Origin of the sequence: Mycetohabitans sp. B2 (assembly GCF_021733735.1) — a bacterium.
Taxonomy (GTDB): domain Bacteria; phylum Pseudomonadota; class Gammaproteobacteria; order Burkholderiales; family Burkholderiaceae; genus Mycetohabitans; species Mycetohabitans rhizoxinica.
In genome coordinates, this window is sequence record NZ_JAHKSP010000049.1 from 115,344 (window position 1) to 171,022 (window position 55,679).

Annotated in this window: 38 protein-coding genes, 7 pseudogenes and 1 riboswitch (1 of these 46 only partly in view); of the genes and pseudogenes, 29 read left to right on the top strand and 16 right to left on the bottom strand. The window is 61.0% G+C overall.

The annotated features are described in order from the left end of the window. Positions 1–388, top strand: the final stretch of a protein-coding gene (locus KPG66_RS12765) for a DUF1853 family protein (protein ID WP_232509407.1). Its footprint begins 800 nt before the window's first position; the window shows 388 of its 1,188 coding nt (coding positions 801–1,188); its start codon lies beyond the left edge, outside the window; its stop codon occupies positions 386–388. A 154-nt stretch (positions 389–542) separates the two neighbouring features. Here KPG66_RS12765 and thiD read toward each other — a convergent pair whose 3' ends face one another. Then, positions 543–1,349 (bottom strand): bifunctional hydroxymethylpyrimidine kinase/phosphomethylpyrimidine kinase, encoded by an 807-nt coding sequence (gene thiD / locus KPG66_RS12770; protein ID WP_041754760.1) that lies wholly within the window; start codon positions 1,347–1,349, stop codon positions 543–545. Between the two features lie 67 nt (positions 1,350–1,416). Next, a complete protein-coding gene (gene lplT, locus KPG66_RS12775) occupies positions 1,417–2,721 on the bottom strand; it encodes a lysophospholipid transporter LplT (RefSeq protein WP_013428671.1) in 1,305 nt (434 codons plus the stop codon). A 200-nt stretch (positions 2,722–2,921) separates the two neighbouring features. Here lplT and alr point away from each other — a divergent pair, with 200 nt between their 5' ends. From alr to KPG66_RS12790, 3 genes are all read left to right on the top strand, one after another. Beyond that, complete coding sequence (gene alr / locus KPG66_RS12780; protein ID WP_237071084.1) at positions 2,922–3,992, top strand: alanine racemase; 1,071 nt, start codon at positions 2,922–2,924, stop codon at positions 3,990–3,992. A gap of 15 nt (positions 3,993–4,007) precedes the next feature. Further along, positions 4,008–5,393 (top strand): DNA repair protein RadA, encoded by a 1,386-nt coding sequence (gene radA, locus KPG66_RS12785; protein WP_237071085.1) that lies wholly within the window; start codon positions 4,008–4,010, stop codon positions 5,391–5,393. A gap of 189 nt (positions 5,394–5,582) precedes the next feature. Then, complete coding sequence (locus tag KPG66_RS12790) at positions 5,583–6,962, top strand: hypothetical protein (RefSeq protein ID WP_237071086.1); 1,380 nt, start codon at positions 5,583–5,585, stop codon at positions 6,960–6,962. Positions 6,963–7,211: 249 nt separating this feature from the next. On the opposite strand, the gene KPG66_RS12795 is transcribed toward KPG66_RS12790, so the two are convergent. Both KPG66_RS12795 and argA read right to left on the bottom strand, forming a co-directional pair. Then, on the bottom strand, positions 7,212–7,487 hold the full coding sequence (locus tag KPG66_RS12795; protein ID WP_013428666.1) for an oxidative damage protection protein: 276 nt from the start codon (positions 7,485–7,487) through the stop codon (positions 7,212–7,214). A 62-nt stretch (positions 7,488–7,549) separates the two neighbouring features. After that, the gene (gene argA / locus KPG66_RS12800) at positions 7,550–8,959 is read right to left on the bottom strand and encodes an amino-acid N-acetyltransferase (RefSeq protein ID WP_237071087.1); all 1,410 of its coding nucleotides are present in this window, start codon (positions 8,957–8,959) and stop codon (positions 7,550–7,552) included. Between the two features lie 22 nt (positions 8,960–8,981). Here argA and hrpA point away from each other — a divergent pair, with 22 nt between their 5' ends. From hrpA to KPG66_RS12825, 5 genes are all read left to right on the top strand, one after another. After that, positions 8,982–13,139 (top strand): ATP-dependent RNA helicase HrpA, encoded by a 4,158-nt coding sequence (gene hrpA / locus KPG66_RS12805; protein ID WP_237071088.1) that lies wholly within the window; start codon positions 8,982–8,984, stop codon positions 13,137–13,139. A gap of 185 nt (positions 13,140–13,324) precedes the next feature. Next, the gene (locus KPG66_RS12810; protein WP_041754757.1) at positions 13,325–14,170 is read left to right on the top strand and encodes an EI24 domain-containing protein; all 846 of its coding nucleotides are present in this window, start codon (positions 13,325–13,327) and stop codon (positions 14,168–14,170) included. A 34-nt stretch (positions 14,171–14,204) separates the two neighbouring features. Next, complete coding sequence (locus tag KPG66_RS12815) at positions 14,205–14,999, top strand: competence/damage-inducible protein A (RefSeq protein WP_237071089.1); 795 nt, start codon at positions 14,205–14,207, stop codon at positions 14,997–14,999. A gap of 241 nt (positions 15,000–15,240) precedes the next feature. Beyond that, entirely contained in the window at positions 15,241–16,992 is a 1,752-nt protein-coding gene (locus KPG66_RS12820) for a sensor histidine kinase (RefSeq protein WP_237071090.1), read from the top strand. Continuing rightward, a complete protein-coding gene (locus KPG66_RS12825) occupies positions 16,989–19,046 on the top strand; it encodes a hybrid sensor histidine kinase/response regulator (protein WP_237071091.1) in 2,058 nt (685 codons plus the stop codon). Before KPG66_RS12820 ends, KPG66_RS12825 begins: the two co-directional genes overlap by 4 nt. A gap of 123 nt (positions 19,047–19,169) precedes the next feature. On the opposite strand, the gene KPG66_RS12830 is transcribed toward KPG66_RS12825, so the two are convergent. After that, positions 19,170–21,584 carry an FUSC family protein gene (locus KPG66_RS12830; protein ID WP_237071092.1) on the bottom strand — a complete coding sequence of 805 codons (2,415 nt, stop codon included), beginning with the start codon at positions 21,582–21,584 and terminating at the stop codon, positions 19,170–19,172. Between the two features lie 328 nt (positions 21,585–21,912). On the opposite strand from KPG66_RS12830, the gene recC reads away from it, so the two are divergent. From recC to KPG66_RS12845, 3 genes are read left to right on the top strand one after another with little or no spacing between them, the layout of a single operon-like run. Next, the gene (recC, locus tag KPG66_RS12835) at positions 21,913–25,317 is read left to right on the top strand and encodes an exodeoxyribonuclease V subunit gamma (RefSeq protein WP_041755007.1); all 3,405 of its coding nucleotides are present in this window, start codon (positions 21,913–21,915) and stop codon (positions 25,315–25,317) included. Beyond that, complete coding sequence (gene recB, locus KPG66_RS12840; protein WP_237071093.1) at positions 25,317–29,051, top strand: exodeoxyribonuclease V subunit beta; 3,735 nt, start codon at positions 25,317–25,319, stop codon at positions 29,049–29,051. The genes recC and recB overlap by 1 nt, the downstream gene beginning before the upstream one ends. Before the next feature lie 44 nt (positions 29,052–29,095). Continuing rightward, entirely contained in the window at positions 29,096–31,168 is a 2,073-nt protein-coding gene (locus KPG66_RS12845; RefSeq protein WP_237071094.1) for an AAA family ATPase, read from the top strand. A 27-nt stretch (positions 31,169–31,195) separates the two neighbouring features. On the opposite strand, the gene arfB is transcribed toward KPG66_RS12845, so the two are convergent. The 5 genes and pseudogenes from arfB to KPG66_RS18045 all read right to left on the bottom strand — a co-directional run. After that, on the bottom strand, positions 31,196–31,597 hold the full coding sequence (arfB, locus tag KPG66_RS12850) for an alternative ribosome rescue aminoacyl-tRNA hydrolase ArfB (RefSeq protein ID WP_237071095.1): 402 nt from the start codon (positions 31,595–31,597) through the stop codon (positions 31,196–31,198). A gap of 406 nt (positions 31,598–32,003) precedes the next feature. Then, positions 32,004–32,924, bottom strand: a complete 921-nt coding sequence (locus KPG66_RS12855) for a DMT family transporter (RefSeq protein WP_237071096.1) — start codon at positions 32,922–32,924, stop codon at positions 32,004–32,006. 458 nt (positions 32,925–33,382) lie between these two features. After that, positions 33,383–33,595 (bottom strand): glycine zipper 2TM domain-containing protein, encoded by a 213-nt coding sequence (locus KPG66_RS12860; protein ID WP_237071097.1) that lies wholly within the window; start codon positions 33,593–33,595, stop codon positions 33,383–33,385. Positions 33,596–33,710: 115 nt separating this feature from the next. Continuing rightward, positions 33,711–35,642: a phosphomethylpyrimidine synthase ThiC gene (gene thiC / locus KPG66_RS12865; RefSeq protein WP_237071098.1), complete on the bottom strand. Its 1,932-nt coding sequence runs from the start codon at positions 35,640–35,642 to the stop codon at positions 33,711–33,713. A gap of 80 nt (positions 35,643–35,722) precedes the next feature. Further along, positions 35,723–35,829: riboswitch (TPP riboswitch) on the bottom strand. A 134-nt stretch (positions 35,830–35,963) separates the two neighbouring features. Next, positions 35,964–36,029, bottom strand: a pseudogene (locus tag KPG66_RS18045) (hypothetical protein); the annotation flags it as partial. 255 nt (positions 36,030–36,284) lie between these two features. Here KPG66_RS18045 and KPG66_RS12875 point away from each other — a divergent pair. Both KPG66_RS12875 and KPG66_RS12880 read left to right on the top strand, forming a co-directional pair. Then, the gene (locus KPG66_RS12875; RefSeq protein WP_041755006.1) at positions 36,285–36,458 is read left to right on the top strand and encodes a DUF1328 domain-containing protein; all 174 of its coding nucleotides are present in this window, start codon (positions 36,285–36,287) and stop codon (positions 36,456–36,458) included. Between the two features lie 240 nt (positions 36,459–36,698). After that, positions 36,699–37,232 carry a ferritin-like domain-containing protein gene (locus tag KPG66_RS12880; protein ID WP_232509405.1) on the top strand — a complete coding sequence of 178 codons (534 nt, stop codon included), beginning with the start codon at positions 36,699–36,701 and terminating at the stop codon, positions 37,230–37,232. 302 nt (positions 37,233–37,534) lie between these two features. Here the strand turns inward: KPG66_RS12880 and KPG66_RS12885 are convergent, their stop codons facing one another. From KPG66_RS12885 to KPG66_RS12895, 3 genes are read right to left on the bottom strand one after another with little or no spacing between them, the layout of a single operon-like run. Beyond that, entirely contained in the window at positions 37,535–37,681 is a 147-nt protein-coding gene (locus tag KPG66_RS12885; RefSeq protein ID WP_083813542.1) for a DUF2474 family protein, read from the bottom strand. Next, positions 37,681–38,688 carry a cytochrome d ubiquinol oxidase subunit II gene (gene cydB, locus KPG66_RS12890; protein WP_237071099.1) on the bottom strand — a complete coding sequence of 336 codons (1,008 nt, stop codon included), beginning with the start codon at positions 38,686–38,688 and terminating at the stop codon, positions 37,681–37,683. Before cydB ends, KPG66_RS12885 begins: the two co-directional genes overlap by 1 nt. A gap of 5 nt (positions 38,689–38,693) precedes the next feature. Next, a complete protein-coding gene (locus KPG66_RS12895) occupies positions 38,694–40,130 on the bottom strand; it encodes a cytochrome ubiquinol oxidase subunit I (RefSeq protein WP_237071100.1) in 1,437 nt (478 codons plus the stop codon). 91 nt (positions 40,131–40,221) lie between these two features. Between KPG66_RS12895 and KPG66_RS17770 the strand changes: the two are divergent. The 4 genes and pseudogenes from KPG66_RS17770 to KPG66_RS17595 form a co-directional block, all read left to right on the top strand. Continuing rightward, a pseudogene (locus KPG66_RS17770) lies at positions 40,222–40,305 on the top strand (type II toxin-antitoxin system ChpB family toxin); the annotation flags it as partial. A 305-nt stretch (positions 40,306–40,610) separates the two neighbouring features. Further along, positions 40,611–40,712 (top strand): AAC(3) family N-acetyltransferase, encoded by a 102-nt coding sequence (locus KPG66_RS18050; protein WP_232509404.1) that lies wholly within the window; start codon positions 40,611–40,613, stop codon positions 40,710–40,712. Positions 40,713–41,081: 369 nt separating this feature from the next. Next, positions 41,082–42,332 (top strand): phosphodiester glycosidase family protein, encoded by a 1,251-nt coding sequence (locus KPG66_RS12900; protein WP_237071101.1) that lies wholly within the window; start codon positions 41,082–41,084, stop codon positions 42,330–42,332. A 363-nt stretch (positions 42,333–42,695) separates the two neighbouring features. Continuing rightward, positions 42,696–42,824: a hypothetical protein gene (locus KPG66_RS17595; protein WP_255743530.1), complete on the top strand. Its 129-nt coding sequence runs from the start codon at positions 42,696–42,698 to the stop codon at positions 42,822–42,824. Positions 42,825–42,923: 99 nt separating this feature from the next. Here KPG66_RS17595 and KPG66_RS12905 read toward each other — a convergent pair whose 3' ends face one another. Beyond that, the gene (locus tag KPG66_RS12905) at positions 42,924–44,276 is read right to left on the bottom strand and encodes a hypothetical protein (RefSeq protein ID WP_237071102.1); all 1,353 of its coding nucleotides are present in this window, start codon (positions 44,274–44,276) and stop codon (positions 42,924–42,926) included. 369 nt (positions 44,277–44,645) lie between these two features. Between KPG66_RS12905 and KPG66_RS12910 the strand changes: the two genes are divergently transcribed. From KPG66_RS12910 to KPG66_RS12950, 9 genes and pseudogenes are all read left to right on the top strand, one after another. Beyond that, a complete protein-coding gene (locus KPG66_RS12910; protein WP_237071103.1) occupies positions 44,646–45,800 on the top strand; it encodes an IS110 family transposase in 1,155 nt (384 codons plus the stop codon). A gap of 444 nt (positions 45,801–46,244) precedes the next feature. After that, a pseudogene (locus KPG66_RS12915) lies at positions 46,245–46,508 on the top strand (transposase); the annotation flags it as partial. Between the two features lie 30 nt (positions 46,509–46,538). After that, positions 46,539–46,811, top strand: coding sequence for a hypothetical protein (locus tag KPG66_RS12920; protein WP_232509402.1), 273 nt, complete (start codon positions 46,539–46,541; stop codon positions 46,809–46,811). Between the two features lie 58 nt (positions 46,812–46,869). Continuing rightward, positions 46,870–48,384, top strand: coding sequence for a group II intron reverse transcriptase/maturase (ltrA, locus tag KPG66_RS12925; RefSeq protein WP_013428637.1), 1,515 nt, complete (start codon positions 46,870–46,872; stop codon positions 48,382–48,384). A 37-nt stretch (positions 48,385–48,421) separates the two neighbouring features. Then, positions 48,422–48,989, top strand: a pseudogene (locus KPG66_RS12930) (IS5/IS1182 family transposase); the annotation flags it as partial. A 609-nt stretch (positions 48,990–49,598) separates the two neighbouring features. Continuing rightward, complete coding sequence (gene ltrA / locus KPG66_RS12935) at positions 49,599–51,071, top strand: group II intron reverse transcriptase/maturase (protein ID WP_013428635.1); 1,473 nt, start codon at positions 49,599–49,601, stop codon at positions 51,069–51,071. Between the two features lie 109 nt (positions 51,072–51,180). Further along, positions 51,181–51,684 (top strand): annotated as a pseudogene (locus KPG66_RS12940) (IS5/IS1182 family transposase); the annotation flags it as partial. A 208-nt stretch (positions 51,685–51,892) separates the two neighbouring features. Continuing rightward, entirely contained in the window at positions 51,893–52,147 is a 255-nt protein-coding gene (locus KPG66_RS12945; RefSeq protein WP_083813541.1) for a type II toxin-antitoxin system Phd/YefM family antitoxin, read from the top strand. A 7-nt stretch (positions 52,148–52,154) separates the two neighbouring features. Next, a complete protein-coding gene (locus tag KPG66_RS12950) occupies positions 52,155–52,559 on the top strand; it encodes a type II toxin-antitoxin system VapC family toxin (RefSeq protein WP_041755002.1) in 405 nt (134 codons plus the stop codon). Positions 52,560–52,721: 162 nt separating this feature from the next. Here the strand turns inward: KPG66_RS12950 and KPG66_RS12955 are convergent. Further along, positions 52,722–52,959: pseudogene (locus KPG66_RS12955) on the bottom strand (ISNCY family transposase); the annotation flags it as partial. Positions 52,960–53,049: 90 nt separating this feature from the next. Next, positions 53,050–53,152 (bottom strand): annotated as a pseudogene (locus tag KPG66_RS18055) (IS110 family transposase); the annotation flags it as partial. Positions 53,153–53,431: 279 nt separating this feature from the next. Between KPG66_RS18055 and KPG66_RS12965 the strand changes: the two are divergent. Both KPG66_RS12965 and KPG66_RS12970 read left to right on the top strand, forming a co-directional pair. Continuing rightward, positions 53,432–54,823, top strand: a complete 1,392-nt coding sequence (locus KPG66_RS12965) for an NTP/NDP exchange transporter (RefSeq protein ID WP_157864534.1) — start codon at positions 53,432–53,434, stop codon at positions 54,821–54,823. A 94-nt stretch (positions 54,824–54,917) separates the two neighbouring features. Continuing rightward, positions 54,918–55,292, top strand: a complete 375-nt coding sequence (locus tag KPG66_RS12970) for a hypothetical protein (protein ID WP_013428626.1) — start codon at positions 54,918–54,920, stop codon at positions 55,290–55,292. The last annotated feature ends 387 nt before the right edge of the window (positions 55,293–55,679 follow it).

Here is a 55,679-nt window from a genome sequence, read left to right on the forward strand (position 1 = left end):
TGTCAGCGTGAACCACACGCCGCGCGGCAATGTCGCGCCGGGACCCATCGCGCCGGATCACTTACGGGGCTGGTGGGCATGCGCCGCGCAGTGGCCCGTATTCGATGCGCCTGCCTGGACGATCGTGCCCCGCTTGGGCTGGATGGCGCCGCTGCGGCTGTCCGCCGACGACCCGCGCGTGTATCGTGACTCGACCGCTGTGCTGGTGCGCTGCATCGACTACTGGCGCGATCGGCCTGATCAGCCATTAATGGTGGCAGCGCTGGACAATGTGCGCGTGAGCCAGGGCGTCGGCAACCCGGCTGACGAATTGTGTGAATTGGCGCGCGGATTCATCGTGCCGGATGATTGGCCCAAACGCGCGGCCGCATACACGACGATTTCGTGACATCGCGACTGTCTCCACGCGGCAGCCCTGCGCGACGTCCCTGTGCGATGTCCTTCTACGACGCCCCCGTATGGCGTTCCGGACGCGCCGGTATCGCCCGCGGCGCAAAGCGTGCCGCGCGCGGGTCGCTACGCCTGATGCTGCCTGAAAACGGTTACCACCATGCGTGACAGTGATGCAGTGGTCCGGTGCCCTGCCCGACCGAAAGCCGCGTGCTTTGGATCAATGCCTGGGTCAGATAGGTCTTTGCATCGCTGACGGCGTTGGCCAAGTCCAGTCGCTGCGGGCGTAGCGCGGCAATCGCAGCGGACAAGGTGCAGCCGGTGCCGTGCGTGCCGGTCACGTTCACGCGAGCGCCCGCCAGGCGGGTATGGTGGTTTGCCTCGATCAACCAGTCTGGACTGAATTCGCCTGGCAAGTGACCGCCCTTGATCAGCACCGCGCGGGCGCCCAGCGCGTGTAGCGCATCGCCTTGGCGCGCCATCTGCGCTTCGTCGGTGGCGACGGGTTGGTCGAGCAGCGCCGCCGCTTCATGCAGGTTCGGCGTGATGATGCTGGCCAGTGGCAGCAATCGCTCGCGCAGCGCGCCAAGTGCATCGGGCTCGAGCAACGGACAGCCGCTGGACGACAGCATCACGGTATCGAGCACCACGTGCGCGGGTCGGTACCGCTCTAGTGCGGTGGCCACCGCGCGAACGATCGCCGCGTTCGCCAGCATGCCGATCTTGACCGCGTCGATGCGCAGATCGCTCAATACCGCGTCCAGTTGCGCAGCGACGACGTCGGCCGACACCGGATGAACCGCGGTGACGCCCCGCGTGTTTTGCACGGTCAATGCGGTAATCGCCGCGGCGCCGTATGCGCCTAGCGCGGAAAAAGTCTTGAGGTCAGCTTGGATGCCGGCGCCGCCGCTTGGATCGGACCCGGCAATCGTCAGCACGTTCGGAATCTTATGCTCCATGGCAAAAAGCGCACGAAAAACCACTCAAACAGTCATTTAAGTCGCGCCGCGGCCATCGCCGCACGCGTCAATGCCGTTGCTCGCCGATCAACGCGACTGAATCGAATGCGCGCTGATTCGCTGCGTGCCGGCGCATCACGCACCACATGGTCAGGCACACAAAGGTGCCGAACAGCACGATGACCAGCTGGATCGGCACGTTGAACCAGACAAGCACAGCGTACAGGCACAGCATTACGAGCACCGACAGATTCTCATTGAAGTTCTGCACCGCGATTGAATGGCCGGCGGACAGTAGCACATGCCCACGGTGCTGCAGCAGCGCATTCATCGGAACGACGAAAAAGCCCGACAGGCCGCCGACCACTATGAGGAAAGCATACGCGCATATTAGGTAGGCGGGCACCCGGATGTGGCCAATGTGCCATGCCCAGTCGGATGGAAATAGCTCCCGGGTATAGAGTGACATCGTCATGACCAACAGGCCCATCACGATGCCGACGGGCAGCACCGTCAGCGAGCGCTTGAGCGGCACGCGCGTGGCCGCGAGCATCGCGCCGCCGGCCACGCCGACCGCGACCACGGCCTGCAGCACGGCACTTTCGGAGAGCGTCATGCCGAGCGATACCTCGGCCCATTTGAGCACGATGAACTGCAACGTAGCGCCGGCGCCCCAGAATAACGTGGTGACCGCCAGCGAGATCTGGCCCAGCTTGTCGCGCCACAGCGCACCGAAGCACTCGGCAAAGTCACGGATTAGCCGGATTGGCCGGTGTTGCTGTTTTGGATAGCGTGCGCCGGTGTCCGGTATCCACAAATTAAACACCGCAGCAAGTGCGTACACGGACATGATGACCACAATCGCCGATTCTGCTGCGGTGTGGGCGAACGACAAGTGCCGCAGTAACGGCTGCGCGATGTGCGGACTAATTAGCGCGCCACCCATCACGGTGCCCAGGATGATCGACGCGACGGTCGTCCCCTCGATCCAGCCGTTGGCGACGACCAAGCGCTCTGGCGGCAGTAACTCGGTCAAGATACCGTACTTAGCCGGCGAGTACGCGGCCGCGCCGAAACCGACGATGCCATAGGCCAGCAGCGGATGCGCGTCAGTCAACATCGTCACGCAGCCTACCATCTTGATCGTATTGGTGACGAACATGACGCGGCCTTTCGGCTGCGAGTCTGCAAATGCGCCAACAAAGGCGGCAAGTACAACGTAAGACAGCACGAAGAACAGCTTCAGCAGCGGCGTCATCCAATTCGGCGCGTGAAGGTCTTTCAGGAGGGCTATGGCAGCGATCAGAAGCGCACTGTCGGCGAGCGAAGAAAAGAACTGCGCCGCCATGATGGTGTAAAAACCTTTCTTCATCTGATGCTGAGCTTGATTCCTCTGTCGGCAGCCGCTGTCGGGCTAACCCGTAGCATGAGCCGCTCGAAATGGGTTGTGTGCACGGCTTTATAACACGAAAATACGCAGGTTCAGACTAGCGTTCGCCTCAGCGATGCGGATCGCGTCGGCGATCGTGCACTTAAATCGTTGATTCGCAGCGACATTAAATCACCCAATCTATGCCTCGCCCGCTCCTTGCCACGATTCATACCGCAGCGCTTGCCAACAATCTCGCCGTTGCCCGCCGCCATGCCTCGAAGTCCAAACTTTGGGCCGTTGTCAAGGCCAATGCCTACGGGCATGGCTTGGCGCGCGTGTTCCCCGGCCTGCGTTCGACCGACGGCTTCGGGTTGCTTGACCTTGAAGAAGCGGTCAAGTTGCGTGAATTGGGCTGGGCAGGGCCCATTTTGCTGCTAGAGGGTTTTTTTCGTCCGACCGACATCGACGTGATCGACCGCTACAGCCTAACGACCACCGTGCATTGCGACGAACAGTTGCGGATGCTGGAAATGGCGCGTCTGTCCAAGCCGGTCAACATCCAGTTGAAGATGAACAGCGGCATGAACCGGCTTGGCTATGTGGCCGGCAAGTATCGCGCCGCATGGGAACGCGCGCGCGCGTGCCCCAGCGTCGGCCAGATTACGCTGATGACCCATTTTTCGGATGCCGATGGCGAAATGGGAATCCGACACCAATTAGAAGTGTTCGAGCATGGCGCTGAGGGCATTGCTGGCTCGCGCAGCCTGGCAAACTCGGCTGCGACGTTATGGCATCCATATGCGCATTTCGACTGGGTGCGTCCTGGCATCATATTGTATGGCGCGTCGCCGTCAGGCGTCTCGGCCGCGATCGAGGGCCTCGGCTTGCAGCCGGCGATGACGCTCAGCTCGGAACTGATCGCGGTGCAGACGGTCGAGCCGGGGGACAGCGTTGGCTACGGCTCGGCTTTCAAGGCGCGCCAGCGCATGCGTATTGGCGTCGTGGCGTGCGGTTACGCGGATGGCTACCCTCGTTGCGCGCCCGAGGGCACGCCAGTCCAGGTGGGTGGTGTGCGCACACGGGTCGTCGGTCGAGTGTCGATGGACATGTTGACCGTGGATCTATCTTCGTGCCCGAACGCGGTTATCGGCAGCCCGGTGCAACTGTGGGGGGCCGACGTGCCGATTGACGATGTCGCGGCAGCGTGCGGCACGGTTGGCTATGAATTGATGTGCGCAGTCGCGCAGCGCGTGTCAGTGCGCGCAGAATAACGGGGAGCAGGTTGCGTGACAAAAACAAAGACCGTTTACGTCTGCAATGACTGCGGCGCGCAGTCGCCGAAGTGGCAAGGCCAGTGCCCATCGTGCCATCACTGGAACACCCTGGTCGAGTCGGTCGAGTCGACCGCTGCGCCGAACCGTCGTTACCAGGCACTTGCTAAGAGCCAGCCAGTGCGCAAGCTCGCCGAGATTGAGGCGTCGGACGTGCCGCGCTACTCGACGGGCATCGGTGAGTTCGATCGTGTGCTTGGCGGTGGCCTGGTCGCGGGTGGCGTTGTGCTGATCGGCGGCGACCCCGGCATCGGCAAGTCGACGTTGCTGCTGCAAGCGCTCGCCGAGATCGCACGCGAGCGGCGTGCGCTGTATATCAGCGGCGAGGAGTCTGGCGCGCAGATCGCGTTGCGCGCACAGCGGCTCGGCTTGCTCGACGCGCACGCCAGCCGGGCCGGCGAGTTACAACTATTGGCAGAGATCCAACTCGAGAAGCTACAAGCCACGATTGACGTCGTCAAGCCGAACATTGCCGTCATCGATTCGATTCAGACCATCTACTCGGATGCGCTCAGTTCAGCGCCCGGCTCCGTTGCGCAAGTGCGTGAGTGCGCGGCGCAACTGACGCGGATTGCCAAGCAATCTGGCGTGACGATCATCATGGTCGGCCACGTGACGAAGGAGGGCGCGCTCGCTGGGCCTCGGGTGCTCGAGCACATCGTCGACACGGTGCTGTACTTCGAAGGCGACACGCATTCGTCGTTTCGGCTCGTGCGGGCGTTCAAGAACCGCTTCGGCGCAGTCAACGAACTCGGCGTTTTCGCGATGACCGAGCGCGGGTTGCGTGGCGTGGCTAATCCATCGGCACTGTTTTTGTCGCAGCATGAGCACACGGTGCCCGGCTCGTGCGTGCTGGTGACGCAGGAGGGGTCGCGGCCGTTGCTCGTCGAAGTGCAGGCGCTCGTCGATACCGCGCAGGTGCCTAATCCGCGCCGACTCGCGGTCGGCCTCGAGCAGAACCGCTTAGCAATGCTGCTCGCGGTGCTGCACCGGCACGCCGGCGTCGCGTGCTTCGATCAGGACGTGTTCCTGAACGCGGTGGGCGGTGTGAAGATCGCCGAGCCGGCCGCGGACTTGGCCGTGCTGCTCGCGATTCATTCGTCGATGCGCAACAAGCCGTTGCCTAAGGGGCTGATTGTATTCGGCGAAGTCGGGTTGGCCGGTGAGATCCGGCCATGCCCGCGTGGCCAGGAGCGCTTGAAGGAGGCCGCCAAGCTCGGCTTCTCGAGTGCATTGATTCCGAAGGCCAATGCGCCGAAGCAGCCAATCGACGGCTTGCAGGTGATCGCCGTCGAGCGCATCGAGCAGGCGATTGACCGCGTCCGGACGCTGCAGCAGTAGGCGGGTGCAATGGCTAATTTTGAACGCACCGCCTATCCGCACTCCAGGTGCGAGATCTGATGCGGGCGTTCGACAAGGCGCTTATCGAACGCGCGATGGGTGCGGCAATGAATGTGCATCTAAGGTCTGCGTTTAAGCGCGTGCGCGTTGGCCGCAGAGTTGACCTTTTATCGATTGTTGAGTTTGCCGATGGACTTCGATTTGAATGCCGCTTTAAACTATCCTGCCAGCTACGTCTGTGCAGGGCAGACTGGCCAACTGCCTGCCGCATCAGCGCCGCCACGACCGCCTTCCGACAACCCGTTGACTCGTCCCTTGCCCACCCAACCGACAACGTATGACGACCTGCCGTCCGAACTGATTGCCCGGATCGGTGACTATGTACCCATTCAAGACGTGATGCTGTTCGCCACAGTCGATCGCCGCACATATCATGCGATGCAGACCCGGCGACTCGTTCACCGCTATTGGCAGCAGGCGAACCAGGCCGTCAGCTTGGCGTCAGTTAACCAGCTGCTGGACGAAATAGGCGGTGCGTTGAGCAATCCAGCGCAGCATGCCGAGCCTATTGATGCGCTAAGTCAGCGTCTGCGAGCGTTGCCAAAAGCCGAGCGAGTCGAGGCATTCAAGCGCGTGTTTGCGGCTGCGGAGCGTATCCCGCAGGACGGTGTGCGAATACAAAAAGCGCTATTACGCGCTTTTTTTATTTTTCCTCCGAGCCGGCGTGATGAGCTATTCGACTTCGCGTATGCGATGGCGGAACGACGCGCGCCCGGACAAGACAATATCTGGGCGGAACTAGCTGACAGTTTACGTTTTTTTTCGTTTGATTCGCCTTTTGTCGAGCAGCGTTATCAGGCGCTTTTAGATCGGCTTGCGTCGTTAAGGATATCCGAACAAGCGAAGCTCATCCCGGTATTGTCCAATTTGCTCCTTTACTTTAATAAGACAGACCCACGCGTGCCTGAACGCTATGCGCTCTTACGCGGACACGCGTTACAACTGCCGCCCTCTCATCAAGGCGCATCGGTCGGCATATTAGCGAGTTGCGTACAAATTTTGTCAAAAGCAGAGCAGTTTGCCCAATACACGCAGATGCGTGATTGGGCGCTGTCGCTGCCTGACGAGCAGTGGGGGATTGCTTTGCAGTATTTGCTTGAAGGGCTTAAAGAGCTGTCGGATGAACAACGTGCGCAGGAGCTGACGTTGCTTGAGGGGCATTTAGCGCGCGTGCCTATGTCACAGCGTGTTTCGGCAGCGTTTGGACTGCTCAAATGCCAATTGTTTTTAGACGATGTACAAATAAAGCGGGTCTGGCGGCAAGGTTTGAACCTACTGAATGGTGCGGGCGAAGCCGCTTTATGGGATTTGCTGAGCCAACTTCGGGCCGATTGGGTGTTATCTGAGTTCAGCAATTTCAGATGGGAAATGGCAGTGGAGGAGATTACTCGCTTTATGGAGGCCAGCCAGTTCTCCGAGCCGGCGCGGGCGCGATTCCAGGCCAATGTAGATTGGCTCAGAAGTGAGCCAATAATATTTATTGAAACTGAACCCAGTATGCTTCGTTGAACCAACGCCGGAACAGATACCGTCGTGCCATCGGAGGGGGCGGGTAACGCAGCGGGGTTCGTCATTAAAGTCGTCATGCAACCTGAGACCGCCGCGAGATGCTCACCCGCAAGATCTAGCAGGTAGCGCGGAATCGACGCGCTGTTCAGTCACTTCATCTCGTGCGGGGTGCACGAGAAGCCGACCACCGGCGTGCGGCAATGGTGGCCGGCGTGCACCGCCGGCCAATGTCTGGCACGGCTACGCCGCTTAGCCGTTGGCGGGCGGCACGTACCCCGACGCGACGTCCGCGCCTTCGCCAAAGAAAAATTTTTCAGTTTGTTTTAATAGATATTGGCGCGCGCGCGGATCAGCCATGTTCAGACGGTTTTCGTTGATCAACATCGTCTGCTGCTTGAGCCACGCCTGCCATGCTTCCTTCGAGATGCTTTCGAAGATGCGCTTGCCAAGCTCGCCCGGCAATGGTGGAAAGTCCAATCCTTCCGCCTCTTTGCCAAGTTTTGCGCAGTGAACCATTCGAGCCATTAGACTTCTCCTTTGATATCGGGGTGGGACGGGGCGCCGACGTGCGGATTCCCCGCGCGTTCTCAGAGCTGCTTGATCAGCACGAGCGACTTGCGTTGCCAGTTGTACAGGCGGCGCCGGTCCTCGGGCAGGTCGTTGACCGTCGCCTTGACGAAACCGCGTTTTAGGAACCAATGCTCAGTGCGTGTCGTCAGCACAAAAATCCGCGTCAGGCCGCGCGCCCGGGCGCGTTGCTCGATGCGCTTGAGCAAGCGCTCGCCGTCGCCGGTGCCTTGCGCCTCCGGCGCCACGGTCAGGCACGCCATTTCGCCGATCCGCTCCTGCGGGTACGGGTACAGCGCCGCGCAACCGAACAGCACGCCATCGTGCTCGATCACTGAAAATTGGTCGATGTCGCGCTCGATCTGGTGGCGGCCGCGCCGCACCAGCGTGCCGTCCGTCTCGAGCGGCTCAATCAGTTGCAAAATGCTGCCGACATCATCCGGCACTGCCTCGCGCAGACTTTCCAGATTCTCGTACGATATCATGGTGCCGACCCCGTCGTGCAGGAACAGCTCCAGCAGGATACTGCCGTCCAGCGCGTACGGGATGATGTGCGAGCGCGGCACGCCGCCGCGGCACGCGCGGATCGCATGCTTCAGGTAAAAGTCCGCATCCGCGCGGTCCAACTCGCCCGTATGGGCTTCGTAGATTCTCTGTGCGTCGTCCAGCGACAGCTCACGGGTCAGCCCGCCATCGCCATCGATCACGCCGGGTGTCTCGGTGATGAAGATCAGCTTGTCAGCACGTAGCGCGATGGCCGCGGACGACGCGACATCCTCCATCGACAGATTGAACGCCTCGCCGGTCGGCGAAAATCCGAGCGGCGACAGCAGCACGATCTTGTTGCTCTCCAGCGAATGCCGAATCGATTCGGCATCGATCTTGCGCACCACGCCGGTATGTTGGAAATCGACGCCCTCGAGTATTCCGACCGGCCTTGCGGTGACAAAATTGCCGGATACGACGCTGATATGCGCGTGCGCCATCGGCGTATTGGGCAAACCCTGGCTGATCGCCGCCTCGATGTCCAGCCGCACTTCGCCGGACGCTTCTTTGGCCGCCTCCAGCGCGCGCGCATCGGTGATCCGCATGCCGCCCGCGAACAACGACTCGACCTGGTGCAGGTTCAATTGTTCTTCGACCTGCGGGCGGGAACCGTGCACCAGTACGATCTGAATGCCCATCGCATGCAACAACGCGACATCCTGCACCAGCGCATTGAGCGCGCCCGCCTGCACCAACTCGCCGCCGAACGCGACGACGAACATCCGGTTGCGGAACGCATGGATGTACGGTGCGACCGATCGCAGCCATTCGACGAATTGAGCGTGATTCGCGGTGTATCCGATGGCGGCGCTCGTCTGGCTGCCGGCCACGGCGAGGTCGCTGGCCCTCGTGTCGCGGCGGGCAAGATCGTTTTGTGCAGTCATGGCCGGATTATAATGCGCCCCCATGTCCAATGTAGCCAAAAACCGCGCGGCTGATGCTTCGCCGGCCGATCGCGCCGACCCCGCGCGCCACCGCACCCCGCCTGCCGCGCGTCGCGCCGAAGCGCGGCGCGCGTCCTCGGCGCCCAATCCGGTGCCTTCTGTTACGTTTCCGCCGGCGTTGCCCGTCAGCGGCCGGCGCGATGAGATCGCTGCTGCGATCGCGCACCATCAAGTGGTGATCGTCAGCGGCGAAACCGGATCAGGCAAGACCACGCAGCTGCCCAAGATCTGCCTGGCGCTCGGACGCGGGCTGGGCGCGGGCGGCACCGGCCTGATCGGCCATACGCAACCGCGCCGCATCGCGGCATCGGCGACGGCGCGACGCATTGCCGAGGAACTGGGTACGCCGTTCGGCGACGTGGTGGGCTACAAGGTTCGTTTCACCGACAACCTGTCGCCGGGCGCCTCGGTCAAGTTGATGACCGACGGCATCCTGCTTGCGGAAACGCAGACCGATCCACTGCTGCGCGCCTACGATACGATCATCATCGACGAGGCGCACGAGCGCAGCCTGAACATCGATTTTTTGCTCGGCTATCTGAAGCAGATCCTGCCGCGGCGTGCTGATCTGAAGTTGATCGTTACGTCGGCCACGATCGATGCGCAGCGCTTTGCGCGCCACTTCGGCAGCGACGAGCAGCCCGCGCCCGTCATTGAAGTCAGCGGACGGTTGTATCCGGTCGAGATCCGCTATCGGCCGGTCGTTGGCGACGACGGCCGCGCTACGCTCGCACGGCGCGGCGCAGCGCCCGGGGCCGGTCCAATTGGCTCGCTGGGCTCTCCGCCGGGCGCCGTGGGCAGTGTCACCGCCGCGCGTCAGGCCGAGCGCGACTTGCATGACGCGATCGTCGACGCGGTGGATGAACTGTGTCGTGAAGGCCCGGGCGACGTCCTGGTTTTCCTGCCGGGCGAGCGGGAGATTCGCGACGCCGCCGAGGCGCTGCGCAAGCACCATCCGCCGCATACTGAGATCCTGCCGCTGTTTGCCCGGCTGTCGGCCGCCGAGCAGGAGCGGGTGTTCCGGCCCGGTAATGCACGCCGCATCGTGCTCGCCACCAACGTTGCGGAGACATCGCTGACGGTGCCCGGTATCCGCTATGTCGTCGACACCGGCCTGGCCCGGGTCAAGCGCTATTCGTACCGGAACAAGGTCGAACAATTGCAGATTGAGCCGGCGTCGCAAGCCGCCGCCAATCAGCGGGCTGGCCGGTGCGGCCGGGTGGCCGACGGCGTCTGCATTCGGCTCTATGACGAGCGTGACTTCCAGGCGCGCCCGCGCTTCACGGATCCGGAGATCCTGCGCGCGTCGCTGGCGTCGGTGATCCTGCGGATGAAGTCGTTGCACTTGGGCGAAATCGACGCGTTTCCGTTCGTCGAGCCACCGCCGGGCCGGGCCATTGCCGATGGCTATCAATTGCTCGCCGAGCTGGGTGCGGTTGACGACGACAATGCGTTGACGCCGGTCGGTCGCGAGCTGGCGCGCCTGCCGCTGGATCCGCGCGTGGCCCGGATGATTGTCGCGGCGCGCGAGCAACACGCGTTGCGCGAAATGCTGATCATTGCCAGCGCGCTATCCGTGCAGGATCCGCGCGAGCGTCCGCTGGACGCGCAGGAGCAGGCCGACCAGGCGCATCGCCGCTTTGCCGACGAGCGCTCGGAGTTCATCACGTGGCTGAAGATTTGGGCGTGGTTCGAGCAAGCCGTTGCGCACAAAAAATCGAACCGGCAACTGGCCGAAGCGTGCCGCGCGCAGTTCCTCTCGCATCTGCGGCTGCGCGAGTGGCGTGACGTGCATTCGCAGTTGTTGACCGTGGTGCGCGAGCACGGCTGGCGGCTGAACGAGTCCGAGGCGACGTTCGAGCAGATCCATCAGGCGCTGTTGGCGGGGTTGCTCGGAAACATTGGTCTGAAGGCCGATGACGATCCGCATTACCTGGGCGCACGGGGCATTCGTTTCTTCATATGGCCGGGATCGACGCTCGCGAAAAAGGCCGGCCGTTGGGTGATGGCTGCGGAGTTGGTCGAGACCACCCGGCTTTACGCGCGCACCGTCGCCCGCATCGAGCCGGAATGGATCGAGCGTGTCGGCGGCCACCTGATCAAGCGCTCGGTCGCCGAGCCGCATTGGGAGAAGAAGGCCGCGCAGGTGGTGGCGTTTGAGCGTGGCACGTTGTATGGGCTGCCCGTCTATCAGCGCCGACGCATCGCGTTTGGCGCGCAGAATCCGGCGCGTGCGCGGGAATTGTTCATTCGTAGCGCGCTGGTCGATGGCGAATTCGACACCCGTCTGCCGTTCTTTGCGCACAATCGGCGGCTGGTCGCGCAAATCGAGCAACTTGAGCACAAGTCGCGTCGTCAAGACGTGCTGGTCGACGATGAGTTGATCTACGCGTACTACGATGCGGCGGTGCCCGCACAGATCCATACTGGCGCGGCGTTCGAGCGCTGGTATCGCGACGAGGCGCGGCGGCGGGGTAGCGACGGCGACAAGCTGCTATTTCTGTCGCGCGAAGACCTGATGCGGCACGAAGCGGCTGGCGTGACGACGGATCTGTTTCCGAAGCGGTTGGCGATGGCCGGCGTCGACATGGCGCTGAGCTACCATTTCGAGCCGGGCGCGGCGCGTGATGGCGTCACGCTGACCGTGCCGCTGTACGCGCTGAACCAAGTCGATGCGCGTCGCACCGAATGGCTGGTGCCTGGCATGTTGAAGGACAAGGTGCAGTTGCTGCTCAAATCACTGCCGCAAAAGCTGCGCCGACATTGCGTGCCGCTGCCCGAGTATGCGGCCGGTTTCGTCGAGCGCGCGCATTTCGCCGGGCAGTCGTTGATTGACGCGCTGATCGCCGACCTGCGCGAGCACAAGCAAGCGATGGTCAAGTCGACTGACTTCAAGATCGAGACGCTGCCGGCGCACCTGTTCATGAATTTCAAGGTGATTGATGAGCACGGGCGGCAACTCGCAATGGCGCGCAATCTTGCGCAACTGCGTGGCGAGCTTGGTGCACAGGCGCAGCAACAATTCCAGCGCATCGTCTGGGCCGCGGCCGGCGCGGCAGGAACTAACGGGCGGCCACCGTCCGGGCATGCACGGGCGGCCGCGATAAGCGCTGGCTTGCCGAGCCGGACGCCGGGCGAGGCGCCGGCGTCGCGTGCGGCGCGCGTTGCCGATCAGCCGTTGAGCGGCGCGGCGCGAAACGGACTGGCGAACGCTGGCGGGCCGGGTCACGCCGAAGCACCGGATACGGCGCGGCCGGCCGGTACCGCGCTGTATGAGAACCTGACGACGTGGAATTTTGGCACGCTGCCCGAGTTGCTCGAGATCCAGCGTGGCGGCCAGACGCTGTTCGGCTATCCGGCCCTGGTCGATCGCGGTGGGCACTGCGACGTCGAAGTCTTTGATTCGCCTGTGCAGGCTGAGCACATCCATCGCGCCGGTCTGCGCCGGCTGTTCGCCCTGCAATTGCGCGAGCCGATCCGCTATCTGGAGAAAAACTTGCCAGGACTGCGCGAAATGTCAATGCAGTACATGGCGCTCGGCACGCAGGAGGAACTGCGCGACCAATTGATCGAAGCCGCGCTGGATCGTGCCTGCCTGCAGCCGCCGTTGCCGCATGACGATGCCAGCTTCGCCGCCCGGCGCGACGAGGGCCGGGCTAGGCTGTCGTTGCTCGCTCAGGAACTTGCCCGGCTGACCGGCCAAATCCTCGCCGAGTACGCAGCGCTCGTGAAGAAGCTCGTGCAGGCCAAAGGCTTTGGCGCGGCCCACGCGGATATGCAGCAGCAGCTGGCCGCGCTGATGACCCGCCGCTTCGTAATGGATACGCCTTACGCCCAGCTTGCGCATTTCCCGCGTTACTTGAAGGGCATGTCGTTGCGCATCGATAAGCTCAAGGTGGACCCGGCGCGCGACCAGCGGCTCACGGCCGAGTTCGCGCCGCTCATGCAGCCGTATCAGCGCGCGTTGTCGCAGCGAGGCGGTGCAGCCGACGCACGGCTCGTGGAGTTCCGCTGGCTCCTCGAGGAGTTGCGCATCTCGCTGTTCGCGCAGGAATTGCGTACGCCGATGCCAGTGTCTGCCAAGCGGCTGCACAAGGTATGGGAATCGATGCAGCGATGACGCGCGACATGCCGGCGCGTTGGCCCCAATGCGTGATTCGTTCCGAGCCCTCGGCAAAAACCGTACAATAGACGCAGTTTTCCCGTCTGGTTGCCCATGCTCGATTCCAATCGTTTTGCGCCAGCTCGCCGTTTTGCGCGAGCCCGCTGCGTGGCCGGCTCGCTTGCTGCCGCGCTCGTGTGTCCATGAACGAGTTGTTCAGTTCGTTGGGTCGCGCGCTGCTGGGCATGCTTCATCCGCGGATGCTGTGGTTGACCGCGTTGCCGTTTCTGCTGACCGCGCTGGGCTGGGGGGCGGTGCTGTGGTTCGGCTGGGAAGGATGGGTCAGTGCGGCGCATGGTTGGCTGTCACACTGGGGCTGGACCGCGTCGCTCAATTCGCTGTTCGCGGGGATCGGCTTCGGCCACGTGCAAATGGTGCTCGCGCCGCTCGTCGTGGTCGCGATCGCCGTGCCATTGATCGTGTTGACCGTTTTGTTAATGATTGCCGCGATATCGATGCCGGCGGTGATCCGCCATCTCGGTGCGCGTCAATTCGCCGATCTGGAGCCCCGGCGCGGCGGCACGCTGCTCGGCAGTTTGCTCCACTCGATCGTAGCCACGTGCATCTGCGTGGTGCTGCTGGTCGTCACGGTCCCGTTGTGGCTCGTGCCGCCGCTGTTCGCCGTGATCCCGCCGCTGCTGTGGGGCTGGCTCACCTATCGCGTGATGACCTACGATGCGCTGGCATGGCATGCGAGCTTGGATGAGCGGCGCATGATCTTTCGCATGCACCGCATGCCACTGCTCGCGATCGGCGTGATGTGCGGGATGCTCGGCGCGGTCCCGACGCTGCTGTGGGCGTCCTCCGTGTTGATGATCGTGTTGTTCCCGTTCGTCGCGATCGTGTCGATCTGGCTGTACGTGTACATCTTCGTGTTCTCCGCGCTATGGTTCGCCCATTATTGCCTGCGCGCGCTGAGGCAATTGCGCGCGCGACACCATGGGGCCGACCGGCAAGCACCGCAAGCGCGCCCGCCGGGATCGGCGTAAGCTGCGTGTCGTCTGAAACGATCAAGGGGAACCCATGGGGTTCGGCATCATCATCATTGGCGACGAAATCCTGTCCGGACGGCGTGTTGACAAGCATTTGCCCAAAGCCATCGAGTTGCTTCGCGCACGGGGGCTGGCGCTCGCGTGGGCCGAGTACGTCGGCGACGAGCGTAGACGAATCACTGCCACCCTCAAGCGCACCTTCGCCTCAGATGACATTGTCTTCGTGACCGGAGGCATTGGCGCGACGCCAGACGATCATACGCGGCAGTGTGCGGCGGCCGCGCTCGGCGTGCCGCTGGAACTGCACCCACAGGCCCGGCAACTAATCGCCGAGCGGATTAGCGAAACCGCGCCGCCCGGCCGGGCGGACCTGGACGCGCCGGATAACCTGCATCGCTTCAATATGGGTGTGTTTCCGCAGGGTGCCAGCATCATTCCGAACAGCTATAACAAGATTCCCGGCTTTTCGGTGCGTCATCATTATTTCATGCCAGGGTTTCCTGTCATGGCATGGCCCATGATGGAATGGGTGCTCGACACCCATTATGCACATTTGCATCACGGCACACCGCGTGACGAGCGCTCATTTCTGGTGTTCGAGTTGCCTGAGTCGGCGCTTACGCCGCTGATGGAGCGTATCGAACGCGATTTTGCCGGCGTACGTGTCTTCAGCTTACCCAGCGTCGGCGATGCTGAGCGTGGCGGAATCTATGCACGGCGGCATATCGATTTGGGCGTTAAGGGCGACCCGGAGGCAGTCGCTGCCGCGTATGGTGTGCTACATGAAGGCGTACATGCGCTTGGAGGAGAAATATTCGAGTCTTAAAGCTGATTGTTGAGCGCGATATTGAAATAATCATGCTTAATGTTGTGGCCCTTATATCTGAATTGATGAAGGTCATTTGCCACAGCATGGGCTTTTGTCATTTAGGCTGAACGACGCGATAATGGCTCCGTGGCCGATCCGGCGACACGCCGCGCCGCCGCGTGCCTGTCATGCAGCGTTTCGCGCGTGTGTCGGATCGGACATTGCCGTGCGCATTGTTTCGCCAACGCCAGAACGCTGTATGAGATTGATCACCAAAGGGCTGCTGCTGATCGCGATTCCGAGCCTCGTCGAGCTTGGCTTACTGGTCGGCGTGATGCGTACCCAGGCCGAGGCCCTGGAAGCGGAGCAGTGGGCAGTGCGGAGCAAGGAAGTATTGAGTCAGGCCACTGCCGTGCTTGACCCAGTGCTAGTCGATGCCGTGCGCATGCGCGGCGCCGTGATCGACGGATACGGACAGGTATGGACGCCGCCTAGCCAATGGGGTGAGATCGACCGTCGCATCAACCGGTTGATCGAACTGGTTGCCGACAATCCATTGCAAGTCGAGCGTGCGGTGCAGATTCGGCAAAGCGCACAGGCGTACCGGCAGTGGAGTGAGCGTTCGCAGGAGTTGCTGCGGCACGGTCAGCAAGCGGGGGTCGTGGCCCGCTTTCGCGAGTTCAAAGGCCACGATATCGTCGATTACTTCCGTGCGCAGGTCGCCGCGTTGCAACAAGAAGAGATGCGGTTAGACAGCGTTCGCACCGAACGTATCGCTGAGGCGCGCCGCATGCAGCAGGTGCTGCTCGTGTCGGCCGTGATCGCGTCGATCATCACCGGCGCCATCGCGGTTTATGTGTTCACGTCGAGCGTGCGACGGCGGCTGCGCAGGCTTGCGGACAACACCAAGCAACTCGCAAACAATGCGCCGCTCGCACCGATGCTCGAGGGCGACGATGAAATCGCCGAATTAGACCTCGCGCTGCACCAGACGAGCCGACGCCTGCTTGAAGCGGAGCGCATCGAGTCGCGCTATCGATCCGACCTTGCGCATCAGGCCGAGGAACTCGGCACGATGAACGAGCATTTGCGCGAGCGTACGCAAGAAAACGAAATGTTTATCTACAGCGTGTCGCATGACTTGCGCGCACCACTGGTCAACCTGCAGGGGTTTTCTCAGGAGCTGAGCTTGGCGTGCGATTCGGTGCGCGAGATACTGGCGCGAAGCACGCTGACCGACACACAACGGCGCCGGCTATCGCGGATCGTCGATGATGATATTGCCGAGGCGTTGCGCTTCCTGCAAACAGCGGTGATGCGCTCGGCCAGTATCATTGACGCGTTGCTGCGGCTCTCGCGTGCGGGGCGGGTCGAGTACCGACCGCAACAAGTTGATGTGCAGGCGGTGATGTCCCGCGTGGTGGATGCTATGCGCGACTCGATCAAGAGCCGGGGCGTGACCGTGAAGATACATCCGTTGCCGTCGGCATGGGGCGATCCGACCGCAGTCGAGCAAGTCTTCGCGAACTTGGTCTCCAATGCGGTCAATTATCTTGATCCGAGCCGTCCTGGCGAGATCGAGATCGGTACGCGTCCGAACCCAGTGGGCGTGCACTCGTTACGCATTTACTACGTGCGCGACAACGGATATGGCATTCCCGCATCGGCACTGCCCAAATTGTTTACCGCGTTCCAGCGCCTGCACGGTGGCGCAGTCAAGGGCGAGGGTATTGGGCTGGCGCTCGTGCGTCGTGTTGTCGAGCGACATGGTGGCAATGTATGGGCCGAGTCCAGTGAAGGCATCGGCTCGACGTTCTACTTGTCGTTGCCCGAATCCTGCAGTGCGCATGAAGCGTTGCGTGCGGCAACTTTGAGCGCGCTAGCCCGCGTCAACGCGGGGCCCAGGGCCGCGCGACCCGGCCGTCTGCGCCCAGGCAGCGGGTTGGAGCCCGGCGCCGACGCTTCAGCTCAGGACCGCCCGTCGCCTACTTACTCGACGTTCCCTGTATGACGCTTGCTTCTCATCGAATCGATTCGTCACCTGGAGCATTGGGCGCGGATGGCCCGCCGGCTGCCTGTGCACTGATTATCGATGACGACGAGGGTTTGCTCAGCCTGGCCCGCCGTGCGCTTGCCCGCGCCGGATTTGATGTGGTGACGTTGACGAGCACGCAGGCCGCGCGCGCGTGGCTAGACGGCCGGGGCCAGGAGCGGTGGCCTGACGTGCTGGTCGTGGACTATGTGCTCGGTACCGCCGAGACGGGGCTCGACTTCCTGCGCTCGTTACGCATGCAGGGCACGATGCTGCCCGCGATCTTGTGCACCGGCTTTGCCGATGAGACGCGGGTGATCGAGGCGCTGCGCTCGGGCGTCGCGGATGTGGTGCCAAAAACCTCCGATTATCTTGACTATCTACCACAGGCAATCGAGCGTGTGTTGGCGCAGAAGCGCGCGCAACGGGAGATTGCCGAGGCGGAGTTGGTCCGCGCAAGGGAGTTGCACTACCGGACGCTGGCGGAGGCGATCCCGCAACTAGTCTGGACCGCGTTGCCCGACGGACGGATCGATTTTGCGTCCAAGCAGTTGCTATCCTACACGGGTATGGATGCGCCTTCGCTGCTTGGTCACGTGTGGCCGGACGCGCTGGTTCATCCTGAGGATCTCGAGCGTACCGTACAGCGTTGGTCCGACGCTTTGCGCGACAGCAGCGATTACGATGTCGAACATCGGTTGCGGGCCGCCGACGGCGCGTGGCGCTGGTTCAAGACCCGGGCCGCACCGCTGCTGGATGGTGCCGGCCGGGTGAGCAAGTGGTTTGGCACGTCGACTGACATCGACGATCAGAAGCTGGCTGCGCAGGAGCGTGAGCATTTACTCGCAAACGAGCGGCAGGCTCGCTCGGAAGCGGAACGGGCATCCAGGCTCAAGGACGAGTTCGTCGCCACGCTGTCGCACGAACTGCGCACGCCGCTGAATGCCATCGTCGGATGGGCCCAGTTGCTGCTGCGTGACGCGTCCGATCCGGCTCGCGTCGAGAAGGGCCTGCAGGTGATCCACCGCAATGCACGGCTGCAATCGCAGATGATCGACGATTTGCTAGACATGTCACGCATCATGGCGGGCAAGGTGCGGCTCAACGTGCAGCGCGTCGAACTGGTCGATGTGATCACCGACGTGATCGCGACCGTGCAGCTAGCAGCCGACGCGAAGGAGCTTCGTGTCATGCCGGTGCTGGGCGCGCCGGCCGTGGTCAATGGTGACCCCGCTCGGCTGCAGCAGATCATTTGGAATCTGCTGACCAATGCGATCAAGTTCACGCCCCGGCGTGGACGTGTGGCGGTCACGCTGACCAGCGGCGACGGCGAGGCGCGACTGGTCGTCAGTGATACCGGCTGCGGTATCCGCGAGGCGTTCCTGCCGCACGTATTTGAGCGTTTCCGACAGGAGGACGCGAGTACCACACGCCAGTTTGGCGGCTTGGGGCTGGGGTTGTCGATCGTTAAGGAGCTGGTCGAGATGCATGGGGGCCATATCACCGCGGCCAGCGACGGTGAGCAGCGCGGCGCGACATTTACGGTGACGCTGCCCACGGTGACGACCGGCGCCGACACGCGTCGCGGCGCAGTGGCACCGATCAGCGCGCAGCCGGATACGGCGCTACCGCGCCTGGATGGTGTTCATGTGCTGGTGGTCGAAGATGAAGCCGATGCGCGCGAGCTCGTGCACCGCGTGCTCGAGGAGCGCGGCGCGCAGGTGAGCGCGGTGGCGTCTGTGCGCGATGCGTTGCAGGTTTTGGACGACGGCACGCCCGATGTCGTCATCAGCGATCTGGGCATACCGGAGGAAGACGGCTTCGCATTTATTGCACAGTTGCGCGAGCGTGAGGCGGCACGAGGCGGGATGACGCCGGCCGCGGCATTGTCCGGCCGGGTCCGCGGCGATGATCGCCGGCGCGCACTGATGGCCGGCTTCCAGACGCACTTGGCCAAGCCTGTCGATCCGGCCGATCTGCTGTTGGCGATCGCATCGCTGGTCGGCCGCGCGCCACCGGCGGTGCGCGCGTAGCCGACGCTACCTGCGTATCAGGGCTCGATGCGGGTGCCAAGCACGGCCAGGCATTGCAGCAGTCATGCCGACGCCTTGGAGCCATTAACGGCGCCGACTCCTATGTTGCAACAGCGCCGACTCCTATGTCGGCAACTTGATAATGCTCGCATCCTTGCGGATTATGAACGATGCGCCCACCATCTGCTTACATTGGTATGCCAACCCCTTAAGCTCGTGCGCCACGTCGGACGATTCGCTGCGCGTGCGTTCCGCGTCGACGACCATCTGGTCCAGTTCACGATTCAACTGCTTGACGATGCTTGTTTGCTCGGGAGGCGGTGCGACGCCCGCTTCGGCCTGTACCAGATTATCATGGACGATGCCCAGCGCCTTGCGCAGTGGCGCAAGTGCTTGCGCATCGACGACCGGTACGGGCTGGGTGCCCCATCCGGCGGCGCCCACGATTCCGGCCGTGCGGGCCGGCGACTGTGACAGCGTCATCATGAGCGGCGCGGACGCGGTGATCTGTGCCGTCAACGCGTGCACGCGCACCAGCAGGTCGTTCAACTCAGCGACGTAGCGTTGCGCCGACTTCGGTTCGAGCAACATGCGCTGCAACGCCTGCCCGACGTTGGCGAATGCAATATGCACATTCTTACGCGCAAGCCGGTAACGGATGTCGCTGTCGATCGCCGACGCGGCTGCGCTGGCCGCCGGCGTCGGTTGCGCGGTTGCGCTGGAAACCAGTGCGCTGGCCTCTTTGCCCTTCTTGTCCGCCGGCGCGGCCGGATCCGAAGGCGGCGGCTTGACCTGGTCCGTTGCGCCGCCGGCCGCGGTCCGCGATTTGCCCGCATACCAGCAGATTTCCAGGTATTGCCGGGTGGCACTGAGCAAGCCGTTGACCAGTTTGCCCATCAGCCGGTATTCCCAGTAGGGAAACAGGTGGCTCGCGGCGATTGCAATCGCGCAGCCTAGCACCGTATCAATCGCGCGTTCGCCGATGATGCGCAGGCTGCCGGGTGCCAGCATGTGGAACATCAACAGAACATATGACGACGTGAATACGACGCTGGCCGTATAGTTGAACAGCAGTAGGCTGTAGCTCATCACCATGCTGGCGAACATGACGGCCAACAGCAGTGGCGGCTCCTTCACGGACAGGATCAGCGCGATGCTCGCCGCGCAGCCGATCGTAGTACCGATGATCCGCTGCGTATTGCGTTGCTTGGTGAGCGAGTAGCCAGGCTTCAGGATGATGATGGTCGTCATCACAATCCAGTACGCGTTCGTGAGCGGCAGCAGGCGGCCGAGCCACAAGCCGATCGCCACCGCAGCGGTGACGCGCAATGCGTGCCGGAAGCTCGGCGAAGACATGGTCAGATTCGAAAAGATTTGCATCCACGGCACGCGTCGGCTCGACAGGAAGCGCGACAGCGCCTGGTCGATCCGCATCTCCGTGTCTTGCGCGCTGATATCCACGCGCGTGTTGCGGTGCATGCGCTCGATCAGCCGCTGTGCGCTCCAGACGCGCCGGAATGCCGACACGATCGCCGAGTACGCCTCCGGATTGGTGGTTGGCAAGGCCTTCTTGCGCATCAACTCGATCTCGTACTCGATCGCGCGCAGCTCCGCTTTTGCGTTGATCCGCTGTGCCGACGGGCGATCCTGTAACACGGCCAGTCCGACGTCCTCCAGGTCGGTCGCGGCCTTCTCGATCAGGTCGCGAAAAAATACCATCAAGTCCGAGCCACCGAAGGTCGCGCGGATCATCGGGTGATCGACGTGCGCACCGACAAACAGTTCGTGCAGGTCGACCGTATTGATGAACAAATTGAACAACATCGTGCGGTGCGCGTCGAGCTGCCCGCTGCGCAGCTTCGGCAGGTTGCGCAGTACGATGTCGCGTGCTGCCTCTTGCCGATCCACGGCCAACACCTGCTTGTCGACCAGTTGCCTGTTGCACTCATCCAGATCATGCGTCGGATCGTAGAAACGGGCGCGCGCACGCAAGTAGTCGGCGCACGCGAACACACTTTCGGCGATCGCCTGTTGCTCGATCCGGTGGATCTGCCAGCGTGACACGAACGTCGACCAGTACGTGTACCAGATTCCGCCGGCCAGGATCCAACCGGCATTGGCCAGTGCCTGGAGCGGCGTGAAGCGCTCCTCCAGCGTCACCACCATCATGAACAGCGTCGCGAAGCTGATCTGCGGCCACTTGTTCCCGTAGACGACGATCAAGGACAGCACGAAAGTCAACGGTACGACCGTCAGCCACAGCGATAGCGGGTGAGCAGTCGCGATGCCGGTGGCCAGCGCCGAGAAGAACCCGATCACGCTGCACGCGAGCATCTCGTTGTGCTTGTATTTCAGGGGGCCGGGCATGTCGACCACGCATGCGCCCAGTGCACCGGTCGAAATCGTGAAGCCAAGCTCCCGATTATGAAAGACGACGAGCAACACCACTGCCGGCAGCGAGATGCCGGTCGCGATCCGAAGCCCACCGTAGAAATACTGACTGTATAGAAATTTCTTGATTTCGATCGAATATCGCATCGACGCTTGGGTGGGCACACAATGCTGCGAGTCTAGCGCACTTCACCGATGTTTTTTGCACCCACCGGAAGTTATGCTCGTGTATACCATCACATCGGGTGGCATGTCGTCGGGCACCAGCCGCGTACTGCCGAGCGCCGGCGAAGAGCGGGTCTTCGACCCACAGCCCAATAACGTACCGGGACAGCGTAACGCCACGGGCCTGTCGCGCACAATAGGCCGAACGGCCGGGTTCGCGTGCGGCAGGCGCTTTGTTATGCTTGGGTCTTTCACTAACGACGGGGCGCCCCTGTGGCCGTCACGCGTCGCGATCTTCATCCGCCGCTTCATGCTTGAACTGTTTTACTCGAACCGCTATGAGACGCTTGCCTCGGCGCTGTTGGGCGACCTCGCGCGCATCGGCGGTGACCTGTGGCGGCCGCAGCCGATCATCGTGCCGAATACTGCGGTGCGCCGACGGCTCGAACTAGACTATGCCGATCGGTTTGGCCTGTGCGCGAATGTCGAATTTTGCTATCTCGCGCAGTGGTTATGGGCACAGATCGCGCGCGTCGACGTAATCGATGTGCCGCGCGAATCGCCGTTCGCGCCGGAGCGTCTCGCATGGCGGCTTTACCGGCGGCTCGCGCAGCGTGACACTGTGCGCGATGGCGACGACCAGGTGTCCTCGACACGACTGGACGCGTACTTGTCGGCGGCGGATCCTGCGATGACGTTCGATCTGGCGCGTCGCATCGCCTGCGTTTTCGATCATTATCTGACGTATCGTCCGCATTGGCTTGCCCAGTGGCTGGCAGGCGAGTCGATTTTCGCGCCGCGCCGCCAGCCGGGCGGCGCGCCACGGCTTGCCGACGCGACGCCGATACAGCGCGCCGATGAGGCCTGGCAAGCACAATTGTGGCGCGACGTGCTCGGCGAACTGGCCGGCGGACACGATGCGGGTGCCGATGCGCTCGAACGAATGTCGCCGCCCGCGTACCGGTTTCTGTCAATCGCATCGCAATTGGATCTGGACGACATCGCGCGCGCGGACTGGCCGGCGCAGGTCAGCGTATTCGCGTTGCCGACGATGCCACCACTACATGTGCAGTTGCTGCGCGAGCTGTCGCGCTGGATCGACGTGCGGATCTATGCACTCAATCCATGCCGCGAGTACTGGTTTGACATCGTCACGCAACGACATGCTGACGCGCTGGATGCGGCGGGACAACTCGACTACCAGACGGTCGGACACCCACTGCTGGCCGAGTGGGGGCGGCAGACACAAGCGCAACTCGCGTTGCTGCATGAGCATACCGAGGGTGCGGTGGCGGGCGAGAGCAGCGAATTCGTCGAGGCCCCGGCGTGCAGCTGGCTCGCTGTCGTGCAAAATGCGATTCTGTCGCTCGAGCATCCGGTGTCGCCGTCGCCACCGCCTGCGCGCAACGGCATCGAGGTTTACGTCTGCCACAGCCTGGCGCGGCAGTTCGAGGTGCTCCATGATCGGCTGCTGGCCGAATTCGATGCGGATCCGAGTTTGACGCCGGCCGACGTACTGATCGCGGTACCCGACCTAATTGCCGCCGCGCCGATCGTAGACGCGGTGTTCGGCGCGGTGCCGCCGAGCGACCCGCGCCGCATCCCGTATCGCGTCACCGGCTTGCCGCCGTCCCAAGCCAATCCGCTCGCGCGCACGCTGCTGGACTGGTTGGCCCTGGCGGAGCGCGACGTCAACGCTTCCGCGCTGGTCGAATGGCTGCGCGTGGATGCGGTTGCGGCGCGCTATGACATCGATCCGGTAGCGCTGGACACCGTGCAAGGGTGGTTGGCAAACGCCGGCGCGCGCCGTTCGTTTGCGCCGCGTGAGCAGCGGGATCTTGACGCGCCTCGCGCTCGCCATACGTTTGCTGACGCTTTGACGCGGTTGTTTCTTGGCTACGCGATGCCGGACGACGCACTGCCTATCGGCGACTGGTTGCCGGTGGCGGCATCCACCGGCGCCGACGCCATGCTGCTTGGGCGGCTCGCGCAATTCGTCGACGAGCTCGATGCATTTGCGCTCGCGTGCGCGACACCGCATACGGTTGCACAGTGGCGTAATGTGCTGCTCGCCGCGCTCGAGCAGTTCTTCGATGCCCGCGGTCCAAATGCTGATTCATTGAGCGAGTTGCGCGACGCACTCGATGCGCTCTTTGTACAAATCGAAGCAGGTGCGCCGCATACACCGTTGCCCGCGGCGGTGTTGCGTACGGCGTTATTGTCCGTGCTCGACGATCCGGCGCGCGGTGGGGTCCCGTCTGGCGCGGTGACCGTATCGCCGCTGTCCAGCCTGCGAGGCGTGCCGTTCCGTGTCGTCTGCATGGCTGGTATCGACGATGGCGTGTTGCCGACGCGCGCGCGCGCGGATGAGTTCGACTTGATGGCCGCGTTTGCACAACCCGGCGACCGGCAACGTCGCGATGACGAGCGCAACTTGTTTCTGGACCTCATGTTGGCAGCACGCGATACCTTGCTACTCAGCTATACCGGCCGCAATATCCGCGACAACGCCGAGTTGCCGCCATCGGCGCTGGTGGCCGAGCTGCTTGATCACCTCGCGTCGTTGAAGGCGGGCGAAGGGGCGAGCCTCGACGAAATTGCACTGGCGCGGCGCAGCTTTGTTACGGAACATCCGTTGCAGCCGTTCGCGCTGTCGTATTTTTCGATGCAGGGCCCGTTGTTGACCTACGATGCAGATCGCGCGCAAGTGGCTGCGGCGCTTGCCGATCCAACACGGCGGATGGAGGCGGACGCCATGCCGCCGTTTTTTGGCGTTGCGCTGCCTGCCGATATGCGTGAGACGATCGGGTTGGATGAACTGGCGCGATTTTGGCGCCACCCGCAACGCGCGCTGCTGCGCGAACGACTGGGCATCGTGCTGCATCGCGCGCAGGCTCCATTGCCCGACACCGAGCCGTATGAGTTCGACTATGCGGGGCGCGATGCGCTCGCCGGGCGCCTGCTGCCGTTGCTGGTGGAGTCATCGGCGTACGCCGAGCGGGCCCATGAAATCGCGCGTGCGATTCCCGAATTGCCTGGAGGTGCAACCGGACGCGCGATACACGAGCGTGAGGTGGTGGCGTTGAGCAAGCTGGCTGAGTACATCCGGGGGCAGGTTGGCACCGGACTCGAACCGGTCGAATTTTCGATCCACGTTGCCCCGCGCTGGCCTGAGCGGCTGGAGTCCGTATCGACGTTACTGGACCGGGTGCCGGCGTGGCGCGGGACGGTGCTGTTGCCGACGGTGTTGACCGGCGTGCTAGACGGGGTGACCCGTAACGAATTGGTACTCTATCGCTATGCCAGGCCGACCGCTCGTGATTACCTCGATGCGTGGCTGCGCCATCTGTGCTGGTGTGCCGCAAGTCCGCAAGCCTCTCGCCAGACGCTGTGGATCGGCGACGACGAGCGCTTCGTGCTCACGACGCCACGGGACCCGCACGCGTACCTGGGCGAGTTGCTCGCGCTGTATCGTGCCGGGTTACGCGCGCCGTTGCGTTTCTTTCCGAAAAGCGCCTGGTCACTCGTGTCGCAAAGCGAGTCCGCAGCCCGCAACGCGTGGTCGAACGAACGTACGGGCGGCGAGCTCGACGATCCAGCGATCCAGCTCGCGTTGCGCGGCACGCCGATGACATTGGACGATACCTTTGTCGCCATTGCTAGGACGGTGTTCGAACCGCTGCTCGCGCACCTGCAGCCGGCGGAGGACGCTTGATGACCTCCGACGTGCTTGAACTTGACGTCTTCGCGTGCGCGCTCGATGGCGTGACGCAGATCGAGGCCTCTGCCGGCACCGGCAAGACTTGGAATATCTGTGCGCTCTATCTACGCCTGTTGCTCGAAAAGGACTTGCAAGCGGACCAGATCCTAGTCGTGACCTTTACGAAAGCGGCTACTGCGGAGCTGCACGAGCGAATCCGGGCGCGCCTGATGCAACTCGAGCAGGCGCTCGCGCATGGCGTCGCGCTGGACGACCCGTTCGTGACTGGGTTAATCGGGCGGCTCGTCGATGGCGACGCGCCGGAAACGGCCACGCAGCGCGCGCTGAAGCGAATCCGGCGCGCGTTGCATGGTTTCGATCAGGCCGCGATTCATACGATTCATGCGTTCTGCCAACGTGCGTTGCAAGAAGCGCCGTTTGCGGCTGCGATGCCGTTCGCGCTCGAGACCGAAGCCGACGACACCACGCTGCGCTTCGATGTCGCCGCGCAGTTCTGGCGCGAGCGCGTCGAACCGGAAGCGGCACGCACGCCGGGATTCGCGCACTGGCTCGTTGCGCACGGCGCCGGGCCCACTGTGCTACAGGCGTTGCTCGCGCAACGTCTGAAAAAGCCATTGGCCGAACTTGTATGGACCGACCCAGCGTGTGATGAGACGGTCGACACGGCGATCGATCATTTTGGTCGCGCCAAAAACCTATGGCGCGACGAGCGAGAGCAGATTGCGCAGCGGCTCGCCGACTGTGCCACCCAGTTGCACCAGCGCACGCACAAGCCATCTCAAGTGCAAGCCGCGCTGGCGGCGTGGGAGCGATTTTTTGTGCGCGGCGATCGCTATGCGCCGGTTCCGAAGGACGCGTTGAAGTTGACTTCGTCGTCGCTGACTGCTGCCACCAAGGTCCAATGCCAGCCGCCGACGCACCCGTTCTTCGACTGCGCGGACGCGTTGGTTGCCGCGCTCCGTGAAGAGCAAGCGATGCATTTGCGTCGTTGGTTTGCGTTGGTGCGCGAGTGGCTGCGTGTCGGGCCGTCGAGCGTTGCCGAACGCAAGCGTACCGCGCGAATCATGTCGTTTGATGACCTGCTGGCCAATTTGCATCATGCGCTGCATGTGCACCCTTGGCTCGCCGATGCGTTGCGTGAACGCTATCCCGCAGCGCTGATCGATGAGTTCCAGGACACGGACCCGCTGCAGTTCGCAATCTTTAACCAAATTTTTGCACCGAAGGGTCCCTTGTTCCTCGTTGGCGACCCGAAGCAGGCGATCTACAGTTTTCGTGCCGCCGATTTGCATACATACTTGGACGCGCGTGCCCATGCCAGCGCCCGCTACACGTTGGCCGTCAATCAACGGTCCGATCCCGCGCTGATCGCTGCGTGCAATCGGTTGTTCGGTGCCAACCCGCGCGCTTTTGTGCTCGACGGGCTCGACTACCACCCGGTGCGCGCCGCCATGAGGTCGCGACCGGCATTTGTCGACCGGCACGATCCGCTCGGCGCAAGCGATGGCAGTGGGGCGGCCTTGAGAGTATGGTGGCTGCCGGACCACGCGCCGCTGAGCAAGCGGGATGCCGAGCGCGCAGCCGCTGAGGCGTGTGCGGCAGAGATCGCACGGCTCATGCGCGACGCGCGGGCGGGCGATGCGACGATCGGCACCGAGCCGCTCGCTCCGGCGAATATCGCCGTGCTCGTGCAGGCGCATCGGCAGGGTATGTTGATGAAACGGGTATTGCGCGGATGGGGCATTGGCAGCGTGGAACTTGCCCAAGCCTCGGTGTTCGCCTCAATCGACGCGGAACAATTCGAGCGTCTCTTGTTGGCGATCGACACGCCGGGTGACCTGCGACGCTTGCGAGCGGCATTGGCCACAGACTGGATCGGTTTGGACGCGGCGGCATTATGGGCCATCGAGCAAGGTGAGCCAGCCGCTGCCGCCGCTGGCCGATGCGAGCCGGTGCCATCGGAGCTGGACTCAGCATCGTGGGTGGAGCGGTTTGCGGGCTATCGGTTGCTTTGGCACGAGCGCGGCTTTGCGCCGATGTGGCGCATCGTGATGCGCGAACTGCGCATTGCGCAGCGCCTGGCGAATGCAGACGACGGTGAACGCCGGCTGACCGACGTGAATCACCTGGCCGAACTGATCCAGGCTCGCGACAGCGAACATCCCGGTATCGCGCCAACGCTATGCTGGCTGAGCGCGCAGCGTGCGGATCCCGGCGTCGGCGACGAGACACAATTACGGCTCGAATCAGACCGAGATCTGGTCCAAATTGTGACGATCCACAAGTCCAAGGGACTCGAGTACCCCGTGGTGTTCTGCCCGTTCCTGACCAACGGTGCATTGCGTGCCGGGCCCTCGTGCGCTGCATTGCCGGTGGCGCGCGAGTACCATCGTGAGGATGGACTTGCCGTGCTGCACTTCGGCTGCGATGGTGACGAGGCGCAGCGCATCGATCGAGGCGTGAGGCGCGAACAGGCGGCCGAGCGTGCGCGCCTGATCTATGTCGCGCTCACGCGTGCAGTGTATCGGTGCTATCTTGTGGCGGGGATCTACACGAGCGGCGCCCATGCATCGACGAAGGAGGCGCGTCAAAGTGTGCTGAACTGGCTCGTTGCCGGCGGATCGACACATTTCGACGCATGGTTGGATGGACCACCTGAGACTGCCGCGTTGGCGGCGTGCTGGCGCGCGTTGCCGGGCGACGACGAGGGCGTCGTCGTCGTGCCACTGCCGACCGTGGCCCGACGTGATCCGTTGCCTCCACCCGATGCATCGCACGTGGACGTGCATGCACGCGTGCCGGCGCGCCGTCTCTTCGATGCCTGGCGGATCGCGAGTTTCAGCTCGCTCGCCTCGACGCGACAACGGCCGTTACCGGATATCGACGATGTGTTGCACGCGCGACCTGATCACGACGACGATGTCGCTCAGGCCGATACGCAGGCGATTAAAGCAGACCTAGAACCGATGCCAACTAATGCGTCGCCCGGGCTGCGTGACGACGACATTCTGCGTTTCCCCCGGGGGCCGGCCGCGGGCGACTGTTTGCATCGGCTGATGGAGCTTGCTGATCTGCGCGATCCTTCGAGCTGGCCGACTGCCATCGTGCGGGCTCTGACCGAGCAGCCGGTGAGTTCGCGCGAGCTGAGCACGGAGCAGCTCAGTGCGATGATGACGCGCCTGTTGCGGGATCTTGCGCATACTCCGCTCGAAGCGGACTTCATGCTCGGCGAGTTGGATCCATCGCGTCGGTTGACCGAGCTCGAATTTGTCTTCCCGGTTGCGTCGCTCGATATACGCCGGTTTGCGACAATGCTGGAGGAGCACGGCATCGCCGGCATGGCCCTCGACGATGGCGTATTGCATGGTTATCTGAAGGGGTTCATCGATGCCGTGATCGAGTTCCGCGGCCGATTCTGGATTATCGACTGGAAATCGAACTATCTCGGCAACTCGCCGCACGCGTATCGCACGGCCGCGCTATCGGCCGCGATGGATGCCCATGCATATCGGTTGCAGGCACTGATCTATACGATTGCGTTGCACCGATATCTGCGGGCGCGCCTGCCGGATTACGACTATGACACCCATTTTGGTGCAAGCCTGTATCTATTCTTGCGAGGCGTACGGCCGGATTGGCCTGGCGCCGGCATCGAACGATTCAGGCCGACGCGCGCCGCCGTCGATGCGTTCGACGCCCTGTTTTCAACGGGGGGTGGCCATGCTTGATTTCACTGGGCGCGGACCATGCCCGACTTCGGTAGAAGGCAGTGATGACTGACATCATGCTGGCCCAGGGGTTCTCGCGCCGGATCGGCGCGCTCGCGCAAAGCTTGGGGGCAGCCGCCGGCGATGCACGCGTCGCTGCTGCTGCTGCCGCGATGGTCAGCGCGGCGACTGCAAATGGACATGTCTGCATCGAGCTGGCAGCGCTTGCGCGGCAACTCGGGCAGCCGTCCGACACAGTCCGCGCGTCGCTGCTTGCAAGCGGTGTTGCCACGCGCATCGATGACGACGAGCCGGCGCCCCGTTTGCCGCTGGTAATCGACCTCGATGACCGACTGTATCTCGCACGCTATTACGAATTCGAGCGTGGGCTCGCCAATGCACTGAGTGCGCGCGCGCGGGCGGAATTTGACGATGCGTCGTTTGATGACGCGCAGCGGTGGCGTAACATACTGACCCGCTATTTTGGCGAGGCGAGCGGCAGCGACCTCGACTGGCAGCGTGTCGCGGCGGCTGTCGCCTTGTCCGGGCAACTGACGATTGTTAGCGGTGGGCCGGGCACGGGTAAGACGACCACGGTCGTCGGCGTGCTAGCCTGTTTGCTCGATGCCAAGCCGGATCTGCGCATCGCGCTGGCGGCGCCCACTGGCAAGGCAGCACAGCGCATGCTGGAGGCATTGGCGTCCCGCGCCGACCGATTGGCTCACGATATCGCCGCCAAGCTGCCGACCGCGTCGTATACGCTGCATCGATTGCTGGGCAGCACATCGGACAGGGGTTTTCGCCATCATCGGCGCAATCCTTTGCCGTACGATGTCATCGTCGTTGACGAGGCTTCGATGATCGACGTCGCGCTGGCAAGCCGGTTGGTGGACGCCGTTGCACCGCGTGCCCGGTTGATCCTGCTGGGTGACAAGGACCAATTGGCCGCGGTCGACGCGGGGGCAGTGTTCGCCGAACTGAGTGCACATCCATGCTATGTCGGGCAGCGCGCCGAGCGTATCGCGCAGGCGCTTGGCTGCACGGTCGATACATTGCGCAACGCGCTCGCCGCGCATGTTCGCGGTGGCCTGCCCCAATTGCAGCCTGCTACCTTGGGGCAGGCTGCTACTCCGACGCGGCTTACCGCATCCGCACCGCCTGCCGCGCCGGCCCCGCCCTCAGCGTCTGCACAGCGCGATCTGTTCGCCGACGACAATCCGGCGGTTGGGGCAGATATCGTCGAGCCAGCGCCGAACGACACGGCACGTGCGGCAGACGGTGCACAGCCTGCTGCGCTCGCCAATTGCGTCGTGTGGTTGCAGACCAACTATCGGTTCGGCCTCGATTCCCCGATCGGGCAGCTGTCCAGTGCAATTCGCGACGGCTCGCCTGCGGACGCGCTCGGCGTGCTCGATGCAGCAGACGATCGCGCGCCCGCACACTTCATCGATGACGGCGGGCCGGCAATCGGACACGCGGCACGCGACTATATCGCGCGGGGTTTCGCACGCTATGCAAATCTGCTGGCCGGGATGCTGCAGCGGTGTGAGTCACAGGCCGCTGCGCTGTTCGATGCGCTCAACGCATTCCGTGTGCTGTGCGCGGTTCGCGCTGGCCCGCATGGCGTCGATGCGTTGAACGAGTGGATCAGCGCTGAACTGCGTCGGGTTGCCCGCTTGCCGCTTGCACCGGCCGCCCGGTGGTTCGCTGGCCGTCCGGTCATCGTCACGCGCAACGACTATGCACTCGGCCTGTTCAATGGCGACATCGGCATCGCGCTGCCGGCCGGCGACGGCACGCTGCGGGTGGTCTTCGAACAGGGTGCCGGGCAGCGCCGGAGCGTGTCGCCCGCGATGCTGCCGTCGCACGAGACGGCATTCGCGCTCACGGTCCACAAATCACAGGGTTCGGAATTCGAACGGGCTGCGCTGGTGTTGCCGCCTACGTTTAGCCGGGCGTTGTCGCGAGAGTTGATTTACACGGCTGTGACCCGCGCGCGGGCTCAAATCACGATTATCGGCACGCGTGCGGTGTTGGCACAGGCCATCGGCACGCCGACCCGCCGCGATACCGGACTGTCGGCACGGTTACGATACGCTGAGGCGCGTGCCCGGCGCGAAACAGCCTCATCACGATAAAGTCGCGGGCTTGTCGCGCCGTCGCGCCTAGTCGGTCACCGGCCGTCTACCGGCCTTGACTTCGCCACGCCGCGTCTTCGTGTCGAGCCTGCGCCTCCGAGACGCCAGCGTCGGCTGGGTTGCCCGGCGGGGCCGGCGGGGGGTATTGGCGCGTTCGATTAGCTCGTGCAGGCGTGCGAGTGCCTCGGCACGGTTCAACTCTTGTGTCCGATAGGACTGCGCCTTGATCACGATGACCCCGTCGCGCGTAATGCGGTTGTCGTTCAGCGCGAGCAAGCGCATCTTGACCACCTCGGGCAGCGATGAAGACCGAATCGAAAACCGTAGGTGGATTGCACTGGATACCTTATTGACGTTTTGCCCACCTGCGCCTTGCGCTAGCACTGCCGTCATGGTGATTTCTTGGTCAGGAATGACGAGTTTGTGCATGGTTTAGTGTCTGCCCGTACCAGCCCTAGCCGGTATTGCATCATGGACGCAGGTTTCGCTTCGCTTGCGCGTAATGCTGGCTGCCTGATGGGCGGTCAGCATTTCTTTGGGTCGCAGCATTATGAATGCCTAGTTCGATCAGTAGGATGTCTAGATTCTCGAACTGCTGCAGTAGGAGGCCCCCATTTTGCATGCCGAGGTCGGACGGCGCGTTCATCTGAGCTAGCCGGCTGTATCCGAGCGAATCCGCAGGCTCGAGGCCAGTGGCGTGATTGCCGGATAACGCATGCAAGTCTCAAACGGCGCGCCCCGAAACGTGCCCTTCGAAACGGTGCCCCTGTTCAGCAGCGTGCCGCGCGCAGCCGCAATAGGGTCTTGCCGCGGATTGGCGAGCTTGCGCCAGGCGCTACGATGCCTGCGCGCGTAACCGCTTGACGAAGCCGGCGGCGAGCGCGGTGCCAATCAGCACGACCCCGCATCCCTCGATCATCCGCATCGACACGGATTCCGCGAGGAACAGCGCACCCCATAGAATACCGAACACCGGTACCACGAACGTTACCGTCATCGCGCGAGCCGGGCCGGCCGTGGCCAGTAAATGGAAGTAGAGCCTGTACGCGATACCCGTGCACGCGACGCCGAGCGCCAGCACCGCGAGCCACGCATGCGTCGAGACCTGGGCGGTGGGCCAGCACCACGTGGCCAGCGGTAGCAGGGCGATGGACGCGCCGACCATGCTGCCGCACGCCACAGTTAATGGATCCACGCCGGACAGGTACTGTTTGGTGTAGTTCGCCGCCACGCCGTAGAGTGCCGTGGCACCGAGCGCCGCGCCTGCGGCGAGCGCCGTGGTGGTCGCTGGTACCGGCGTGCCGCTCGCGCCTACCGGTGCCGTAATCTGATCCCAAACCAGCAATACCACGCCTGCAAAGCCGAGCGCGAGCCCGGTGGTGCGCATGCTGCTGAGCCGGTCACCGAGCCAAACGAATGCGACCAGGGCACCCCACAATGGCGTTGTCGCGTTAATCACCGAAGTTAATCCGGCCGACAGCGTGAGTTCGGCGTAGGCAAACAGGCAAAATGGCACGGCTGAATTCAATACGCCAACGACGAACAATGGCCACCATTGGCGGCGCGCGCTATGCCACGCGCCGGCTAAACCCTTTTGTGCCACCAGCAACGTGGCTAGGAACACCGCGCCGATCGAGACGCGTAGTGCCATCAGTGGTGTGACGCCGAATTCGGCCACCCCGATCCGAATGAACAGAAACGAGGCGCCCCACAGCGCGGCAAGCACAAGGAGATAAAGAAGGTTGCGGGCTGTCATAGGCAGAATTAACAAGAAGGCCTATCACTCTAAGCCCTGGCGGCCGCGCTGGGAATAGCGCTCCAATCGTTACGGCGGCAAATCGTTATGGCGGCACTTTGCTTATGGCTGAGTGGTTTAGCTTGGGGCGAGGCAATGGATCTGCGCAGCCCATAGCGTGGAGAAGAGCGCGGCTAGCCCGCGCGGTCATGGTGCGATCGAATGCTTGGTCCACGGGGCCGCAATGAGCAGAGCAAGCCATCCGATGGTGGGCGTGCAGCAGATAGCAAGGGGTGCTGCGCACCCCGGCGCGACGTCGGGCAGGCACGCCGCCTCGTAAGCGTGACGGGCGTGACGGAGTCCGCGTGCGTCCGGATGAGCGACCAAGGGACAGCCGGCGGCGTGTTGGTAGAAGTGCCGCCGGCTGGGCCGTTCTGCCGAGGCTCACGCGAGCCGTGGCCCTGTCGCGCGACGAAGCGTTACTTGCCGACCTGATTGCCGATGATGCCGCCGACAGCTGCGCCGCCCAGCGTCGACAGCGCGTTGCCGCCGACTGCCGCGCCAGCGACGCCGCCCACGCCCGCGCCGATCGCAGTGTTGCGCTGGCGCGTGGTCATCCCGTCGCACGCCGCCAGGCTCGTCAGCAGCGCGGCGACGAGCGCCGCAGCGCCGATACGCTTGACCGAATTCATGATCGTGACTCCTCGTTGTGTTGATTGCCGACCTAATTCGATAGTACGCGATCAATACGTTTTAAGACGTTGCGGCTTTGTAGGCGATTCGTCGCTTTTGTAAGCAAATGTTACTTTACTGCTTTTGGTAGATCTCGGCGCCCGACTGCTTGAACTCGATCGCCTTGACTTCCATGCCCTTGCGCAGCGCCTCCACTTCGCCGACACCTTGCTTCTCGGCAAACTCACGCACGTCCTGCGTGATCTTCATCGAACAGAAATGCGGGCCGCACATCGAGCAGAAGTGGGCAACCTTTGCGGAATCCTTCGGTAGTGTCTCGTCGTGGAATTCGCGCGCCTTGTCCGGGTCGAGTCCGAGGTTGAACTGATCCTCCCAACGGAACTCGAAGCGGGCCTTCGACAACGCGTTGTCACGTATCTGCGCGCCGGGATGCCCCTTCGCAAGGTCGGCGGCGTGCGCGGCAAGCTTGTACGTGATGATGCCTTCTTTGACGTCGTCTTTGTTCGGCAACCCCAAGTGCTCCTTTGGCGTCACGTAGCACAGCATCGCGGTACCAAACCAGCCGATCATCGCCGCGCCGATGCCCGAGGTAATATGGTCGTATCCCGGTGCGATGTCGGTAGTCAGCGGCCCGAGCGTATAGAACGGCGCCTCGTTGCACCACTCCAGCTGCAAGTCCATGTTTTCCTTGATCAACTGCATCGGCACGTGCCCCGGGCCTTCAATCATTGTCTGCACATCGTGCTTCCACGCAATCTGTGTCAACTCGCCCAGCGTCTTGAGTTCGGCGAGTTGCGCCTCGTCGTTTGCATCGTAGACCGAGCCCGGCCGCAACCCATCGCCCAGCGAGAAACTCACGTCGTACGCCTTCATGATCTCGCAAATGTCTTCGAAATGTTCGTACAGGAAGCTCTCGCGGTGATGAGCAAGACACCACTTGGCCATGATCGAGCCGCCGCGCGAGACAATCCCCGTCATGCGGCTCGCAGTCATCGGTACATAGCGCAGCAGCACGCCGGCATGAATCGTGAAGTAATCAACGCCTTGTTCAGCCTGCTCGATCAGCGTGTCGCGGAAGATTTCCCAGGTCAGTTCCTCCGCCTTGCCGTGAACTTTCTCCAGCGCCTGGTAGATCGGCACGGTACCAATCGGCACCGGGCTGTTGCGGATGATCCACTCGCGCGTCTCGTGGATGTTCTTGCCGGTGGACAAGTCCATCACGGTATCGCCGCCCCAGCGGATCGCCCACGTCATCTTGTCGACTTCCTCGCCGATCGATGACGTGACAGCGGAGTTGCCGATGTTTGCGTTGATCTTCACCAGGAAGTTGCGGCCGATGATCATCGGCTCGGATTCGGGATGATTGATGTTGGCCGGAATGATCGCGCGACCGCGTGCGACTTCGTCGCGCACGAATTCGGGGGTGATTTCGCGGGCCTGGGTGCCACTGAATGCCGCCGCGCCGAATGCGTTGCCACGGTGCTGCCGACCGATCAGCTCGGCCAGCTTGGCGCCTTGTGGTCCGCTGGCGCGCAGACTTTCCAGATACTCGTGGCGACGCTGGTTTTCGCGGATCGCAATGAACTCCATTTCCGGCGTGATGATGCCGCGGCGCGCGTAGTGCATCTGGGTCACGTTGGCGCCCGCCTTGGCTCGCCGCGGCGCGCGATGCAGGCCTGGGAAGCGGAGGTGCGCGGTGTCCGCGTCGGCCGCGCGGGCCTGGCCGTACTGGCTCGAGAGCCCTTCCAGCCGCTCGGTGTCGCCGCGTTCCTCGATCCAGGCCTCGCGTAGCGCGGGTAGGCCGGCGCGGATATCGATCCTGACGTCGGGGTCGGTATATGGGCCGGATGTGTCATAGACCGTGATGGGCGGGTTTTTCTCACCACCGAAGCCGGTCGGCGTGTCGGCCTGGCTGATTTCGCGCATCGGAACCCGTAGGTCAGACCGGGAGCCGGTCACATAGATCTTGCGGGAATTCGGCAGCGGCGCGATCGCGGCATCGTCCACGCGCGCGGACTCGGACAGAAACTTTGGATTGGCAACCATTGAATGTCTCCTGTGGGCAAGGGCAACGGAACACGGGAGACCGGAGAAGCGGCGGAGCGGGGCGGATGCGGCGACATCATTGATCGACCCCGGACGCTTCCCTGCGCTGGCATTACCCAGATCAGGTTCAAAGGGTGTTTCTCACCCGCTTGACGACGGTGCGCAAGCAGGACCCCCGCGTAGCAGGGTCAAGATACACTGGTTCAGGGGCGTTGGCAACCGCCGTCCGTGACGTTGACACCGCTGTCTGAAACGTGTGTCAAGCGTCTCGCGCATCCGGCGCACGACTTCGACAGCCAGGCGAATGCGATTCTTGATGGATCCACCCCAGCGATCGGTGCGGCGGTTAGTGCGTGGACACAGAAATGAATTGAGCAGGTAACTCACCCAACTCCAGCGGTTTTAGTAAATTGGGGTAAGGCTTACTCATTGTATGAAAGAAAGTGGCGGCCTCGCTTGTCTGCGCACCCTATACCGGTACGTCGTGCCCCCTTTCGGTAAACAGCGCTAAACCCTTGGTTTTAGGGGGCGACGTGTTGTCGGACGGAGCGTTGCCGGGGCAGCGGGCGCCAATTCTGGCATGCCTATTGCTATAATTGCACTCGTTGCCGAATTTTGGCACTTGCTATGGAGGTCGCAATCATGTTGAGGTGGGCGTTATTCTTTGCGATTGTCGCCATTATCGCGGGATTGCTTGGATTCAGCGGCATTGCCACGGGCGCGGCAGCGATTGCGAAGTTCCTGTTCTTCGTCTTCCTCGTGCTGTGCGTGGTGTTCCTGCTGTTCGGCATTTTTGTCGCAAAGAAGGTTACCTAGCCGTCCCACGCAAATGCCGGGCGTGTCGTGCGCGTGGATAAAGAGGCCGCGTTGCTGCACGATGCAGGGTGTTCTTTCTTCTTGTCGCGGCCGTGATGGTCCGTGCATCGAAATTAACTGGCTTGGCCACGCGCGGCGCGCAAACTGCGCGAAATTTTATTTTACGTTTTCGCTGTCATGTTTGTCGTCAGTCGGCTGATCGACGTGACGAGGACATGACGGTCACTCATGGAGGTTGCAATGACAGACACCTTTAGACTCGACTTAGAAACAATCCGCGAGCGCGCTCGCCAGCATATGGACGAGGGCCCCGTGACGTCGACCTACAGCGCGGATCGCGACACGATTCTAAAGCTGCTCAATGACGCGCTGGCCACGGAGTTAGTCTGCACGCTGCGCTACAAGCGGCACTATTTCATGGCAAAGGGGATCAACTCGGAAGCGGTGGCCGACGAGTTCGCGCAGCATGCGGCCGAGGAGCAGCAGCATGCGGATCAGCTGGCGCAGCGCATCGTGCAGTTGGGCGGGGCGCCCGATTTTGCGCCGGCCGGGCTGGCCAGCCGCTCGCACTCCGAGTATGTGGAAGGCGAGACGCTGACCGAGATGATTCGAGAGAACCTGGTTGCGGAGCGCATCGCGATCGATACCTACCGAGAGATCGTCAAGTACATTGGCGACAAGGACCCGACCACGCGCCGCATCTTCGAGGAAATCCTGGCGGTCGAAGAAGAGCACGCTGACGATATGGCCGATTTGCTCGCGGAGCGCGCCTAACGCGCCGGCCGCTTCACGCGGCCTGCGCACGTCGCTGGCCGCCGCGCCAATGGACCACGCCAACCAGCGCGGCGGCTAGCGCAGCATCGCGGCATCGAACACGGCCCGTGAACTTTGCATAGTGGACGGTGCTATCCGCGACCCGCGCGGGCTGGCAGGATGCCGAGAAGCAGGCACTCAATGAGTAGGATGTCGAAAAGCAGGCCGTTCAAATAGCAGCGTGCTCATGATGGCGTCGAGCGCATGGCTGCGTTCAGCGGGCGCCGCGATCTGCGCTGCGAGCGGCGCGGCTGTTGTCCAACTCAGGCGGACAACCCGGCTGCGTGCATCGCGAGGCGCAACACACCCGCGACAACGGCCAGCGCGGCGACGCTAGCCGTCCACAGCGCGATCAGCCAAGCTAGTCGCGTGGCCCAGGTCGGCACGCGGTTTCGAGGGGGTTTTTGCATTAATGGTAGTGCTCGCCAGGGCGTACCTTGCCCCGGAACACATAGTATGACCACGTTGTGTAGCCGAGGATGAACGGGATGATGAACAGCGTGCCGAGTAGGGTAAAGCCCTGACTTTGCAACGGGCCGGCCGCGTCCCAGATCGACAGCGACGGTGGCACGATATTCGGCCAGATGCTGATTGCCAGCCCGGTGTAGCCCAGGAACATGAGCGCCAGCGCGCACAGGAATGGACCAGCGTGCGGCGCGTGGCTCAGCGAGCGTTGGAGAGCATAAACAGAAAGTAGCACCAGCAACGGGACAGGGCAGAACCAAAGCAGGTTGGGCAGCGTAAACCAGCGCTGTGCGATGTGCGGATGGGCGATCGGCGTCCAGATGCTGACGATCGCGATCGCGGCGAGCACGAGCCATGTGAGCTGCCGCGCCACGCCGATCATCGTGTGTTGCAACGTATGTTCGGTTTTCATAATCAGCCATGTCGCGCCCAGCAACGCATAGATCACAACCACGCCGAGCCCGCAAAAGAGCGCAAATGGCTTAACCCAATCGAGGGCGCCGCCAGCGAATGCATCGCCATTGACCTTCACGCCGTCGATATACGCGCCCAGCGCTACGCCCTGGAAGAACGATGCGAGCAACGAGCCGGCCATGAATGCGATGTCCCAGATGGGGCGCTCGCGATCGTTGGCCTTGAAACGGAATTCGAACGCCACGCCGCGAAAGATCAGGCCGAGCAGCATAAAGATCAGCGGCAGATACAATGCGCTCAGCAAAATCGCATAGGCTCGTGGAAACGCGGCCAGCAGCCCGGCGCCGCCGAGTACCAACCAGGTTTCATTGCCATCCCAGACCGGCGCGACGCTGTTCATCATCAAGTCACGCTCCGTACGGTTCGAGACGAAGGGAAAGAGCAGGCCGATACCTAGGTCGAAGCCGTCAGTCACGACATACATCATCACGCCGGCAAAGATGATCACGGCCCAGACCAGTGAAATGTCAAAACCCATCGTCGTTATCTCCCGATCTTGCTCGTCGTGGCCGATCGATGCTCATCTTCGTGCGCGGCGGACAAGGGGCGCGCCGGGGTGTGTGGCTGTCCCGGGCCGCCCGTGGGTGGCCCGGCATCGGGGCGCGGCTGGGGGCCCTGACGGATTAACCGCAGGATATAGGCCAACCCTGCCCCGAAGACAAAAAAATATGACACAACGAACAGCACCACCGACAGCAGTATTTCCGGCGCCGAATGCGGCGTCACCGCGTCGGTGGTGCGCAGTAGGCCATACACGACCCAAGGCTGCCGGCCGATTTCCGTGGTCAGCCAGCCTGCGAGCACGGCGGCCAGTCCGGCCGGCCCCATCACCAACGTGCAGCGCAGGAATGCCCGGCAGTGGTATAGGCGTGCGCGGCGGCGCAAGAACAGGCTCCATGCGCCCAGCGCAATCATCAATAGTCCGAGGACGACCATCGCGCGAAAGGTCCAGAACACCACGGTCGAATTCGGCCGCTCGTCTGGGGGAAACGCCTTCAAGCCCTGGAATTGCTTGTTCCAGCTATGCGTCAGGATCAGGCTGCCCAAGTACGGAATCTCGAGCGCATAACGGGTTTGCTCGCGTTGCATGTCGGGCCAGCCAAAGACGATTAGCGGCACGGCTTCGTTTTCACGGTTCTCCCAGTGGCCCTCGATGGCAGCCAGCTTGGCTGGCTGATGTTCCAGCGTGTTGAGCCCGTGTGCGTCGCCCACCACAGCCTGGATTGGCGCGACGACAAGTATCATGCCCATTGCCATCGATAGCATCTTGCGGGTCGCCGCATTGTCGTGCCCGCGCAGCAAGTGCCAGGCGGCCGATGCGGCCACGAACAACGCGGTGGCCAAAAATGCGGCCAGACTCATGTGCACGAGGCGGTACGGGAACGACGGATTGAAGATGACCTGCAACCAATGGACTGGCACGACGCGCCCATCGATGATCTGATAGCCTTGCGGAGTATGCATCCAGCTGTTCGAGGCCAAAATCCATGTCGTTGAAATCAGCGTCCCGACGGCGACCATGATGGTTGACAGGAAATGCAGTCCCGGTCCGACCTTGTTCCATCCGAACAACATGACACCAAGGAATCCCGCCTCGAGGAAGAACGCGGTCAGTACCTCGTAGGTAAGCAGCGGGCCGGTCACGCCGCCGGCAAAGCGTGAAAAACCCGCCCAGTTAGTGCCGAACTGATAGGCTATGACGATGCCCGATACCACACCCATGCCGAAGTTGACGGCAAAAATTTTGATCCAAAATTGATACAGGTCGCGATAGACGACGTTGCGTGTGCGTAGCCAGCATCCCTCAAGCACGGCCAGATAGCTCGCCAAGCCAATCGTGATAGCGGGAAAAAGAATATGGAAAGCAATCGTAAAAGCGAACTGAAAACGCGCCAAGTCCAGCGCGGACAAGCCTAACATGCGGGTTCCTCCATCGCGGCAACGACGTCCGCAGTTGGACGACGCGCCATTGCGTAGCAGACCCCGTGCCCGTGCCCCTGGTGCGTGATAGGCGCGCGGCGCGCGCAAGGTTGAAAGCGTACCAGTCGAAGTGGTAGAGGACGCTTTGGCACGGCTTCAGGCGATTATTGAGTGAAGAAATACAAGGATCTCGATCTTTGCCCACTGTGCGAGCAGCTTCGCGTAACAGCCACTGCCATGTGCAATTGGCATTTGCTCATTGGACTTTGGCATGAGCAGAGAGTGCATGCAGAAGCCCTGCTGACAGGCTTGGTGAACATAATTTCATCCTAAAAAAACTCTGCACCGCGAATCCGATCGAGTCTCGCCCGGCAACTCGCGGAAGGTCGCGTGACGTCAGGTAGCACAATCCTCGTGCACTCGTCCCTCAGCGCGCTTGGGTGGGTCGCAGGCGCAGTCGTGGCCGTCATCTAAGCGCTGATGGACTGCATCGGGCCTAACGGGACGCTGGTCATACCAACACACACCGCCCATTTGACCGATCCTGCACAATGGGAAGTGCCACCTGTGCCACCTAGCTAGGTCGAGACCCGCAAGCATCAATTCCGCTCTACATGCGTTAGGGCACGGCGTTGCCGGATGGTGCCAACGGCCCGCGCATCGCCGGGATGCTGGACGCGTCATGACATGGTGTCAGCCGTCATATGTCCCTCTATTCAGCCAATGCTCACCCGCTAAGAGGCGCTTCGCTTTTGACGTCTGGACTTCGTTTGGCGCTATTACAGACACAACAGCACGCCTATAACGTAACCGAAGCACGTCATTTTCCTTCGGAAGAGACAACATAGCAACGAGATGACGTGCGGGCTTTCTGCTGCTCATCGCAAACGGTTTTACCTTGAGTAGCAGATTTCAGACAAATTGCCACGAAATCAGGCAGGAGATTTTAAATTGAGACTGACTATCACGTCTAACCAGACCGAATTTGAAGCGCAGAACACGAATACGCAGACTTCGCCGACCCGTGCACCGTCATCGTCTGAGCGCGTGTCTCCTAAGCCGACCCGCTCTTTATCCAAGACAGACGAATTCGATGCGATACGAAATAAGCTTGAAAACAATCCCGACGCCGACGAAGCACTTTCCAGTTTCGCCGCTCGTGCCCGAGGATATTTGGTGCGGGAGAAGAGCGTCAAGGTGCAAAGCCACGGTGCGGGAATCGTCCAGGTTACGATCAAAGGCGGCCCTGGCGGCGTGCGACCGCCAGGGACACCGCTTGCGAAGATCCGAGATATGCTTACCCCGCCTCCAAAAACGCAATCAGAAAAACAGAGCGATAGCGTAGGCGATGGTATTGCGACCTACAATATGCTTATTGTGAAAGGTGGGGCGAAGTCTGGCAAGGTGATCGGGACGAAGGAAGGGGAACCGCCGCAGCCGCCCCAGGCGCTTGCAGCGCAAGCGCCGAAGCGGTCCGCCATCATCAATGGCGGGTATTTTGTGCACAAGTCCGGCCTCAAGATTATGCAAGGTGGTAGTGAAGGAAAAGCAACCAAGAGTGACTATGGCAGGCCGGTGGGCCCGACCGCAACTCGATCCGACCATGTCGACGTCGCTCCACCTTGGCAGAATGACTATGGTCAATTGCTGCAGGACGGTAAAGTCGGCATCACGAGTGGTCCAGTGCTCGCATTGAATGGACAGAGGGCGAGGTTGGAAAACAACGATGGCCGGCTTCAATATCGCAACGCAGAAGGGGAGGATAATCCATTAAACAAATTTGCCGGCGCGCTAACGCATGCCAATGAACGTAACGAGCGGGCCGCGGTGAGCGTGCGCCCCGAATTGTCCGTTGACCCAACCGACGGAACGCACCGATTGTCCGACAAGCCAGGTGACTTGGTAATGCATACGCTGACAACAACAGACGGCAAACGGGATTTGGGTGTGCCAATAAAGGGGAGGCAGCCAGAAGAGGGAGGATGGCAAGAGATCACGGAGATGGGTGCTGATCCAACGGGAAGATATAAAGACGCCGATAAAGGGATTGGTGTTTCCTCGTTTAATTTGGATGGCGGTGGTTCCACTTTTCTCGGTGTTCAAGATGAGAATGGTGTTGTAAAAAAACTTGCCGGCAGTGGACAACCCGGCGAAACTCGACCTGTCGCCAATATCATTTCCGCTCAGCCCACGCTTGATTAAATGCCCCTTGATTTATCGATCAACTTTACGAGGTCGTTACATGCCGCCGATGGCGTGTTTTCTGGGGAAGGGCAGAGTGGTACGGATGTGTTCGAGAGGGTGTAGGCAAGGGCGCTGGTCAAGGCGTGAAAGGTCGGCATGCCCTGCATGCCGACCGTCTTCGGCGGTGGCGATGATTAAGCGGCCGGCCTGTTTGAGAGCGTACACCCGACTCACCTGCCTCACCTGCCAGTGGGCTTGCCTGTCCGCTGGTAGATCCTGCTGGGCTTTATGGTAGACGGCCTAGATGCTGGTGTGCAGCATGATCCTGGTCTGGATCTCGTGCTTCACTGACTGGGGCAACGCGCCGCTGAAGCCCTCAAGATGACGACGCTTCACCAGTTGAAACAAGAGTACGGCATGCTGTCTGTGAACATCTCTGGCAAGACATTGCAGTGTATTACCGCGTCCCCCCTTGTGGGCAAGCACCTCGCGGTGTGTCAGGCTGCATGACGTCAATGACGAACCCCGCTGCGTTACCCGACCTCTCCGATGGCACGACGGTATCTGTTTCGGCGTTGGGATTAACGAAGCATACTGGGTTCAGTCACACTAAATATTATCTGGCTCACTTCTAAGCCAGTTGACATTGGCCTGGAATCGCGCCTGCGCCGGCTCGGAGAACTGGGTGGCCGCCATAAAGCGAGTGATCTCACCCACTGCCATTTCCCATCCGAAGTTGCTTAACTCAGATAACACCCAATCGGCCCGAAGTTGGCTCAGCAAATCCCATAAAGCGGTTTCGCTCGCACCATTCAGTAGGTTCAGACTTTGCCGCCAGGTTCGCTTTGCTTGTACATCGTTTAAAAAAGGGAGGCATTTGAGCAGCCCAAACGCCGCCGGAACACGCTGTGACATAGGCACGCGCGCTAAATGACCCTCAAGCAACGTCAGCTCCTGCGCGCGTTGTTCGCGCGACAGCGCTTCAAGCCCTTCAGGCAAATACCGCAAAGCAATCCCCCACTGCTCGTCAGGCAGCGACAGCGCCCAATCACGCATCTGCGTGTACTGTGCGAACTGCTCCGCTTTCGGCAAAATCTCTACGACCCTCGCTAACATGCCGACCGATGCACCTTGATGAGAGGGCGGCAGTTGTAACGCGTGTCCGCGTAAGAGCGCATACCGCTCAGGCACGCGTGGGTCTGTCTTATTAAAGTAAAGGAGCAAACTGGACAATGCCGGGATGAGCTCCGCTTGTTCGGATACCCTCAACGACGCAAGCCGGGCCAGGAGCGCCTGATAACGCTGCTCGGCAAAAGATGAGCGCAGTGACAAGCACTGCAAACTGTCAGCCAGTTCCGCCCAGATGTTGTCTTGTCCGGGCGCGCGCCGCTGCGCCATCGCGTAAGCGAAGTCGAATAACTCAACGCGCCGGCTCAGAGGAAAATCAAGAAAGGTGCGTAACAGCGCTTTTTGTATTCGCACGCCGTCCTGCGGGATACGCTCTGCAGCTGCAAACACGCACTTGAATGCCTCGACTCGCTCGGCTTCCGGCAACGCTCGCAGACGCTGACTCAGCGCATCAATGGGTTCGATATGCTGCGCTGGATTGCTCAACGCACCGCCCATTTCGTCCAGCAGCTGGTTGACTGACGCCAAGCTGACGGCCTGGTTTGCCCGCTGCCAATAGCGGTGGACGAGGCGCCGGGCCTGCATCGCATGATACGTGCGGCGATCGACTGTGGCGAACGATGTCACGTCTTGAATGGGGACATAGTCACCGATCCGGGCAATCAGCTCGGGCGGCAAGTCATCATACGTTGTCGGTCGAGTGGACGAGGAGCAAGTCAATGCGTCGTCGCAGCGCGGCCGTGGCGGCGTTGACGCGGCAGGTCGTTGACCAGTCTGCCCTGCACAGACGTAGCTGGCAGGATAGTTTAAAGCGGCATTCAAATCAAAGTCCATCGGTAAGCTCAGCGATAAATAAAAAAGGTACCACGCGTAGCGAAGCTGTACAGCAGGCTAGCGAAAAGTAGGTAAAGACGCGCAACGATATGTCGTAAGCGTGAGCTTTTTGGCGGGTAGCATAAGCCGGTGGACAGGCTGCGCGACATCGTAGGAGGTGACGCAAGCGCGCTGAAAAAGAGGCGTATCAACCGGTCAATGCCTCAATCTTAATGGAGCGAGGCATATAAGGTTGTGTTGGCAAGAAGATAGGTCGCCGTGTTGTAGAGGAGAAGACAGCATGGCCAAGTAGATCCTATGTAGCGTGAGAACAGGCAAAGCTTAAGTTGTAAGATTAAGTGAAACAAGGCGAACGCAACGGAGGTTATCATGCGTACAGATCACTTAGCCGGAGTCGATACCGAGAACATAATACTGGCGACGTCACTCGAACTGGCGGGGGCCCAATGGAAAATTGCGCTGCACGACGGACGCAGACAGAGTCAAGCGGTGCACACGGTAAGGGGAGCGCAAGCGGCCATGCGAGTGCAAGCCCTATTGGAGGTGATTGAGCGATACAAGCAGAAATGGTCGCTGCCCCAAGAGGTGCGTGTGGTGGTCAGTTATGAGGCTGGACAGGATGGATTTTGGATCTATAGAGCACTGCGCTTGCGTGGCATGGAGTGTTACGTGATCGATGCGGCCAGTATTCCGGTGGAGCGGCACAGGCGTCGCGCCAAGACGGATCGGCTTGATGCGATCAAGCTGGTCACGAATTTGCGAGCATGGCTGCATGGCGAACGCGACCGCATGCGCGTAGTGCGAGTGCCCTCGCTGCAAGATGAAGCGTCGCGCCAGTTGATTCGTGATCGAGGCCAGTTGCACAAAGAGGTGCTGCAGCACCGCGAGCGTATGCGTAAGTTGTTGATCACGATGGGTTGCTGGGACGGTTTCGATCATAGGACGTTTGCCAAGCGGCTAGCTAGCGGCAAACTGGTTTGTCATGATGGCACGCCGCTGCCCAGCGAGCTGCATGAACGACTGTTACGCGAGACGGCCCGCCTGGCGCTTGCCGAAGAACAACTCGCGGCACTTGAGCGCACACTGCAAGAACGCCTACCGGCACCTGTACGCAAACGCATCGCTTATCTTAGGCACCTCAAAGGTGTAGGCCATATCGGGGCATCGCGCCTGGTGCTTGAGTTGTTCTGGCGCGAGTTTGATAACCGGCGGCAACTGGGCGCCTGCGTAGGCCTGGTCCCGCAGCCCTACGATAGCGGACAGAGCCGGATTGATCAGGGGATCAGCAAGCAGGGAAATAGGCGAGCGCGAACCCAACTCATCGAGATGGCCTGGTGCTGGTTGCGATATCAGCCTAGCAGTGCGCTGGCGCAGTGGTTCAACAAGCGCACGCAGGGCACCGAAGCCAATCGCCGTGCGCGGCGCATTGCGATTGTCGCGTTTGCCAGGCGGCTAGTGATTGCATTATGGCGCTACCTAAAAGACGGCGTGATTCCACAAAGCGCTCAGTTGAAAGGGGCATGAGTAGGCATGGCTCATAGCTGTAGGGTCAACGTCTATTGGAGGGGCTGAACTGAGATATGCCCGTAGGACCGACGGGTTGCTGAACGTAACCGATCATTAGATGGGGCATATCCATCGGACCAGGATGTCCGACTTAGCGCGCATACAGGATGAGGCCGGCCAAATCCGGCGGATAGAAGTGGGTGAGAGGTGAATGTCTCACGTGCGCATAATCGGCTCGACCCCACCCGAACGAGCGTTGATATTGCTTGGCTGAAATTTGAGGTATCTGCTTATGGATTGTTTCTTTGCACAAATTCTTGACAACTTTCTACTCATAGAAGTCGGCCCTGAATAAACCGCAGACGCTGGTGCAGTAAGGCTCTGAGGCCAGAATGGTGTTGTGGGATTTGCAAGAGGCAGACATATTAATGCGAGATTCTTGCAAATTTCGACGAGGTTCGGATGGGTCCGAAGACGCCGGTGCCAGAGGGAGATTTGTTTCGCCAACCGCTGCGCGAGCAGATCAACTTGAAGCATCCGTTGGTTCGTCTGGCTGATCTAATTGACTGGGACCGATTGAACACAGCGATGAGCGCGAGCTTCGTGTCGCAGCGCGGCCGGCCGGCAACGTCGCCGCGTTTGATCGCGGGGTTGCTGTATTTGCAGCACGCCTTCGACCTGTCGGACGAGGATGTGCTCTGGCAATGGCTCGAGAACCCGTATTGGGTGCGCCGGGAGACCGGCAAGGTGTAGGTGGTGAGAGTCCACTACGATGAAGGCATAGCGAGCCACATCGCCCCCGAGCCGTGCGCGGGCATCCGTGAGGAGGTCAGCGAAGCGTCGGCAGGGGAGCGTGCAGGCCAGCCATGGAGCCACGAAATGGCTGATATCCCGGATGCCGACGCGCTCCAGTACGTGGAAGGCAATATGAGCGGGCGCGACATCGCGAGTGCCTGCCGATCCGGCGTGGTCGTAGAACTGGCATACACGCAAGCGCCTTGCACGGGAGGCGGGAGATCTCACGTCTGACCTGGCTTTGTAGCGGTATTGGCCAGGCCCGCGTCGGGAAGGCGAGGAGCCGAAGCCGATGATGCACGGACGTGAGAAGTCAGACTCCGCCGTAGTAGCGAAGAAACCTGCGAACAAGGTCGGGAAACCGGCTGCGCAGTGGGTGGAGCCAAGGGCGGGGACCGAGGGGAACGCGAACCAGAATCACACGTGCCGGGCACAGAACCGGGCAAGCGTGTCACAGGGACTGGATCGCGTACGGCAGTTGGCGAGACAGCATAAGAAGATGCGTTTCACGACGTTGCTGCACCACGTCACCGTCGAGCGGCTGAGCGCTGCATTGTATGCGCTCAAACGTAAGGCGACACCGGGAGTCGATGGTGTGACGTGGCAAAGCTATGAAGTGGGACTGGGGAGCAATCTCCGGGACCTGCACAGGCGGGTTCATACAGGGAGCTACCGTGCCCTGCCAGTGCTGCGACGTTATATACCCAAGGCAGACGCTGGTCTCAGGCCCTTGGGTGTCGCCGCGCTGGAAGACAAGCTTGTGCAGAGCGTAATGGTTGAGGTTCTAAACGCCATTTACGAGGAAGACTTCCTCGGCTTCTCGTATGGATTTCGTCCGGGTCGTAACCAGCATGATGCACTCGATGCATTGGCTGCAGCGATTCAGTGGCGACCGGTGAACTGGATTCTGGATGCCGACATTCGAAGCTTTTTCGACACCGTCAACAGGCAATGGTTGATCCGTTTCGTGAAGCACCGGGTGGCGGACCCGAGAGTCATTCGCCTGATCGGCAAATGGCTCGATGCTGGGGTGCTGGACAATGGCCGGTTGATGTCGGTACAGGCCGGTACGCCCCAGGGTTCGGTGATCTGCCCATTACTTGCCAATATCTATCTGCACTATGTCTTTGATTTGTGGATAGAACGGTGGCGGCGTCAGCGAGCCCGTGGCACGGTGGTGGTGTCGCGATATGCGGACGATACGGTGGTGGGCTGCCAGCACGAAGCAGATGCGCTGCGGCTGATGAAGGAGCTGCGGCAACGCATGGAGGAGTTCGACCTCACGCTGCATCCGGAGAAGACCCGTGTGCTGGAATTTGGTCGGTATGCCGCCGAGCGGCGAAGGCGTAAGGGCATGGGCAAGCCGCAGACGTTTGCTTATCTGGGTTTCACTCATATCAGTGGGACGTCACGCAACGGCAGCTTCCAGCTCAAGCGCAAGAGCCGTAAGGACCGGCTGCGCGCCAAGCTTAAGCAGGTCAAGGAGCAAATGCGCCTGCGAATGCATGAGCCGATCGCCTCACAAGGGCGCTGGCTGGCGCAGATCGTTCGGGGCTACTTTGCATACCATGCCGTTCCGACCAATATCCGGGCGTTGCGTGCGTTCAGGCACGGCATGATGAACATCTGGCGGCGCACGCTCCGGCGGCGCAGTCAGAAGGACACGATGACGTGGCAGCGTATTGAGCGTCTGGCAGACGCGTGGTTACCTCAACCGCAGATTCTTCATGCCTGGCCAGATCGCCGATTTGCCGTCAATCACCCGAGGTGGGAGCCGAATGCCAGAATTGGGCACGTTCGGATCTAAGCGGGGGGTATCGGGTAACGGGTATTCCTACCGCAATCAAGTTTTTACGGGTGAGACGTACTTGCAGACCAAGCCGCCGATCGATGCGTCGAGCCTGACGCGCTGGCGCAAGCGGCTAGGCGAAGCCGGCGTTGAAGAACTGTTGGCCGAGACAATCGAAGCGGCTAAGCGGGCAAACGTCATCAAGACTTCGAGCCTGAAGCGGGTGATCGTCGATACGACGGTGATGGAAAAGGCGATTGCGCATCCCACCGACTCGCGTCTGCTCGAGCGTTGCCGGGAACATCTGGTGAAAGCTGCCGCCCGGCACAGGCTGAAGCTGCAGCAAAACACCAATCGCGAGGCCCCGCGCCTGGCAAGTCAGGTAGGCCGCTATGCGCATGCGAAGCAGTACAAGCGGATGAACAAAGCGCTGCGCAGTTTGCGTTCTCGAGTGGGGCGCGTGATGCGCGATCTGGAGCGGCAACTCAATGGTGTTGCTCAGCAAAGTCGCTCAGCGTTGGACGAGCTGATCAGCTGCACGAAGCGGATTCTCACGCAGAAGCAGAAGGACAAAAACAAGTTGTATGCGCTGCATGCGCCGCAAGTCGAGTGTTTGGCCAAAGTGCGACGTGAAGTCGCAAACATCATTGTCTCGCCCGCCCACAAGGTTGGTGACGAGACCGGCCGTTCCGTCGGCCGTAGCCTACCTGTGCATGCGTTGCCGGCAACAGCGACGTGTGAAGCCACGGGGACAACGTGTCGGGCCTTCTGGCCGCGTCGCCTTCCGCGAGGAAGAGACGTCATCTGCGAGCATCAATGCGGATGGGATCCCAGGCTGAGTGGCATGGTCAACAGATGTGAACTGCCGCAGGCATCGTTAGGCACGACAAGCCAAAGATGCTGACAGGCTTGAACCAAAACGGTAAGTGGTCGGCTGCTCCTCCTTTTGCTACGGAGCACACGGACAGGAAGACCACCGGTGTACAGGCAGGACCTACTCCACTCGTTGTGATGTTTGTGGAACACGGTAAGCCCGACGTGCCGCCGGCGAAGGCAGGCCAACCGCAAGGAAGGCTGATGGCACAGCGGGTAGAGGAACGCGGAAAAAGCGAAGGCCGCTCGGTAACCGAGTGGATACGGGTTGCAATATCACCCGGCGTGAAAGCGAGCCCACTTCCGCAAGGTCGTCCATGGCAAGAGAACTTGAGAATCCGCGATAAGGAGGAAGGCAGATGACGGAGCCAGCGCAGACGGTGAAAGCCGTGGCGGGCACTGGTGCGCCTCCAGCCTATGGGCAAGCGTGGAACCAGATTAACTGGGACAACGTAACCGCCAAGGTCACGCGGCTGCAAGTGCGTATTGCCAAGGCAACACGGGACGGTAGATGGAACAAGGTTCAGGCCTTGCAACATCTGCTGACCCACTCGTTTCACGGCAAGCTTCTCGCCGTGAAACGAGTGACGCAGAACGCAGGCAAGAGAACGGCAGGTGTCGACGGCAGGATCTGGGCGACGCCGATGTCCAAGTTGAAAGCGGCACAGTCACTGACGCACAGGGGCTACCAAGCGTTACCGCTACGGCGCGTGTATATCCCGAAGAGTAATGGAAAGGAACGCGCACTCGGCATTCCGACCATGCGCGATCGGGCGATGCAGGCACTGTGGCTCACGGCATTGCTGCCCATCGCAGAAACGACAGCTGATCCAAACTCCTACGGCTTCCGGCCGAAACGCTCGACGGCTGACGCCGTGGAGCAATGTTTTAAAGCACTCGCCAAGCGCAACTCTGCCCAGTGGGTGCTGGAGGGCGACATCCGTGGATGTTTCGACAACTTCAGTCACGACTGGCTGCTGGCGAATATCCCGATGAATAAGGCTGTTCTGCGCAAGTGGCTGCAAGCAGGATTCGTGGACAAAGGTGTGCTGTTCCCCACTGATGCAGGAACGCCGCAAGGCGCAATCGCGTCGCCGGTGCTGGCTAACATGGCACTGGACGGGCTGGAAGAGGCGGTGCGCTCAGTCCTTGGGCCGAGCAAGACCGCTCGTCAACCAGCCAAGGCACACGTCGTGCGCTATGCGGACGACTTCATCGCGACCGGCGCGAGCCGGGAGTTGCTCGAAAAGCAGGTCAAGCCTGCCATCGAAGCATTTCTCTCGGCTCGGGGCTTGCAACTCGCTTCTGAGAAAACGCTGGTCACGCATATTGCACGAGGGTTCGACTTGCTCGGGCAAAACGTGCGCAAATACGGGGACAAGCTGCTGATCAAGCCTGCACGCAAAAGCGTGCAAGCGCTGTTGAACAAGGTTAGCGAAGTGCTGGGAAAGAATAAGGCTGCCACCCAGTCGCAGGTGATCATGCAACTGAACCCGATTCTTCGGGGTTGGGCGATGTATCACAGGCATGTCGTGGCGGCGGCGACCTTTGCCCGGATCGATCATCTCGTGTGGACGAAGCTGTGGAGGTGGGCCAAACGCCGACATCCACGCAAGAACGCTCTTTGGATCAAAAGGCGTTACTTCGAACGTCGCGGCCTAAGGGACTGGATCTTTGCATGTCATGTGCAGCCACTGGATCTGGCCTTCCGGCCAACGCTATTTCGGTTGACCGGAGTCACCATTACACGCCACACAAAGGTTCGCAGCGATGCCAACCCGTTCGACCCAGCATGGATGCCTTACTTCCAACGCCGCGCAAATGGCTGCTGACAACGTTGTGAATCGCCCGGTCCGATCACGGGCTGCAGGACGGCTTGAGCCGTGTGCTGGGAAACTCGCATGCACGGTTCTTAGGGGAGCGCGCGCCGGCAACGGCGCGTGCTTACCCGACGGCAAACCACGCAAGCCGTACGAATTTGACGTGAAGGTGTCGATCACGACCACGCACAAGGAGGGTTGGGTAGTCGGCGCTCGTTCGATGCCAGGCAATCCCTACGATGGGCACACGCTGGCCCAAGCGTTGGAACAAGCGGCGATCCTGAGCGAGGTGCAACCGCAGATTGCTATTGTGGACCGCGGCTACAAAGGCGTAGCGATCGACGGCGTGAAAGTCTATCACCCGGGCTTGCGTCGTGGCATCACACGCGGCTTGCGGGCAATGATCCGGCGGCGCAGTGCAATCGAGCCGGTCATTGGCCATATGAAAGCAGACGGCAAGCTCGATCGCAACTGGCTTAAAGGGGCACTAGGCGATGCCATCCATGCAGTGCTGTGCGGCGCCGGCCACAACCTGCGGATGATTCTCAGGAAGCTGCGGCTTTTTTACACTCTGATCCGGGTTGTTCTGCTCAATCGCCAGGCTTACATGGTGTCGGCAGCATGAACTTACCGCAGAGCAAAGTTAATTGTTCAGAATGGACTACCTTTAGGCGTGTCGCCTGCCCTTGAGCGCGGCGGCGCCCGACACGATCAGCGTGTACAACATCGACCGGGAAGAAGTGCGGTTGTGAATCAGCGTCAATTGATGAACCCTTGCATTGCGGTGATGACACATATAAACTAGTTATATGTCTAGTCATTATGGATCCGCCATGCATGCTTGGCCTGTACAAGACGCGAAAGCCCGTTTCAGCGAGCTACTTGACGCCTGTGTCAGTGAGGGGCCACAGCTGGTGACCCGTCGCGGCGCAGAAACAGCCGTGCTGGTGCCTATCACGGAGTGGAAACGGCTCAACGCCGCCGCACGCCCCTCGCTGAAAGCCTTGCTGCTGTCCAATTTCAGTCGTGGTGACCTTGATTTGCCACAACGTGGACGGGCGCAGCGTCGCACCGCTCTTGCTCTATAAAACCACCGTGTTTCTTTTAGATACGAATATTGTTTCTGAGCTTCGCAAGCTTCGCCCGCATGGGGCAGTCGTGTCATGGCTCGAAAGCGTTCCCGACCACGAGCTTTATCTGTCCGCCGTGACACTCGGTGAAATCCAAGCAGGCATCGAAATCACGCGCGAGCAAGACGCCGACAAGGCATCGACGATAGAAGCGTGGGCCGATCAAGTCAGCGCGACCTACAATGTCTTGCCCATGGATGCTGCGACCTTCCGGCTCTGGTCGAAGCTGATGCATCGTCAGTCGAACACAGTCTATGAAGACGCCATGATCGCGGCTAGCGCGCTGATGCACAAGCTTATCGTCGCCACGAGAAACGTTCGCGACTTTGAACGCTTTGACGTACCGGTGTTCAACCCATTCGGGAAATGAGTCTACCTACATCTTGATTTATCGAATTTCCAGAAAGGCCGTGGAAATGCTGGGCTTCAAGCACGTGGCGCAGAATACGCCTAAAATATAGTTCCAGCGCGTGCTCGAGCATGCTGCACGTCGCCTCCCTTTGAACGTAGCGACATCCGACACGATCAGCGCTTTTCTGGCCAACCGGTCCTTCAAGGTCAAATGCGCGCGCTCGACACGCCTCTTGGCCGAACTGCTGTTCGCGCAGAACGTATCGATGTTAGGCTCGTACATCGCGCGGCCAAACGGCGTCACGACTGCCTGTTTTACCCAGCGTAACGTTGCGGAAGACGCTTGCTTTGTCGCTGTAGAACGCACTCGGCTTACCGTAGCGCTCGATATACGTCCGTGTCGCCTCGAAATTCCCGAAGGCTATCGATTAGCATTGCCGGAAACTGATCGGCCAGCATTGCGATCGCCGCTTGAGCGGCCTGGATTGATAGGCGTCGCCCTTGTGGCAAAACGACGCCAAATTCATAGAGCAATCCTCTCAATTGATTGACTTGCATGACGCGCATCCGGACCAGTTGCTGACGCATTTGATGTAGCGCCAACATCGCCTGTTAGTCCGCCGATTTGACGGCAATAAAGCGCATGGCTTGTCGCCGCAGGGCGAAGCGACGGCACTGGCCGCCGAGACGCCGCCATCGCGCAGAAATAATAAAGGTTTTGATTACGCACGAATAGTGTCAGCTATGCTGTTCAAACTGCCCATATCGCCGCACGCCAAATTGTTTATAGAAACGGCTGCTACGCGATGCAAATGGCGAACTAGCCGCCATGATGAATGCTGTGCCGCAGCTACAAGGCGTTAAGTTAGCGCAGAGTTGACAAGGACAGCAGTGCGACGTAATTATTTTAAATTAATGAGCATGATAAACGCCAGCCGTAAGCAATGGGGCATGCAGTTCAAGCTGCGTCCCGGTGAAGGCCGACCGTTGCTTTGGAGTGCGCTAGGTCTTTTCTGGTTATCGTTAGCATATTATCTAATCCGGCCTATCCGTGACACGATGGGTGCCGTGAGCGGCGTGCAAAAACTGACGTGGTTATTCAGTGCAACATTGTTGTGTATGTTGCTTATTTCATTTTTATTTTCAAAATTATTAAACCGAATTTCTTTGCGACGTGCAGTTTCGATCAGTTATCGAGTTTGCATCGCGATCCTTATAATGTTTGCGATATTAATGCGATCCAATGCGCCAGAACAAGCGTTTTGGATAGGAGATGTGTTTTTTGTTTGGGTTTCTGCCTATAGCGTTTTTTCGATGACCATGTATTGGATGATGACCATCGACAAGTTCAGCAAAGAGCAAGGCGAGCGACTTTTTGGGATAGTGTCAGCCGGCGCGAATTTGGGTGCGCTGGCAGGTTCAGGTATGAGTACTGCCCTGTCAGGTCTGCTTGGTCTAGGGTGGACACTGGCAATTGCAGCAATTTTGCTCGAATTAGCGGCTCGCAGTACGTTGCAGCTTACATCAACGTCAACGGAACTAGATAAGAAGCATAGGAGGATAGCTTATCAGGGTAAAAGGACGCACGCCGGCAGCATGACGAGCGGAGTCCAACAAAAAGGTAATATAAATTTAAACGGCCTTGCAAAATTATTTCATATTACTCCAGCTCTACGAGCTTCCCACGTCGCGAGCCTGTGCGTCTATGTTGTTCTCTTGTCGCTAACGTCAACAGCATTGTATTTTCATCAAGCTATACTGATACAAGGCCTAGATATTGATAATAAAGAACGCATTAGACTATTTTCATTAATCGATCTCGCTGTCAACGCTGTCACAATCGTAATCCAATTATTCTTAACTAGTCGCGTAATTCGTTCTCTTGGGGTTCCAATTGCTCTTGCGATGGCCCCAGTAACAAGCGCCATAGGTTTTAGCATGCTTGCATGGAAGCAGACAGTCGAAATCCTCATTGCATTTAGAGTAATTTCTCGAATCGTCAATTTTTCAATTACCAAACCCGTTCAGGAAACGCTATTTGCAGCCATAGACGAAAAAATAAGATATAAAATCAAGAGTTTTATCGATACAGTAGCTTATCGCTCAGGCGACCAATTGGGCGCTTGGACCTATGCCGGCATGGGGATGCTGGGCTTATCTATCAGCGCAATTTCTTTTGCGATGGTACCATTATCCATATTTTGGCTGCTTAATGGAGTCCGGTTAGGGCGTCAATATGCAAGACTGGCAGCGGCACAATCCGATCCTGATTCCTCATCATGACATTTACCCAGTCTTGCCGGGTTGGCTTTAAAGTTACTATAATTCTGGGGCTGGCGTTACCAACTGGCAGTTCGGCCTTGACCTGCGCGAGGTGATGGCCCCCTTCCTCCAGATGCCGGCAGGTTTCCTGCGTGCGGGCGCCAGTCGCCGCATGGGCCTCGCGTTCGGTCGTCAGCGCCTCGGGCAAGTCCGGATGGTCGATTCTTATTCGCGTGCGCTCGCGCAGGTCCTGCCAGAAGGGGAAGTAAGCGGGGTCCGGCGGCGGGCTTGGCTTACCCGAGCAGCGTGCCTGGGCGCGTCGTTGCGGCTTGGCGAAGGCGGGTTGGAGGTGGCACTGGCGTACGACATCTTAGATGAGATGGTCCGGGTTCTACCGCGGTTGCCTAGAGTAGGCATGACACCGGTGCAAATTCGCGATCTAGCCGACAGTTTTATGTTATTGGCCAATGTAGTCGAAATCGGCTGGTGATGCGAGTACTAGAATGTACGACCTGTACCTTGCGGTCCGTGTTCGCGTAGTCGTTCGACCAGACGACGGATTTGTCGGCTCGCTAACTCGAGTCGTTGCGCCGCGCGCCACGGCTTGAGTTTGCCGTCCACCACATCCTGAATAACCCTAAATTAGTCTAGCTCACGCATCGTCATGGTTATCCGCTCTGTCGTTGCCATCAAAGCCTCCGGCACTGGGTTTCCAGCCGCCGGTTAGCTTACGATGAACCGAAAAGCGGACATTTGAACTTAGCCAAAAGCGGACATAATGAAATGGCCAGCCCTGACCTGCCCCCGGCAAACAGTGCCGGCCGGAGTTTAGTAAAGTTCGTTTTCGGAGAAGAAGACGAACATGAAGAAGCGCTTT

Coding starts and splice junctions, on each gene's coding strand:
- KPG66_RS17595 (WP_255743530.1), top strand. CDS start 42,696: ATGACGACGCTTCACCAGTTGAAACAAGAGTACGGCATGCTGTCTGTG.
- KPG66_RS12815 (WP_237071089.1), top strand. CDS start 14,205: ATGGGGTTCGGCATCATCATCATTGGCGACGAAATCCTGTCCGGACGG.
- KPG66_RS12875 (WP_041755006.1), top strand. CDS start 36,285: ATGTTGAGGTGGGCGTTATTCTTTGCGATTGTCGCCATTATCGCGGGA.
- KPG66_RS12860 (WP_237071097.1), bottom strand. CDS start 33,595: ATGAATTCGGTCAAGCGTATCGGCGCTGCGGCGCTCGTCGCCGCGCTG.
- ltrA (WP_013428635.1), top strand. CDS start 49,599: ATGACGGAGCCAGCGCAGACGGTGAAAGCCGTGGCGGGCACTGGTGCG.
- lplT (WP_013428671.1), bottom strand. CDS start 2,721: ATGAAGAAAGGTTTTTACACCATCATGGCGGCGCAGTTCTTTTCTTCG.
- KPG66_RS12905 (WP_237071102.1), bottom strand. CDS start 44,276: ATGGACTTTGATTTGAATGCCGCTTTAAACTATCCTGCCAGCTACGTC.
- argA (WP_237071087.1), bottom strand. CDS start 8,959: ATGACTGCACAAAACGATCTTGCCCGCCGCGACACGAGGGCCAGCGAC.
- KPG66_RS12845 (WP_237071094.1), top strand. CDS start 29,096: ATGACTGACATCATGCTGGCCCAGGGGTTCTCGCGCCGGATCGGCGCG.
- KPG66_RS12970 (WP_013428626.1), top strand. CDS start 54,918: ATGGCCCCCTTCCTCCAGATGCCGGCAGGTTTCCTGCGTGCGGGCGCC.
- KPG66_RS12945 (WP_083813541.1), top strand. CDS start 51,893: ATGCATGCTTGGCCTGTACAAGACGCGAAAGCCCGTTTCAGCGAGCTA.
- KPG66_RS12810 (WP_041754757.1), top strand. CDS start 13,325: ATGAACGAGTTGTTCAGTTCGTTGGGTCGCGCGCTGCTGGGCATGCTT.
- KPG66_RS12895 (WP_237071100.1), bottom strand. CDS start 40,130: ATGTTAGGCTTGTCCGCGCTGGACTTGGCGCGTTTTCAGTTCGCTTTT.
- KPG66_RS12830 (WP_237071092.1), bottom strand. CDS start 21,584: ATGCGATATTCGATCGAAATCAAGAAATTTCTATACAGTCAGTATTTC.
- KPG66_RS12795 (WP_013428666.1), bottom strand. CDS start 7,487: ATGGCTCGAATGGTTCACTGCGCAAAACTTGGCAAAGAGGCGGAAGGA.
- cydB (WP_237071099.1), bottom strand. CDS start 38,688: ATGGGTTTTGACATTTCACTGGTCTGGGCCGTGATCATCTTTGCCGGC.
- thiD (WP_041754760.1), bottom strand. CDS start 1,349: ATGGAGCATAAGATTCCGAACGTGCTGACGATTGCCGGGTCCGATCCA.
- hrpA (WP_237071088.1), top strand. CDS start 8,982: ATGTCCAATGTAGCCAAAAACCGCGCGGCTGATGCTTCGCCGGCCGAT.
- KPG66_RS12825 (WP_237071091.1), top strand. CDS start 16,989: ATGACGCTTGCTTCTCATCGAATCGATTCGTCACCTGGAGCATTGGGC.
- KPG66_RS12790 (WP_237071086.1), top strand. CDS start 5,583: ATGGACTTCGATTTGAATGCCGCTTTAAACTATCCTGCCAGCTACGTC.
- arfB (WP_237071095.1), bottom strand. CDS start 31,597: ATGCACAAACTCGTCATTCCTGACCAAGAAATCACCATGACGGCAGTG.
- thiC (WP_237071098.1), bottom strand. CDS start 35,642: ATGGTTGCCAATCCAAAGTTTCTGTCCGAGTCCGCGCGCGTGGACGAT.
- ltrA (WP_013428637.1), top strand. CDS start 46,870: ATGATGCACGGACGTGAGAAGTCAGACTCCGCCGTAGTAGCGAAGAAA.
- KPG66_RS12855 (WP_237071096.1), bottom strand. CDS start 32,924: ATGACAGCCCGCAACCTTCTTTATCTCCTTGTGCTTGCCGCGCTGTGG.
- recC (WP_041755007.1), top strand. CDS start 21,913: ATGCTTGAACTGTTTTACTCGAACCGCTATGAGACGCTTGCCTCGGCG.
- KPG66_RS12885 (WP_083813542.1), bottom strand. CDS start 37,681: ATGCAAAAACCCCCTCGAAACCGCGTGCCGACCTGGGCCACGCGACTA.
- recB (WP_237071093.1), top strand. CDS start 25,317: ATGACCTCCGACGTGCTTGAACTTGACGTCTTCGCGTGCGCGCTCGAT.
- KPG66_RS12880 (WP_232509405.1), top strand. CDS start 36,699: ATGACAGACACCTTTAGACTCGACTTAGAAACAATCCGCGAGCGCGCT.
- KPG66_RS18050 (WP_232509404.1), top strand. CDS start 40,611: ATGGACTGCATCGGGCCTAACGGGACGCTGGTCATACCAACACACACC.
- KPG66_RS12820 (WP_237071090.1), top strand. CDS start 15,241: ATGAGATTGATCACCAAAGGGCTGCTGCTGATCGCGATTCCGAGCCTC.
- KPG66_RS12910 (WP_237071103.1), top strand. CDS start 44,646: ATGCGTACAGATCACTTAGCCGGAGTCGATACCGAGAACATAATACTG.
- alr (WP_237071084.1), top strand. CDS start 2,922: ATGCCTCGCCCGCTCCTTGCCACGATTCATACCGCAGCGCTTGCCAAC.